Genomic DNA, 57671 nt, shown 5'->3' on the forward strand with positions numbered 1-57671 from the left:
AACTAACATTTTCGTCATTTCCGATAATGTCATTTTTAATTTGGGTCGAAATCCTAGATCTCTTTGTAGCTTAGTTAGTTGAGCACGAATCCCTGCCTCAAGTTCTGGAACAGGCTTAAGTGCTTTCGTCTCTTTCATCGTAAGCGCATTAATGAGCTCAATCTCATTGTTAATAATGGCCCTTTTTTTCTCATCAGATAATGTAAATAAGGCACGATAGATAAGCAATAATTGTCTTAGCTGACTCATCATAAGTTGAAATGCTGACTGTTCCATCCATGTCCCTCCATATCTAGCGTCATTCTATTTGAAGAAAGGCAACAACTTTTCCGCTATTTTCCCAGACTCTACATGGTAGTTTCCAGACTGTACAACCTGCTTCAATTCATTCAAGTATTGTGTACGCTCACTATTTTCTGTGCGACTAGTTTCTAACATTTCTTGTGCTGCTTGAGAAATTTGAATATCATCCTTAGCAACGGATTTTCTATCTTCCTTCCGAAAATCGGTTTGACTTTGATATGTTTTATTAATTCCATTAATACGATTTATATCATTGATTTTCATTACACTCACCCCATTGTTCTAAAAACTAAAAAGCCGATAAGCTACTAGTAGTATTATCGGCTCCTTTGTATTTATTATTAATAGTAAATCCTATTTATGTGCGATCTTTATACTGGCTAATCCCTTTATAGGCACTCTGAACCTGTTCGTCAGTAAGTTTTTTGTTCTCAGCAATGTTGGATTCATGGAACAAATTTTTCGAAGCATTTGTTAAACGTGTTCGACAGCTATCACATAGATGATTATGGGATATTAGCATCCCACATGATTCACATGGATACGATAAATTTGGAGCATCCATCATCGAAATTCTACCCTCACGCACGAATTTAGTAATTTGCCTAATCGTAACACCTGTTTCGTCAGATAGCTCTGTAATAGATGCACCTTTCTGTTCACGCAAATACGTAGAACATAGTTCGTATTCTTTATCAATATCTCGTACGCAAGCAGGACATACATCCTTGAACCCTTTAGCAAACACTTTACCGCAACGAGGACAATTAGCAATATTCATCTCCCAATCAACTCCTTCATTCCACTTTACCTTATACTATACTTTATCGTAATTTCGAGGGGATTTCATTAGTTCTATCGTGAATTTTCAAATATTATTATCTTTTCTGCTTTACTATGCCCTTGCCCATGTGAGCCCGTAGATTGTTACCTCGCTGGGAGCACTATCTAAGATGGCCTGAGCGCAGGCTTCTATCGTGCTACCCGTCGTATATACGTCATCTATAAGTAGTATATTAATTGGCGTTCGACTAGATGACACTTCCATAAGCGGCAGCCAGTATGATGGTTCACTTATATACAATTGCTGAACGGTGCTTACCCGCTCCCACTTCTTCTTTGAGCTTAGTTTGATGTTGTCACGCTGACGACGCAATAGCTCTATAAAGGGAAGCTTACCATACTCAGCGACTTTCAGTGCTAATTGCTGCGCTTGATTGAACCCCCGCTCCAACAGTCTCTCCTCGCTGGTCGGTACCGCAGTAACTACTTGCCACAGCTTATATCGCTTAGCATATGTACGAATTGTTAGCCGTGATGCTTGCCAATGCTCGTACAGTCCTTGATCCCTCACTAATTGAAGTGTCACTTGTTCATAGACATGCGATTGCATGAAAGCCAGTAGCTCTCGATATCGCTGATCACCTTGGAACTTATATGTGCTAAGCCACTGTTTCATCTCATCCGTATATCTTACCGCACTACGATTACAACGTAATGCACTCGTCTCGCGATAATGACAATCCTGGCAAACCTGAGCTCGTCCACACCGTCTACATTGTACTGTAGTAATCCACGGAATGTTGGCCACACATGTCGCGCAAAGCAGTTCATATAATCTTCGATCAATCCAAGGATAATGGTTACTGCGTTCATAACGATTATGAGTAACACTATTTTGACAGCAGAGACAATGACGTTTTCTAGCTGTTAACCACCATAACCATTTATTTTGCATAGATGATGGCATCGGGTGTCACCTCCTTCTTCTATGTGAATTAACCCTCTTTAATTTGCATGGTGGCACAGTTTGGTTGTGTAACAAAGTCACTTTTCCCTTTATTCCGCATGGCAACGCAGTTTGTGCGAAGTAAAAATAGTTATGTTGTTAAAAAGCCCCACTACCAATACTGCTCCAACAAATACCGTTCCTTCCTCGCCTGTTTATTCATTTTCACGATTTGCTTCAATGCTCGCAATTGTGCTTCATTACGATGTTTAGCTGCAAAATACACTTTGCCCTTGGGATCATCGGCTGATCTTCCTGCACGTCCAGCCATTTGTACGAGTGATGCTTCATCGAATAATGATCCATCCGCATCGCAAATATAGACATCACTTTGTGGAATAGTGATACCACGCTCCAATATAGTTGTCGTCACCAACATTCTTATATACCGCTGGCGAAAAGATTGCACCTTCTCTGTGCGTCCATCGTCCTTAGAGGATGTTGCTGCAATGACAATGCTCGGAAAATAACGCTGTAGCAATGTAACATATGGCTCCGCTTCAGCAATACGTTGAACAAATACAAACAACTGGGCGCCTCTAGCAATGGATTGCTTCATCGCGGCAATTACAGCTGTTGGTATACTAGACTTTCGTAATTGCTCTGCTATGGAAGGCGTGGTTAGCATAGTTGGTACGGGGAGTGGATGGCGATGATAGCGAACGGGAAGCAATACATAGCTAAGTAGCTTCGCACTCATTGCCTGCTGTAGCTCTCTAGGCGGGGTTGCTGATAACAATATCCTAATACCGCCTAATGTGCTGCATTGCGCCGCTACACGATATAGACGGGGATCACCATGGTAAGGGAATGCATCTAGTTCATCAATAATAACAAGCTCAAAGGTTTGTTGGAATCTCATTAATTGATGCGTTGTAGCTACTACGAGCTGCCCCTCTTGCCAGCGCTGAGTACTCCCGCCATACAATGTTACAATCGACAGCTCAGGAAATGCCTTTCGCAAACGTGGATCTAGCTCTAGCACAACATCTCGGCGCGGCGTTGCTAGTAGCACTTTACCACCTTGCTTTGTTACATATTCGATAAGCGGAAAGATCATCTCGGTTTTACCCGCCCCTGTCACCGCCCAAATAAGATAGTTACGATCGTAGCGTTGCCGCCAACTTTGCAGCTGTTGCAGCCTATGACCAAGCAAACGATCAATTAATTGCTTCCCTGTTACCGCTCCCTTCCTAGCACTACGCTCACTCACCCCCTCCTTTTCTTGGTCATCTACAAGCTGCCTATTTCCCCTCCGGTCCTCCGAACCCATACTACACCCCTCGGCACGACCACGTTCTCGCAGTTCAACATAAATCTTGTTCTGTCTATAAATGTAACCTAACGCTGCTTTCGTGGCTTTTTGCTGCGCGGGACTAAGATGGTATCTCCCCAATTGTACGATTCGGCTTGGATGGATAACTATACCTTCTATAGTCTCTATTTCTTCTCCAGATCCTTCCCCAAGTAAAGGTGAAAGATACCGCCCTACGAGCAATAAGCCACAAGTGCGACTTCTCCCCATAACAAGACATTCCTTGCAATAGTAGCAGGCTTGTCCACAGTAAGTGCAGACTGACGAAGTATGCTCTAATTGCTGCTCATAGCAACGTAAGCAACAATACCGAGCCTGCCTGCTTCCACTTCCCAAGCGTTGCAACTGCACGCTACTTCCTACTACGATACTTCCCTCTATGATGCATCTTTGCAATGCTGCACGCCAATTGTGTAGTACTCCGCCTTGTACTTGATCAGCCACCAATGATTGCAGCTCCCCATAAAGCAGCTTTCTCCCCCTCATTAACGACGCCAACTGCAATGCAGCAAGCCTATCTTGCTCAGCGTCAGCGCTACTAACGGCATCACTACTAATAACAAACTCAAACATGGCAGCATTACTAACATTAACAGCAGTAGCACCAGCTACTGGCTCTAACTCCACTACTCCATCGATCCAGCGCACCTGTAACTGAGCATGCAGCAGCCGAGCTACTGCATGCTTTGCACTATGCAAACTTTGATAGCTCCGTTTACCCGTCATCCATTGCCTAACTACATAATCACCGTACGCTAGCGAAATTGGCTGCATGGTCACGCTATATATACTCCCTCTCTGCATGTAGCAAACCCATTCCTCCACTTGAAACTGATTACGCTTTTCATAAGGTAGTAGCAGTAGCCGGTACTCTGTCGATTGCGTCCATAATATTAACTTTGCATACAACTGTATTCCCCCAAACTTTTTGTAGCATCGCGAAATGCTACTTAGTAAACAAAAAGTAACTTCGAAAGCATAATCCAAACTTTTTGTAGCATCGCGAAATGCTACTTAATAACAAAAAGTAACTTCGAAAGCATAGACAAACGCAAAAAAAGCACACGAATGTCCATAAATGGATCGTTTCGTGTGCTTCACGCTTACAAATTATGTCACTATTATAGGCTAGAATGGCAACTTACACAAGTCATCTTGTTTACTCAGATCAATAATGATCGCATGATCTGATATGCCACTAACTCGATCATTCAATACAATATCATTATTATTTCTACCCCAGTGATCTACCATTTGACGCAAATCCCGATTAGGCTGAGTGTTGACCACCGTTATGTGAACCGGGATACCCATCCAATGTGAAAAACGCTGGAACGAGCGATAGTACCACTCCATACTATCCTGTTGCTCGTGATCTAATAATATATAATGACGCTTTGTTGGTTGTTGACGACTTGATAAGTAATAATACACATGTACGATAGCAGCCGCGATAATATAGCATCCAATAACAATAAGCAGAAGTTTAATCATCGTTGATACCCCCTCTTTGCATATTGTATGCAAAACAACGCTAAGCGGTAACCTACTCCAACTTTACCGACACAAAAAAATGGTTATGTCGTATCTTATTCAGTAATAAGATATAACATAACCATCATTTACAATATGAAATATAGCTGTAATATTAGAGCGTAACCCAACCAAATTTAATAGAATTAATAACCGCTTGAGTACGATCATCAACTTCCATTTTTTGTAGTATGCTACTAACATGATTTTTTACTGTTTTTTCGCTAATGAACAAATTTTCACCTATCGTCTTATTACTTTTACCTTCCGCCATTAAGCGCAGTACTTCTGCTTCACGACGTGTAAGCGGGCTTTCCTCTAACGGAATATATGTCGCTCCAATATCAATCGTTTGGCTTGCTGACACGCCAATTTCATCTAAATACGTCATACGACGCAGTTGATTAATTAATTTACCCGTTACTTTAGGATGAATATAAGAATAACCTTGTGAAACTGAACGAATCGCATTGATTAATGCTTCTGCTCCCATATCCTTCAGCAAATAGCCTGTTGCACCTTTTCTCAGCGCCTCAAACACATAGCTTTCATCATCATGAATCGATAATATAATAACTTTCACATCTGGAAATAAATCTTTCAATCGCTCTGTCGTAACGACTCCTGTCTCAATGGGCATATTGATATCCATCAGAACGATATCAGGTATTGTATGGTTACAAAACTCTAACACTTGTATACCATCACCACATTCTCCAATCACTTCAATATCATCTTCCATATTCAGAATACGTTTGAGACCTTCGCGAAATAATTGATGGTCATCTGCCAATAAAATTTTAATTGTTGTACTATCGGATGGGCCGTTATCTAGCTTACTCATCATAAACTTTCCCCTTTCTTAGGTCGTTTTAAGAGGTATGACTATCCTGATGTCCGTTCCTCTGCCTACTTCCGATTGAATATCAATTGTGCCTTCAATAAGCTCTACTCGCTCATGCATCCCGATCAAACCATAATGTGTCTGGTCATCTTCCGAATTGAGATTAGAATTGGTATTGCAACTGCTGTGGAATCCTTTTCCATTATCCTTGATACTTAACTGGAGCTGATCCTGCTGGAATCCAATTCCTACCGATACTCTCGTCGCCTCAGCATGCTTCGTTACATTGGATAACGCTTCTTGTACAAGGCGATAGATCGCAGCTTCCATAGAAGAATTAAGACGTAATTCCTTGCCTGAAATATCGAATATCGTATGGATTTTAGATTTTTCTTCAAAATCCTGAGTGAGCTTTCTTAGCGTCGGAATTAAGCCTAGATCATCTAATGCCATCGGACGCAAATTGAAAATGACCTTCCGAATTTCTTCTATGCCCGCTCTAACTTGACCCTTTAGATCCACTAATTCAGTTTGTACGAGTGGGTAATTTTCCTTTTGGAGCATTCGTTCCGCTATTTCGGTACGAAGAACAATATTCGCCAACGATTGTGCAGGTCCATCATGAATTTCCCTTGCAATTCGTTTGCGTTCTTCCTCTTGTGCCAAAATGATTTTCAAACCAAGCAATTGACGGTTTTTAGCCGATTCTATTATACGGGTCACATGTTCTAGATCACCTGACAAATAGTCGAGCACAACATTCATCTGAGATGCTATTGTTTCCGCTCGTTCAATATTTTTTTCGGCATTTCGAACTCGAATTTGAAGATCATCTCTACGGAGCTTAAGATGTTTTTCTTGCTCGCGTAAAGTAGCAAGTTGCAACTGTGTTAACGTTGCTTTTTCATAAGCCCGCTTAATATCCTGCTCACCGTAGCGAGAGAATTCGCGACTTACTTCTGTCAAACGAATTCTGGTATATCGGTATTCAAGCTCAAGCTTGTCAACCTCCTCAATCACCTGAACCGTTTGCTGTAGCACCTGTTCAAGTTCTCTCTCCAAGGCACGTAGCTCATCTCTAGCAGATTCACATACCTCGTAGATTTGATATTTGCTAGTTTCCATTACTTGAATCGCATTAGAAAATATTCGATTAATATCGACTGAGTGGTGATCCACCGTATCCAGGCACTCCTTTTACATTTATTGCTTGTCTTATCATATCATAATTGCGCTAACAACCATACTTTTACTGTATAGTCACGCTACGCTCGAGGTGATTATAATTAACTTTGAAGCCTAGCTTTTCAGAGAACAATCGTACCGGAATTAATGTACGTCCATTCGTTGTAAATGGTGCAACATCCGATTCATAACGAACGCCATTCAGCACATACTCTTTTTTACCTATTGTCATCTGAAGTAGCGTCGAGCCGCTAAATACCTTCACTGTTTTCGTTGCATTGTCATATTGCAATGTTGCGCCTAGTTGCTCAGTAACGAATCGTAATGGCAAATAAGTATAGTTACCTTTCAATATTGGAGCTGCATCGAGAGTAGTTGATTTACCGTTAACTGTTGCTTGTTTTTTATCAATATATAGTTTGACAACGGTATTCGCCTGTTCAGATGTATTTGTAGAATTTGAATACTGCATAATATTATCTACCGTCACTTGACCTGAACTTGCAAGCCCAGCTTTTGTAGAGTCCAGAGATATCATATATACTCTTCTTAATTTAATAGTGCCCTTCATCGCACTCGTATCTACATTGACTTTTATGTTTTTCCAGCCCGTCCAATCGACGCTTTTCGCAATATCAACATAATGTAATTGACTGTCGCTATCGATAATCTCTGCACGAAGCCAGTTATTACTTCCGTCACCGTTCACATCAAATGCTAATGCTGTTAGATTAGGAGACAGCGTTCTACCTATGTCACCGAGCTTTGCATAAGAAGCTTTTGTTCCTGTGCCTGCAGAAAAGTCATAACTTATTTGCAACGCTTTATCTGCACTATCAGAAGTAGAACCCGCTACTAGCTTAGCGCTACCCTTTGTTACATCTGCTGGCAGCACTTGATTCGTAATCGCATAGCCAACTGCATTGAAATTCTCAACGCCGCTAACTGTTTGTTCATTGCTATACGGAATCATCGTCGTAAATCCATCATACGAAGCAACGGCATAGCCACTTTTTGCATTTGCATTGACTGAATTCACAACAATATTGCCATCTTTAAATGTACCATTAAATCCAACAAAATCCCATTTCAAATAGTTTCCATCTAATTGATGAGTCTCACCATTTTTCAACGTAGCTTTAAATGTAACTGGTAATGACGATCCAGCAGACAACGTACCTATCTTAGTTGAAGGTACTAATGACGCGATTTGATCTCCGCCAACAACATTTACTTCTTTCAATGCTGAAACGCTACCCGACGTAGCTTTGATCGATACGGTTCCTTTGGCCTTAGCCGTAAGGACATTACCAGATAAGCTTCCATTACTATTCAGGCTTGACCAACTAACATCTGCACTGATCGGATTATAGTAAGAATCATATGCCCGCGCATTTAAAGTAATGGACTGCCCAATTAAAATTGAATTACTGCCCGAAATAATTAGACCTTTCAATGAGCCCTGAGGAGCAGTTGTAAATACACCAATACCATTAGCTACACTACGCAATGAGCTTTCTTGTGTAACGTGAGCGAGTGATAGACTTGAATAGCCTAGCTTGCGCTCTACCATTGTCGTAGATCCACCGCCGTCCATATTAACCGCTTTATGCGCGCCAAGCGATACGAGTACCGTCTGTAGCTCCTTCAAGCTGAGCCCCGTATTAGCGCCTGACTTTTCTGCCGTAACCATATATACCTTTTTGCCATCCGCGGAGTAACCGATCGCTGTACGAGATGTGTAAGAGTTACCACTTACACCTGCAATATCACGAGAAAAGCTCGATGCTTTCCCATTCTCTACAAGCAAAGTATGTCCACTCACCATCATTTCAAACTTAGCAGGATCAACCTTCTGCTTCGTCGTCTGTGATACTAGATTATAGTTCGCCTCTACCGCCGAGCCAACCGTCATATTCGTTACGAGAAATTGTGCTGCATCCTTATGTCCGCGTAAAATATAACCATTGCTTGGAATTGCCGTCGTAATGCTACCATTTTGCACAATTTCCTGGACTACATTATCAACGACAAGCACTTCCGTTGGCGTTGTGCCAGAGTTAATCGGACGCTGTGCCCCGCTCCATGAACTAGTATATATATATAGCTTGTTAGAATGACTGTAGGCTTCCCCAGTAACATCAGATGAATATGTAGACTGATTAATTCCCGATAATACGAAGCTTTGACCGCTACTTGATTGAACATTTCCTTCAAATGTGTACATATCAATGGTCGGTTTTTTGTCCGTTGTTACGCCAAATGCATACATACCTTTCAATAAAGACGGGCTGACAACTAGTGATCCTGCTATAATTTGCGAGCCTAATGAAGTACCTTCATTCTTCATGACGAAAACATCGCCGTTAATTGCTGCAATCGCACCTGTATTACTTGCCATATTCATTACATTGGTTCGCTTGCCTACTTGTCCATTCGTTCCACTAAGTGCCTGCAACGAAATATACGGATTGCTAAGATCGATTTCCATAACATGAACGCCAGTCGAGACAGCTTTAGCATTTCTTGTTGTCTTGAACGTATATTCTTTCCTTACCACGCCCGCTGAAACAATACTCTCACCTATAGCTACTAAACTATTAGAATTCGTTGCAGCGTCCGCAACATTCATATAATGGCTGCTTCCAAATGGTAATATTTGCTGGATTGGCGTAATAACTAGCGCACCCGTCAGCATGATCATAATTGCTTTCTTCTTAGTAAATAATTGTTTGATTGTATATCTACGCATCTTGTAATCTACTCTCCCATTCCTATCTCTCTATTATATTAGACTACAAAAGAGAATAGAAAGTTTCCCTTCATGGTAAGTTTTTTCAATTGATGCGAGATTGTCACATTTGGTAGAGTTGGTGACGGGTGGACACTCAGCGTATGGGCGCGCTCACGCACAAAAAACCACTAACTTGCATCACGCAAGTTAGTGGCCAACAAAGCCTTATTAATATTGTAGTGAATCGGTCTTTTTCAGTAGACGCATAATCATAAGCGTACCTTCAGCACGAGTTGCGTTTTGCTTAGGTGATAGCTTCGTCGTTGTTGTACCGCTAATGATGCCTAGGTTGATCGCCGTAGCAACCCCTGGCTTCGCATATGAGCTTAACTGTGACTTATCGCTATAACCATTTAAGATTGAATCTACTGAGCTTGTTAGTGTCGTAGAAAGTCCTCCGTAGCTAGCCGCGCGAACCATCATCAACGCCATATCCTGTCTAGTGATGTAACTATTAGGAGCGAACGAAGTGCTAGACACACCAGATACGATTCCCGCATCTACAGCAGCACCGATATAGCCACCCATAACCGTGTCACTATTAACATCCTTGAATTTCTTCGCTGCAGCCTTATTCGTGCTTAAGCCTAACCCCTTCGCAATATACGTAGCAAATTCACCACGTGTAATACTTGCTTGTGGATTGAATTTTGTAGTGGAATGACCTTCTATTACAAATTTACGCGCCATAATGGTAATTGAATTATGTGCCCAATGTGACGTCGTATCCGTAAACGTCTTATTACTTTTCACAATCGCATATACGCTATTACCTGGACGCTTGAATGTAATTGTCGTTGAACCATTGTCTTTGCTAAATATTGTTGGTACTGCCGAAATAGCAGAAATACCTTCATCATAGTATACAGCTGTTGTATTGTTGTACGTTATATTTGCTGAAGATTGAACTGTACGTGTAATATTACCTGTAATAACTGCATCCTCAGTAGTAGAACCATTCACAATTTTCAATTCATAAACGAATGGACCTGTAACAATCGTTGCTGAGCTGCGATTAATAGCTGTCTCTAACGATGTTGTTGCCGATGAACTACCTTCTTCAAATGCAACGCGTAAATAGTTAGTAACAGCGCTGCCGCCTGATTGTCTTGCTGCTTTATTCAAATCAATCGAGCTGATTGGTACCGAATAACTTAGATCGCCGTAGTTAATAACGAGCGTAAAGTCACCATTTTTCCCCGCTGCTTGTAACGCCGCAAGCGAGTAGGAGACAATTGCTGCTTTTTGTGTTGTTGGAACTTCAAACACAATATTAGCAGTTTTCATCTCTGCTGCTGCAAGTGTTGTTATTACTGTTACCAATTTGTCCGTTGTAATCGTATAATTTGTTGCTCTAGATCCACCTGGAGAAACATCATTGCTCATTGAACTCGCAGATGTTTTCAATAATACACCATTTGGAACAGACGCAAAATCATCGGATAATGAATCGATTATTGTTGTCTGATTAGCTACTACCATATTGGAAAATCCATTAACTGTAACACCACTCGAACTCTGCAGCATATCATTTTGGCTGAAGTAAGATACCGTTGCAGACTCACCAACCTTTGCAGATGTTGATAGCTTCATAATTACTTGTGAACCATTAATGTTAATATTGCTAATTACTCGCGAATTATTCGAAATGCGAACTGAAAATTGATCCGCTGTCGGCACAGATGTTTTATCAAGATTTCCTGAGAAATTAAGTGTTAACACATCACCCTTCAGTACTGCACCTTGAATGATAACACTAGAAGTATTGCCATTATCATTGCCTTCAGTTACCAACATTTTATTAAATGATGCTGCTGGGTTGTAATCCTCATCCAATGCCGTTGATGACGTTCCAGAGTATGTCACCGTGATCGGTAGTGAGCTTTCCGGCTTCGGACTTACCGTCAAAATAATAGTATCATTATTAACGGTAACAGTTGTTACCTTCGTTGCTTTACCATTGACAAGCACAGCATACTGGTATGTCCCTGGCTTCGTTGAAGATTTGATTGGTTCATCATATTGCAAGAATAGCTGATTACCGCTTAATGAAATATATTGAATTACGGGTGCACCTGTAGTGTTCGTGCCCGTACCTGTACCCGTTGTTGTTCCCACCGTATGACTAAATGTCGCTACAGCACCATTAGCTGTTCCCGTAAGCGGATAGAAGCCTGCTGTATAACTTACAACAATTCTCGCTTTCGCTGGGATCGATTGATTCAACGTAAACGATACATTACTGCCTGATTGCGTCATACTGCTAATTGGAGAAACTTTACCATCCACCGTCACTGTAAATTGCGTATATGCAAGCGAGTGAATGCTATTAAGCGTTTCACTAAACGTTAGATTAACTTTAGAGCCTGAGTAACTACTACTTTTCACTGTTGGTTTATTTTCAGTGAAACCATTCGTCACATTCAAGTTGGAGAAGCTTGCCGCTTGATTACCTGACAAGTCCTGAATCAATCCGGTAGTAGCTTTCGTATACGATAGTGACACCTTCTCTGACGCCGAGACATTACTTACTAATTTAACAAATACAACATTACCTTCGATCGAAATACTACTTATATTTCTTGCCTTATCATTTGCCGTTGCGTAGAAGCTCGCAACGGACGGCTTTAATCCCTCATTCAGAAGTCTATTATATACAAGGCGAATTGTGTTACCGCTAACCTCTACCTTGGAAATAACGGGAGGTGTAGTATCCCCGCCTAATGTTCTAAATTTCCATTGATACTCATTCTGAATACCTACAAAATAATTGCCGTTGACATCCATAATTGCATTATCTGAAATATTAATGTAGTACTCTGTGTTTTTCAGAAAATCTGAGCTCGGTTTAATAATGACACCTTTAGCATTTTTCGGATCATACTCTAGCGTACCTGAAATCGTAGCATTGCTTTTCACTACCGGAATAAAACTTACACTATTCAAACCATAGCTATCAACGATAATTGATTTATCAAACGTTGCTTTGAATTGGGCTATATTACTATCAAAAGATACAGTAGTTGTACCGTTACTCGGCGAAATCGATTGAATCTGTGGCGTAACCGCCGATGTTGTAGCTACCTGGAAGTAATAGTAATTGTAGGATGATTGTTTGGAAAAACGATTACCAGCCACATCGATAAATGCAGCGTCACTAAACGTAACATAATACTTCATTCCAAGTGAGAAGCTTTTCACTTCTTCCCGATTCGCAGTTACGGCCATATGCGGATCGATCGTAATCACTTTACTACCACTACCTGTAACACGAGTCGAAGTCACAGGGATAGAGCGATATAACGCTCCTGAATTAAACTCACGAATTTCTATATTGCCACTATTAACATATACATTTTCATCAAAAGTTAGGGCGATTTTCTCTTTTGTACTTGCCGTAGTGCTAGCTCGTGCCGGAGATATCGTAAATGACGGTCGTCTTGTATCTGTTCCGTAGCCAGTTGAAAACACCCAATCTGTTGCACTGTGAATCCCATAATAGATGGCCGATGCATTATTGGATAGTGAAAACGCTCCTGATTCTATCGTTACATAATAGCTTGAGTTGTTGGCAATAGTATTTCCTGTATTCACCGTTACTGTTCTATTCCCATTGGAGTATACAAAACTACTGTCCTTTGTCGTTTTCTCAAATACCGCTACATTATCACTTACTCTACGTATAGTAAGCTTCTTATTGGAGCTACCTTGAACCCCTTGATCGAAATTCAACACTAGCTTGTTAATTGCCCCATTCAGCGATTGACCTGGCGTTGGATCCTGCCCGATTAACTGAACTGGACTTGCTTGAGTCGTGAACTTCCATGATCCACCCGCATAGTAGTTTCCTGCTCCATCAACAATGCTATTATTAGCGATCGTGATCGTATATGTAGTCGATGGCATAAATGGTGTCGATGGAGTAAGTGTAATTTTATTCGAGCCACTGCCTTGCACCTCGTTAGAAAGAACCGAGATTGGGCGATTTTCTCCGCTACTCGATAATACAATATTACCGCCTGACACATATATATCTTCATCGAATACGAACTGAAGTGAACCTGTTATTGAAATAGTTGGTGTACATGTCGTAACATTCGTAGCACATAATCCAACGAGTTCATTCGTTAAAACAATCGGTCTATCTCTATCTACCGCATCCGTTGCGGCCGTGCGAAAGTTCCATACTGTCGCATTAGAAATTCCACTAAATAGCGCGCCATTAGACACATTCGCTACTGCACCAGCTTCAATTAGAATATAGTACTCTACACTTTTATCTAATGTAACTGCCTTTGCATCAATCGTTAGTACATTATAAGATACCGATATTTTCGAATCATTCATCGGATATTCCTTAACAAGGTCATTCGTATTATAATTATAGATCTGAACTTTTTTAGTTAAGTCACTTTTTACAATGTTTTCATCAAATGTGACCTTGAATACTCCACTAATTGGCACATTACTAGTATTGTTAGCTGGACTTAAACTAACCATACTCGGGCCCGCTGTTGCCGCACTTACCTCATTGGAATTACTCCATATAGGAAGAACTAATTGTAATGATAAAATAATTGCAACGACTAACGACAGTCTCTTTTTCGCCTGCATTTCATTCACTCCTTAATAATACACTCGTATAGTATTTGTCGGCTTTCTAGGGGTCAAAATGAAGAGAATCTTCATAAGAAAGCGGATTTGATTCTTTTTACCTAAACAAAAAAACCATAATTTACATCAATATAGACGTAAATTATGGTTTAAAAGTTTCTGCATTCGTAAATATTATATTTATGCTAATGCATCTTTGCGCAATAGCTCTGCTTTGTCAACGCGTTCCCAAGGTAAATCAACATCTGTACGGCCAAAGTGACCATAAGCAGCTGTTTGAGAATAGATTGGACGACGAAGATCAAGCATTTTGATAATGCCTGCTGGGCGAAGATCAAAGTTTTTGCGAATAACATCAACTAGCTTTTCTTCAGCAACATTGCCTGTACCGTAAGTATCTACACTGATCGATACGGGTTGAGCCACACCAATAGCATAAGCTAATTGAATTTCACATTTATCAGCAAGTCCTGCTGCAACGATGTTTTTAGCTACATAACGAGCTGCATATGCTGCGGAACGGTCTACTTTCGTAGGATCTTTACCAGAGAAAGCACCACCGCCATGTCTGGCGTAACCACCGTAAGTATCTACAATAATTTTACGTCCTGTAAGACCAGCATCACCTTGAGGTCCGCCGATTACAAAACGACCTGTTGGATTAATAAAGTATTTTGTTTCTGCATCAAGCCATTCCGGAGCAACAACTGGCTTAATAACATGCTCCATAATATCCGCTTGAATCTGCTCAAGCGTTGCTTCTTCAGCGTGCTGCGTAGAAACAACAATGGTATCTACACGTAGTGGTTTACCATCTTCGTACTCAATCGTTACTTGAGTTTTACCATCTGGGCGAAGGTAATCCAATGTATCATTTTTACGCACTTCAGCCAAACGACGAGCGATACGGTGTGACAATGCGATAGGTAGCGGCATAAGCTCTGGAGTTTCATTCGTTGCAAAACCAAACATTAGGCCTTGGTCACCTGCACCAATATCTTCATTCTCTTGCTTAACATCCTTACCATCACGAGATTCAAGGGCAGCATTAACCCCTTGAGCGATGTCAGCAGACTGTTCATTAAGAGAAACCAATACTGCACTTGTCGCGGAGTCAAAACCATACTTCGCACGAGTGTAACCAATATCCTTAATCGTACGACGAGCAATAGATGAAATATCAATAAAGTCTGCACTACTACTAATTTCCCCTATAACAAGTACTAAACCTGTAGCAACTGCAACCTCACATGCAACACGCGCATTAGGATCAGCTTCCAAAAATGCATCTAGAACCGCATCAGAAATTTGGTCACAAATCTTATCTGGATGACCTTCCGTTACTGATTCTGATGTGAATAAATGGCGTCCTTTTACCGACATCCGTATCAACCTCCCATTTGCTAACTATATGAATATATAAGAATATACATGATACACAAAAAATGAACCTTTCCCCTAAGGAAAAGGTTGTAATACAATACTTCTAAAATAAAATAATACAGAAAATTAGCCTTTATGTCAATGCAAGTAAATTTTTCTAATTGTAATTTACGTAGCGGATTTACTTTAGCGTGGTCCGAGTACTTGCTCCGCATGTTGGATCAAACGCTTCGTAATTGAACCACCAATATACCCTACATTTCTTGTTGACATGGTAGACCAGTCAATTCCACCTGCACTTTGCGAACCACTGCCAAGTTCATCGGCAAATTCCGAGTTAAAATCAGTGTTCGCAGCGCCTACTATACCTAGTTCTGCCGCTATTTCATACTTCATTGCATTCAAAGCTGCCTTACATTCTGGTACTACACAACTACGTTTTGCCATTGAAAACCCTCCATATGATAAAATAATTACTTTCATATTATGTCGTGATTAGCCAATCGCTACACTGATGAAACATTACTAAACATCCCTTATTTTTACTCCGTTGCACTTATTAGCGTGATTGGGAAGTGAACAAATCAAAAAACCTTATCTCACGGTAAGTAAGATAAGGTTTTTCTAATGATTGATTATATAGCATTATTGCAAATAATAAGAACCTTTAACAAGGACCGTTAGCGAGCCTGTAGTGCCTGCTGCTGCTTGAATACCTCGTCCATCCCTTGGGAACCATATCTCATGGTTTGCTGGAACCGCTACGCCGCTCTTAATATCAATGCCTGCAGTTACATCGGAGATCCCATTACTATCGGAGCTGTAAGCTACAGCTTTACCAGTACGAATAACGATTTCACTTCCTGCATTAACCATCAGGATGCGATCAGCAGGAACAGTAACCACTTCTAATGTAGCTGTTGCCCCGCCTGTGGAGCCATCTCCAGACAACTTAGCGATTTGCTCGTCTACATAGCTTTTCGTAACGACTGGATCTGTTACAGTCCCAGGAGTTACTGAGCTAGTGCCAACAGATAATGTATTTCCAATTAATGAGCCGCCAATGATACCAACAGCAATAATTGCAGATGCACCTAACCATTTCAACTTACTCATCCTATTCATTCCTCTCTTAACAAGTACTCTATTAATAAGATACTAGATTAAGAGAGTTATGACTAGTATTTTCACCAATTGAACTAATAACTACATTAGTTCAATATTAATGTTTTAGTTGCAATTTTATGTTTATATCCATCAACTACATCATACACATTAACATTGTATTCTTTAATATTTTTGTTCGTAACTAATTTACTTGTAAAGCTCAACTTAACTTCTCTGCCATTACCGAGAACAAACTTATTCTCGTCTTTATCCTCACCACCTAATGTGAACAGTTTAGAGAATACAATTTTCGGTGCAGTTGGATCTTCAAACTCAACTAATAATTGATGCTCTTTCGGATAACTCGTAACATTTTCATTCAGCTTCATACTATAATCAAAATAGAGTTCTAATGTATCCATCTCGAATTCATCCGATGAACCATATAATACGTTGAAATATTCAAGATCAATTAAATAATTCATCACTGAAAGATCAGTAAAGCTATCCTTCACAACGCTTGGTTTGAATGTATGAGCAGCATACACCGGACTTAACATTGCGACTGCACTATCTTCACCTAAAGTGATTGCCTCGCCAAAGTGAATTTCTACTTTCTTATCCTCAAAGTTTTTCGGAATAACAGACCAAGCTGACAACGTCATTGTTGCACCTGGCAGAAGCTTATTTTTAGACTCCGCAAATGATAAATCAATAATATCTCCCGTAGCATTAGACAGATATCCTGTAAGTGAACCTGGAACTACTGCACGTTTCTCATTGTTTGTATATTCTACTTGTGTATACAAAAGGTTGCTTCCTACTCCTTCATACAATTGTGAGTTTATGACGTCTACAGTTGCACGTTGACCTACCGTTGCAATAGAATACGATTGATTAACGCCTAGTAATTGAGCATTTTGCAAAATGCTTTCAGCAAATGTATGAATTTGTTTTTTATTTTCTGGATCTGTAATATCCGTCATGCCAAATTTGTATGTTTTGACATCTTGCGTGTAAGGAATTTTCGTATAAGCTAATACACGATAGCTTGCCCCTGGCGCAATAGCTAATAATCCATCCATATCCAAAAATGTTGTTGCCGTTTCTTTCAATTTCACACCATCGAGAATGAATTGACCAGCCAAATCTAACTTACCTTTAGCCAATTTACTTGTATTCGTAACAAGATACTCAGCAATTAAGAGGTCATTCATATCGTTAGGCGTACGTTGCAACGATACTTGCTCGATCGTCAAACCACTATAAGTAACCTTTTTAGATCCAGCATTCGATGAATCGGGTAGATCGTCGCCTTTCATTACAATCTTGAAATTGCCTAAGAAACTCTTTGCTGTCGATGTTTCATTCTCGTAGAAAATAACTAATTGACTAGTTGAAATTACTCCTGCATTCGGTATTTGTCCAGATATTTCAACATCTTTCTTAATTCCTGGTAATAAGGTTACTTTAGCATCTGCTGCTATTGTGAGCGGATATAAATACCCCTCTTTAGTCTTCACATAATAATTAATATTGTTCACTTCAAATTGCGCAGACTCTTTATTTAACAAAGTTACAGTAGTCTTAAATTCTGTACGATTTTCATTAGTAGCAACTGAGCTTTTATTCGCATTGAATTGAATCTCGTTACCATTAATAGATATTAATCGAGATTTATCAATAGTCAGTGCAATTGTATCTTCCAATTTAGGAAAATTCATAGTAATTAAAGGCACAATCACTGTCTCTTTACTATAATAAGCCTGTAATTCTAATGATTTTTTCAAGTCTTCGATTGGAACCGTTGCAGTTACTATTAATTGTTTTGTCTCATTCGCTTTTAACGTTACTTCAGTATATACGGGATCAACTGAGTATACTTTAGAACCACCTGCAACCAATTGATAGCTTACACCTTCCAAGTTTTGCGAGATGGAAGATTTATTAGTCATGGTTAAAGCTATATTAATGTAACCATATTTATCATCACGATACATCTTGTAATCTGTCATCGACAAATCAAGTTTTTGATTATTAATAGTAATACTCTTCTTGGCTTTATATGCTACATTGCCAAAACTATTAGTTGTCAATGTACCTAGCTTTGACTCATAGCTAGACACATCAAAATCCCATTTAATAATATCTATGTATAAATCAGAAATCGATACATTTTTTTCAACTTGAGCATAGAACGTCAAATATTGTGTTGAATTAACAGGAACTAATTCTTTTGTTTTATCCGTCTCAATCAACTTTGTAATATATGATTTTTTAGACGTTTTGATTTTTGCCCAATAATCAATAAGCGGCAAGCTTTTACTTGAATTATTTTGAATTTCTAACGTGAATGTAACTAACTTACCGTTTTCTTGAATCAAATATTCTACATCAAATAATTCTGCACTAACATTACTCATTAATGAAACTTTAGATTGCGAAGCTGTTGAGACATGCATTACTTGACTTATATTTAAACTTAAAATCAAAGTAATCACTAATAAAAATTTCATTACTTTTGTATTCCTCATCGTTAATATAGACATAGTTTCCCTCCTTAGTAATCTATATATTAAACGCTTAAGCTATGTATAAAGTTGCACTATAATGCAAATAATATATTAAAGAAGAAAAAACCCTAATCATTCTAAGAATGATTAGGGCCTTTCCCGATTATTCAATCGTAATGTAGATTAGGTTAATTACTTAATACTAACGTTAACTACGAAGAATTTATCTTTGATTAGAACAGTTACAGTCGCTTTACCTTCGCCTACGAAAGCACCTGCAGCATTAACTACATCTTTGTTAGAAGAAACAAAGTCATAGTCTCCAGCTGGAACAACAATTTTAGCACCGTATTGATCGTAACCTACAAGAGCGTTACCTTTACCATCAGTACCAAACAATTGATCTTGAAGGTTGCTTGCAGTACCAGTTACAGTAATAGTTGTTTTAGCTTGAGATACAGTTGTAAGAGTTGGTTTAGTATCAACTACTTTAACAGTTACAGTTGCTACTTTAGCAGTTTCAATAATAACGTTAAATACTTCAGTACCCGCTTCTACCGCAGTAATTTCACCGTTAGCATCAATAGTTGCAACATTATCTTTACCGTCTTTAGCCTCAAACGTAGCATTAGCAGTTACGATACCAAATTTGTTACCATTTTTGTCTTTAGCATAAACAGTAATGTTCGCTGTTTTTGACATATCTTTATCAGCTTTAGTATTTCCAGTTGAAGCAGGGTTAACTTCGATTGTAGCATTGTTAATTTCAGCTACATATCCAGCTTCACCATTTTGATCTACGCGAGATACAGAAACTGATTTAGTGAATGACTTTTTACCGTCAGCAGATTTAACTACAATTTTAACAGTAACAGTACCATTTTTTTGTACCACAGGTGATGAAGGGTCTACAAGTTTTACAGTAGTTTTGGAATCACCTGCTCCAAAACCAACTGCTATTGGATCAACAACAGTTAAGTTATTGACAGGAGCATCTGCAGTAATTACAGCACCTGGCACTACGATTTCTTTACCAAATTGGTCAAGTGTTTTTACTCCAACTGCATATTCAATTTCAGTTCCAGCAGCACCAGCGCTACGGTTAACGATTTTAACAGAAGATTGGTCTACAGAAATTGAGCTAAATACAGCCTCATCTTTAATTGTTACAACTACAGTTTTAGATGTTTCAGAACCGCCAATTTTAGCTGTGATTTTCACAGAAGCAGTACCAGCTTGAACTGCAGTAAATGCACCTGTAGTAGCATCAACAACTAGACGTGAAGGGTTAAGAGATTTAAAGTTTACATCATCACTTCCAATAATAGCAGATGATGCAGTTTTATTATTATCTTGGTCTTCAGCAGTAAATACGATATCACCTGTATCTTTAGCATTTACTTCTAGGTTGTTATCAGAAGCGTTACCTGTAAGAGATACATCTGTAATGTTAAGAGATAGAGCTTCTTTAACAGTAATGATTGCATTACCAGTTTCGATGTTAGTTTCATCATCAACAGCTAGAATAACATTAACGATCGCAGTACCTGTAGTAGGACCAGCTTCAAATCCGTTAACTACTGAAGCGTTACTTGATTCAACAGTAAAGTCACTGTGATTAGCAGTGATGTCATCACCGTTAGCATCTTTAACAATTACTTTAAGGTTGTCAGCACCTACAGCAATTGTAGTTGCAGCGAACTCTACAGATACCGGAGTAGTTGCTTGGTATTTGAATTCAGCAGTTGCAGTTGCAAGAGCAGTAGCTTCGACACCAACAGCGTTAGTCAATGTAATTGTGTATGTTTTACCAGAAGAAAGATTGTCACTTAGAGCAACAGTAGCTTTCTTACCTTTTGTAGTGATTTGATCAACTAGATGTTCGTTACCATCAGCATCAACGACTGTTGCTTCTTCAACAGATTTAACATCTTCGTTGAACTCAAGGATAACAGCAGATTTAACAACTGCTTTTGTAGATACTAGAGCAAGATCAGTGATTTGGTAATCAGCAAGACCTAGAATAGTACCTAGTTTTTTACCGTTGATTTCGAAATCAAGAGCAGTTACTAGTGCAGTGTAGATTCCGCCACGAATAGCGTTGTCACCTGCTACTAGATCAGCAGATACTAATTTCAATTCAACAGCTTTTGCTAAAGACTCAGCATAAGGAACGTCAGTAACGCCTAATACGCGAAGTAGTACAGCAGCAAATTGTTGGTTAGTAATCGGATTGTTAACACCGAATACAGTTTCTTTTTCGCCAGTGAAGTATCCTTCAGCTTTCGCCCAAGATACATAACCATTGTAGAACTTAGAATCTAAATCAGTGAAACCGTGAGTGTTTGCAGTAGCTGCAGCTTTCTCTTCTACTTGAAGTAGACGAGAAAGTAGAACTGTTACGTCTTGACGTACCCATTCTGCATCCTCAGCAAGACCTTCAGAAGTACCTTTAATAATACCATAACCTTGTAATTTCTCACCTGCAGTTTTTGTTTCAGCTGCAGATACTAGTGTTGCGAACATGGAGAATACCATGGCAATCGCAACTAATAATGATAAACTTTTTTTCATAACCTTTTTTTCTCCTCCTCTAAATTGCTTCGGTTGTTGAGAGTTTTGTTTTGATAATAAATGGCTCGTTTTACTCATAGCCAATTCACCCCCTTCCTAGAGTAGAGCACGTAATTATAAAATAATGTCTACTAACACGACTTGATAAGTAACATGTTGTAGAAACTTGTAAACTAATGAGAGAGTACTGCTAGAATATGAGTATCACTATAACATTATACATTGTTGTACCCACACCGTAAAGAGTAAATTAAAAATACATTCCAAATATTTCCGAAATGACCACTTTTCATCGCCCCAACTCATCTTTACATATATATAGACGTATGGGCTAAGAAAAAGTTGCGTAAACTATATATCTTTTTTTCAATAAACGCGAAATCATAAATATGGAAATTGTTGATTCAATCATCTATATACTAGTATAGCTTGTACTAGATTTGAAGTCGATACCAAAGTTTTACCATCGGAAACAATAAACGGTACGGATTGATCCGTACCGTTTATTGTTCGTAGCTTAATTGTAGAGGGTTGGTAGCTTCTTCAGATCAGTCATGACACGAGTCATAATAATTGCCGCATCACTACGAAGCATTCTAGCCTTCGGATCGTACATATATCCAGCCTTCGGATCTGCTGTACTAATCGGCTTCCCAATAATGAAGCCCTTCTTCTGAATTGCTAATACAGATGGAATAGCATAGAAGTCGAAGTTGCCTCCATCCTTGAACGCTTTATCTAGCTGAGCCTTCGCTTTCGTTGAGCTCGTCTCCAGTTTCAATTCTAGCGCTCTTGCAAGAATAACGGCTGCATCCTGTCTTGTCAGCTGCCCATCTTCATCGAAGAAGCCTGGTCGCGTACCATTAACAATACCCGCACGCGCTGCCGTCTCGATATAACGATAATCGTAGATTGCTTCCGGGTTACTAGCATTGGTCATCGTCTCTGGATAATACGTAAAGTGTTTTTGTCCATCATAATTCAATGGCAGATCAAGCGCTCTAACAATCATACGCGTGAACTCACCACGAGTCACATAACGATCTCCACCGAATTGTGATACAGGTTGGAAAGCGTTCATAACCCCTTTAGCATAGATCGCTTCCATCGCTTCACGAGCATAACTGTGATCGATAATGTCATTGTAGCTGCGCGTTAGCTTAGCTACAACATAGTAGCCGAACTTAGTAAATGGCACTGTAATTGTACCTTTCTTCGTGTCTACTACTCCACCAACATTTTCCCATGATAATTCTACTGGATCAAAACGGAACACTGTAATTGTAGTTCCTGCACTAGCAACAATACTATTGTCATACGTCATTGTTAATGAACCAACATTACTTGGTAATAACTCACGATCATATTGTAAATGACGGCTTGCAAAGTTTTCATGATAATCCCCTTCAATGTCAGGGAACGGGAATGGGTCAAGCCCCCCTGTAATCGGATCAAACTTATTCGTTGTAACAGGGTCATCAGCTAGTCCAGCATCAATCCAGTACATCGGACTTGCTTTAATATAACGGTTAGCAATATCTTCAAATCCTGTTTTCACCCATAGATAACCGGTTGATTTGCTTTCTGCCGTATAGTTAGGTGCTTGACCATCATACATATGACGATCTACAATTCCATCCTCGGAGTTGGCAATGGCGAATATTAGTTTATGACCATTAAACACTTGCGTTGCGTGATCATCCGTCTCATAGAACTTAGAACGGATAAGATTTGTACTTTTCGGGAACGTTAGCGTTAAACTATTATTGAAGACTTTATGTGAATTTTTCATCGTCTCCATATATTGTGCACCTGGTATATTCGTAGGCACATACTTAACTGTAATCGTATCCGTTATTGTCGTATCGCCTCTAGTAATGGTGAACGATATTTTCGTATCTTTATTCGGCTTCAAGTCAGTAATAACTGCTTTGAATGCATTCACTCTTGAATCTGCTGTCTTATTGTAATCTAAGAACACTACTTTTTCTGCTTTCACTTTATTAACGATAACAGATTCAGCACCTGGAGAGTTAATAATGAATTCCACAAAGTTTTGATTCAAAATACGTTCTTCCGTTACTGGAGACTTGATCGTATACGGGATCGAGATCGGATTGACCTCTAGACGATACGTAGCACGAGGCCCAGCCTTACCCGCATTAAATACAGAAATAACATAAACTAATGGACTTCCATCCTCTGGCATCTTCTGACCAGTAATATCAAAGAAGAAGCTTTGGCGTTTTTTATCATAATAGAATGAAATATCAGCATCAGGGCTCAATACTTCAACACCATCATTATACACCCATGGTAATCCATCACCTGTCAACTCGTTGCCATCTATATCAAGCTTCTTTTTATTTTCATCTACTACTGAAAATTCATGCTTCCCAAGATCGAACTCAAGCGGATCATCATTCTTCCAGTTCGGATTCGCTATCGTTACAATATAGTTTCCGGGCTGAACGTCATCCACTCCAGCATAAACTGAACCATTACCGCTACCAGGCTCTGTCCCCAAATCAATAAAATCAAATGTTCCATATACGTTAAATTCTGCTTCCTTCGTCGTATAAATACCATTTGTAAATGTGAAATTCGGATCATTGCCTACTGGGGGCCATTCTTTACTTACGGAATACGGATATACGCCATCCGTCCCTTCAGCTGGAATAACTGGCAGATTAGTTGGAACAACATTGAATTTAATTGTACTTTCATAGCTATACGAATCTGTATAGAACATGAATTTCAGCGTGTTCTCCCCTGCCATATTCATATAAGCAAATAACTCATTAGCATCAGTCTCGGTTATCGTAACGGCACCAGCGCCATTAATAGTAGCAGCATCGAGTTTAAATTGAGGTGAATTAGGCACACCAGAGAATGATCCAATGTTGAGCTTAACATTATTCAAATATAGAAATACTGTTGCTTTTGCCGTAGGCGTAACTGAGGTATCATCAGCATAACGGATATCCTTTTCGTTAGCGATATTCATAATTCTACCAGAGAAACCACCCAATCTTTGAATAAGATCGATAGGCTTATCTTTGTACGTATCATAATTGACAGCCATTCCATCAACGATACTTTCAAATTTCACATATGGTCCATATTGCAGCTTGAAGATTGCAGTTTTCGTACTAATAACTGCGTTAGCACCAGTGCCAGCAGTAAGATTGAACTTCACTGTGTTGGTTCCTGACTTTTCCAAGTTGTCAAATTGCAGGAATACGCGCAAGTACTCCTTTGACACACCATCCACTATCTTAGTAATCTTTTCATTAAGCGGCGAACCATCTTTAGCGGTAATCACTTTATACAGATATGTCTTATTGTTTATTTCAACTTTGATGCGATTGTTCAAGCCAGCAACATCTGTTGATATTCCACCATGGTTAGCAATTAATAGCTCTACCGCCATAGGAACAGAGTATACTTCAATTCCACTGCTAGGAATGACCGTACCTTCTAACGCTTTAATCCTGTTATCATTCGTTGCTGCTACACGGTCTGATAATGTACCAACCTTCGTAGTCATCGTATGATCGAAGCCTGTCAAATAATTAACTTCTGAAATATACGGTAAGTTACCATCAAGCAACGTAAATTTACGTTCTCCTGAAACATTATTTTTTTTTCCATTTGGTGCTTTCAGTTTGTATTTGATTGGCGTATTAAAAGCTAATAAGTTACTTAGATCAAATGTGTAGTTCACCGTTACAAACTTAGAGCTTTTGTCGATAATAGCAGGGCTTATGCTATCAATTGTAATTTGAGGGTTTGTTATTGCACCATCAAATTCTATCGACATATTTCGCTCCAAAACATCGTACACTAAATCCTTCACTGTTGTATCTGCTGTACTATTAGTTAAGTCGATACTATAATCCACTAACGGGTCTTGCGTTGCAGGAAGACCAGCAACATCATATAACGGTAGAGCAATAATCGCCTTACCTGTAAGCGTTAGGCCTGTTGTGTTATTTACGTGATATTCCCCATTAAGCTTAACATCATAGCTGTTCGTACCGTCAGATATTTTCTCGTCATAATGTGTTACTTCACCATTGTATAACGTTACTAGACGAGATGTTTCAATAATCTGTCCACTATTTGTAACTTTGAAATTAATTGTGTTCATACCTTTTTTAATAACGATATTAGAAGCCAAAAATTTATAATCTGTTTGACTGACATTAAACTCAAAACTTTCTCCATTAACGACAAGTGTTACTCTGTTTGCGTTAGGAGCATTACCAACAATGGTAACCGTACTTGTTGCTGCAGGAGTAGTAGCGCTAGAGTAAAGCATCGTTACGCCACTTTCTGCTACGTCATAGGTTTGATTCTCAAAATGAATTTGCATATTGTTCAGCATCGGGCTATCAAGATACTGAATGTAGATGTACTCTTCCACTAGAGAAGTACCTGCAACACCTTTAAATGTAATTTTATTAATTCCAGGAAACAACTCTACACCATTTACTGTAATCGAATTATTACCTGTAGTCGTAATACCCGTTGAAATTTCTTGCGTTTTATTGAGTGGTTCATCACTACTTGCGGTTACTTGCTCCACCTTGTAGCTGATCGAAGAGCCTACTATTCCATTAATAGTCCCCGTCAAATCAACATACTTACTTGAAACCGTCCTTGCCGATGCCTTCACATCTTTCTCATTCGGGAACAAGAAGTAGCTACCTGCAGCTTCAACCTTGTTCGGCGACCCGTACATTGGAAGCATTGATATTAATAATGCAAATGATAAAACAATTGATAATATTTTTTTCAAGTGAATAACTCCTCTCTGACAACCTCATTTATTATTTATCTCCTATATGGACTGCAGATGAATACAGAACATATGTGACAATATATTGTAGCGTTGAATACTCCTTCCCACAATTTACATGTCCTGTCTAACATTAGACGCAAATATATCAAAAAAGTTCCATACTTTATTATATCGGCTGAAGTGTTACTCTTTTTGAGGGATTAGGAAATGAAAAAACGACTAAACATAAAATGTTTAGTCGTTTTTTCATTTTTATGATGTTATTTATCCTATTCGCTGCGTGATTCTGCATTGACTTTACCTAGCTTTAAGCCCATCTTCGTAAGCAGGTTAATGACTGGTCTTCTTGATTTGTCAACAATGCCGATTACTTCTGCACCAATTTGCAGGAAGAAGATGACTAGGCATACGACGGCAAATGTAATCCAGTTCGCTCCATTGAATTTAATAACGGCCGATTGAATAATGGCCATTGCACCGAAGATTGCAGCAATACCCCAGATCATTAATACCGTTTTGCGATGGCTGAAGCCAAGATCCTGCAAACGGTGATGCAGATGACCTTTATCAGGTGCAAAGATTGGTTTTCTGTTCACTAAACGACGAATAATTGCGAAAAACGTATCCGACAGTGGTACTCCAATAATAAGTAACGGAATAACAAATGATACGAGCGTAATTTGCTTAAAGGAGATCATCGATAACATCGCTAGACAGAAGCCTAGAAAAAGTGATCCTGAATCGCCCATAAAAATTTTGGCTGGATGAAAATTATATTGTAAAAATCCGATAATACCACCAAGTAATAATGTACTCATCAAAATAACAGGCTGGAAGCCCATAATAATTGCCATAATAAGTATCGTAGTAATTGCAATACCTGATACACCTGCTGCCAGACCATCAAGCCCATCAATAAGATTAATGGCATTCGTTACCCCTACAATCCATAGAATTGTAATTGGAATACCGATCCATTCCTTCAAATGCTGCATATTCTCGCCGAATGGCAAGCTAACAAAGCTAATATGAATATCGAAGCCAAATACTACAACACAGGCAGCGATAATCTGAAATAGAAGCTTAAGCTTAGCCGATAATTCAAAACGATCATCCAGTGCGCCTGTTACAATAATAATTGTACCGCCAACAAGCATCGCTTTCAAAAGATTAAGATCTTTCGGTAGCAATGTGCCTTCAGGAATTAAGGCAATAACGCAGAAAAAGGCTCCAACAAATGCAAGATAAATAGCAAGGCCACCCATACGTGGCATAATTCTCGTATGAACTTTTCGATGATTGGGCTTATCAATTGCTCCAACCATAAATGCGAACTTTTTCACCAATGGTGTCATCACCAAGGCAATTACAAGTGCAATTACAAAACCAACCGCATATACTGCTCCAATTGGCATAATAATAATTCTCCCCCTCTAATACGTACAAGTGGAAACAGCTGATCGCGTTGTGCTTATCATTCGCAAGTAGCCATCAACTTATCCAAGGTCTTGATGCCAGTTCTTTATATCAAGCATCAAACAGAATTATACTCCCCAGCAAGGTAAATTACTACTATCGTTTTTTAAAAATACGACAGAAATTTGATGAAATAACGTCGATTCCTAATTATTTTGTAATATTATCGCGATTTCGCATCACTTTAAGCATAAATCTTGGAATAACCATCATTCTTGGTAAACGTGTTGGTTCTTGGATTAAGCGGAATAACCATTCCAGTCGTGATCGTTGCATCCATTTCGGTGCCCGTTTCAATTGACCTGATATAACGTCAAAGCTTCCTCCAACACCCATAATAAGAGGAACCCCTAATGGCTTACGATATTTCACAATCCACGGCTCTTGCGTCTCTGCACCTCTAGCTACAAATAGTAGCTGTGGTTGCAGTGCCGCTATTTCTGCCACAACTTCAGCATCCTGGTCAGCAGTAAAGTAACCATTACGATAACCGACTATTCTAACTTGAGGGTATTGCAGCTGCAATGTTTTCGCAGCCGATTCAATAACAGCTTGACTCGTGCCAAGTAAATATACCTTCCAATGATGCTTTTCACCCTTAGTCATAAGCTCATGAATAAGCTCAATACCGGTCACTCGTTCTGGAATTGGATTGCCACCTTGCTCTGCTGCCCATAGTATTCCCGAGCCATCCGGTACAATCAGATCTGATCGAAGCATCATTTCTTTGTACTGTGGTTTTTCTAAAGCACTCATTACCATAATGGGATTGGCTGTTATGACATGGGTTTGGATATTCGCTTCAATACGGTCAGTTATATACTCCACTGTTTCTTGCTTACTCATCGTTGAAAAAGGAATACCAAAGATCGGAACTTTCGGGATAGGCTTGGTCAAAAGATCACCTCTATATATTTTGACGCAAAAATTCAATCAATTGTTGCGCTGGTTTCTGAGATTGTTCAATAAGTTGTGAAATATAAGGTTCTTTTTCTGTTTTCCACTTCGCTTTATCATCTAATAATTGCACCATTTGCTCGGTAAATTGATCAGCATCCAACTGGTCTGTCGTTCCAATTGGCACCGAATCGATACGCTCAAGAAATTGATCAATTTTCGGATCATAGCTTAACCCAAGCAATGGTACACGTTGATTAGCCGCATAGATTAAAGCATGAAGTCGCATACCGAATAAGACATCACACTGTGAAACAGCTAATAACATCTGTTGCGGATCATCCTCGACATCAGCAATTTCTACCGTACTTGAATCATTTAGATGAGGTACGATGAGATCATGGACATAACGAGATGCTTCCACATCATCAGGCATATGGAACGGCAAGAAGCGAATATGGACATCACGTTCATTAATTAATTTGATTAACGCTTCTACAATATAATCCAGTTCTTTGCGATCGCTGGGCCAGAAACGAACGGATACACCAATAACAGGCTTGTCCTGCTCTATTACTTTCCAATTTGTCTGCTGATCGGGAAGTGGCATACCCATTACTGGGTCGGGGACTACCTCTATCGGTTGTTTAACTACGCCAATATTACGCAATAACCGTGCAGATTGCTCGTCTCTCACTGAAATATAACGACTTTTCTTCATAGCTGAAGAAATGAAAGGGAACATTGCTCGAGAATTGACTGGTCCAAGTCCTTGTGCATAGATAAAGGTTGGTTTGCCTAACCACTGAGCAAGCTTAATGACTCCAGTATAATACGGAATAGTCTTCTTACTCGTTGCATCCTGTAACAAACTTCCTCCACCACTTATCAATGCATCTGCTGACTTTATGGCCTTCCATAGAGAAGCAGGATGCATTCGAGGCATAGACTCTACACCATACATTGCAGTTGTCGAAGCAGGATCATTACTTAACACGATAGGGACTATCGTTACGTTCGCCCGCTCCCCTTGCTCCTGCAAAGCAAGCAGAATGGAACGAAGCACTGCTTCGTCCCCACTATTGCGAAAACCGTAATAACCAGAAATTACAATTCTAAACGTTGTCGAATTGGAGGCCATACCCATTTACGCCAAGCTCCTTCCAACACAATCCAAATGCCGATAAGAATTAAGCCGAAGATGATACCTACACCAAGTCCTAATCCCGTACGAATGATAGAAATTAGTAATGGTGTATGAATATGTGTAAATGTACTTACCATCGTCAACTGACCTAGTGTTCCAACAATAATTAATAACCAAGCAGAACGATAACGAAGGGCAAGGAATAGACCTAATAACATCGGTGGATGTCCCAGCATAAACTCTTTGAAACGTGGACGTACTCCCACGCTCGATTCTAACCATCGACGAACGATTAATTCTATTGCAGGTACTTGACCACTATTACCAGTACGGCTTAAGTAGTATAACCCTATAGCTGCTAACACAAGCGCAATAACAACCCATAGCAGTGTAATTGGTTTCACAAGAATATTCCATAGTCGAGATAGAACGCCCTTGGCACCATTGCCTTGATATAAAAATACATAGATCGCAACTAAAAGTATTGGAACAATATGAAGTGCACTTACACCGCGGAATTGCTCAAGCACTAATCGATACGTCACGTTGTATAACAAACCAAACACTAACGGAACAGAACTTAATGTAATGCATGTCCCCACAACGAACCAATTCAAAGCAAGTCCCAATCGGCGAGTAGCAGCAATGTCAGGGAATATCCACTTATGTTGCTCCAAGCTTCCTTCATGAATCGGTGTTGTACCGCCTAATGTCCATTCATTGCCGCCGACCATTCGGCGCTCACCTATCGTACGTGCATAAATGCGGTTCATAATCCAGATGACCCCTAGTGTCGGTCCGCTAATTGCCGCGCCCAATGCTAATGCTTGTTCTAATAGCGCACCATTCAGAACGTATAGACCAGCAGATCCGATTAGACCTAGTAGAAATACGATAATCTGACTGCCTGGAATGAATGTTGAAATTAATAAAGTAATGATCGCAATTGCACCAAGCACTACAATCATCCGTATATATTTCACCCATGTCGGATTTTCATACGTAAATGCTTCGGCAATACCTCCAGGATAATCATTAGCGGCTAGCTGCGCGATTACTCCTTCTTCGCCTGCAAGTGTACTCGTAAGCTTCTCAACAGAACTTTCAAGCACACCAGTGTTACCGTTTGATTTGATCCCAACATTCAGGAAGAATATGCGAATGTTACGATCTTTGGCAGCTAATAAGAAGCGATCCGTCATACCTTCTGTAGTCATCGTAAAGCTATCCTCAGCAGATAGAGAGTACACTCGAACAATATTATAGTCTGTACCATAAGCAAGCTTATTCAAGCCTTCTTGTGGTGCTTTCAAATTCTCAATAATGCTTACGCCGATATTATATTTTTCAAGAAGTGCAGCATATTGCGTCAAGCTTTTCATTTCAGCTTGATCCGTAGCACCTTTTGCTTTAGAGCCATCAAAAATAATACGTGTAACACCATGTTCATTCAGACGAGCAAGCTGTTCTTCTGCCCATTTCACATCAAATGGTTGAATACGATCAGAGAAGCGTGCTACGATATGGAATCCCATATCAATCAGCTTGTCGATCGTCATCGGATCAAAATCTAATGTTTTCAATGTAGCAGCATTTACTGCTTCATTGATAATAAGACCCGATCTACCTTTATACTCATAATCTGTTACATTAACCCCTTGACGTTCAAATTCACGTTCAATAATCGGTGAAATTTCAATAGCAGCTTGCTCACTACTGAAAAGAACGTATGTATGATTAACATTAGTATTGAGTATTTCACCTTGCAAAGTAGCCATTTCTTTCTCAGAGTAATACACTAATCGACCTGATTGCATTAAGTCCTTCAAAGAACTTTCATACAATGATATCGATTGAACACCAGCGGCTTTTAGATTAGTAAGCTGCTCGTCCATATATTGCGTAAAGTCTAATTGATAATTTGCTATTTCCTCTAAGTCTCGATAATCAAATACATACTCAACCGTGTTAGCGGAACTCTCCATCTCAACCCGTAAAAAGCTTAGTGGAATTGCTGCTATAACGCCTATTAATGTAATCACCCATAGACAAATCTTAGCCTGTCTACTCCAACGTTGCCATAGTGTGCGCACAAAAGCCCTCTCTTTCTGCAGAACCATCATTGAGCAAAACATAGGCCACCTTATTATATAAGAGGTTGTTCAAAAAGTAGACTTTTCGAACTTACACTAGTAAGTAAAGATGGCAACCTAATTATACGTTCTATACTATAAAATGCTTCATTGATGCGATCTTTATTAAAAAACAATTAAAATCGTTAAATTTTAGACTGTACGTATACCTGTGCCTAGCAATAAAACACAACCCAGCAACGTGTACGGTTCAAGTACACATGCGAAGATGACCATTTCACCGTCGACTACACTACCATGCGTTACATCGTGATCACAAGTGGACGATTTGAATATCCTATTCCAATCAAGGTCAAATTGTTCGCTTGTCAGCATCAAGAAGATGGAACGCTACTTGAGAAAGGCGGAAGCGCAAGTGTACGTGGTTGGTACACGCGAACCTAAAATGTTTCTGAAAGAAACATACCTCGTAAGCATCCGTTCGTTTCATTTTCGCCGTCGACTATGCTACGTTAGCATAACCATCGTGATCAGAAGTGGACAATTTGAGTTACATCTAGAGAGAGTCTACTCTTTGCATTACTGCTGTAGATATACTCTCCTGTTTGTAAACCGCATCCTCTGTGGAAGAGCCCTTCACCGCGAAGTAGACTTTAATTTTCGGCTCGGTACCGGATGGACGCAAGCAGAACCAAGAACCGTCTGCAAGCATATATTTCAATACATTTTCAGGACGTAATCCTTGAATACCTTTGGAGTAGTCAAGCACTTCAGTTACAGCTACACCAGCAATTTCCACTGGAGGCTGCTCGCGGAAGCTATTCATAATGGTAGCGATTTGCTGTACGCCATCGATTCCTTTCAATGTACGTGATTGTTGTGTTTCAAGATAGTAACCGAATTGTTGGTATAGTTCCTGTAGCACATCATACAATGTTTTGCCTTGTGTACTGTAATATGCTGCAGCTTCACAAATTAACATCGCTGCAACAATGGCATCTTTATCGCGTGCATACGTACCAGTAAGGTACCCATAGCTTTCTTCATATCCGAATAAGAAAGTTTTTTCGCCTGACGCTTCGTAAGCCGTCATCTTCTCACCAATATATTTGAAACCGGTCAGCGTATTTTCTACAGCGGCACCATAATGCTTAGCAACCGCTTCACCCATCTCACTCGTTACAATTGTTTTGATGACCACGCCGTTATCAGGTAATTGTCCACGTTGCTGCAATTGACTTAACAAGTAATGAATCATTAAAGCTCCCGATTGGTTACCTGTAAGAACAACATATTCACCTTCATTGTTTTTCACAACAGCACCCATACGGTCTGCATCAGGATCAGTACCAACAATAACATCAGCACCTACTTTTTGAGCAAGCTCGATAGCAAGTGTAAATGCTTCTTTCTCCTCTGGATTTGGTGATTTCACTGTACTGAAATATCCATCGGGTTGCTCTTGCTGCGCTACAACGTATACTTGTTCAAAACCTGCAGCCGCTAACACATCGCGAACGGGTTGATTACCTGCACCATGAAGCGGTGTAAATACTACTTTGAAGTTTTTGCCTAGATCGCCATGTAGTAGCTCTTGATTGACACTTTGTGCTACAACCGTTTCAACATAGGAGTTATCGATTTTCTCATCAAGCCATACTAAAAGACCAGCATCTTCAGCTGTTTGTTGTTCCATACGCTTAATTTCATCGAAGCTTTCAATACGAGCAATTGCCGCAATGACCTTTTCTGCATCCTCAGGTATTAACTGACAACCATCAGCGCCATATGCTTTATAACCATTATATTCAGGAGGATTGTGACTTGCCGTTACAACAACTCCAGTGCTTGCCTGTAACTCACGAACGGCATAAGACAATTGCGGAGTAGCACGAAGTGAACTGAATAAATATGTGCGAATTCCATTAGCCGCCAAAACAAGTGCAGCATCAAGCGCAAACTGTGGTGAGTTATTACGAGAATCATGTGCAATAACTGCTGACGGTGATGCTACGTTCGACTCCAACAACCAGTTCGCTAGCCCTTGTGTAGCTTTACCAACTGTATAGGCATTAAGACGATTCGTACCTGCACCCATAACACCACGTAAGCCACCTGTACCGAATTCAAGATCGCGATAAAAACGATCTAAAATCTCACCGTCTTGACCTGACAGTTCTTGTAGTTCTTGCTTAGTAGCTGCATCGATATTACTATCATTCAGCCATGACTCATATTTGTTCAATGCTTCTTTATTCAACAATTGTCCCATTACCAATAACCTCTTTCTATACTGTAGTTCTTCTATTTCTGATTTGGATTGGATAGCGCAAACATCAATTCGCCTTCTGCAACGACTTTGCCGTCTACTTTTGCTGTACCTTTACCTTTGCCAATAGAGCCTTTAAGTCTTGTAATTTCCACTTCTAAAGTAAGTGTATCACCAGGCGTCACTTGACCACGGAAACGGAATCCGTCAATGCCAGCGAAGAATCCTAACTTACCTTCATTGCCTTCAACTTTAAGTATAGCCACACACCCAACTTGTGCTAAAGCTTCAACAATTAGCACGCCAGGCATTACCGGGTAACCTGGGAAATGTCCTACAAAGTAGGGTTCATTCATTGTAACGTTTTTGATACCTACAGCCTTCACACCTGGTTCTACTTCCGTAATGCGATCTACAAGTAAAAACGGCGGGCGGTGTGGTATTACATTCATAATTTCATTGATATCCATCATAGTATATTTTACCCCTTCCAATATTATCATTATTTTTTGTATAAAAGTGTGTCGTTATCCCTATACTGATATTACCCCTCATTATCCTGCAGGTAATGAAGGTTGAGATAAGAGACTTGCTTTTTAGAATAATATTCTAAAGGGTAGGTCTCTTGGTATATTGAATACAGTAACCTTCAACTATTATAGACTACCTCACGGAAAATGAAAACTTTTCATCAAGGTTTTCATTGGCTTGGGCGCATAAAAAAAGAATCAGTCAGCAATCGCTGACTGATTCTTTTTGCGCTCATTATTTATTAAACTGAAGATTAATATATTTTCTAAGTTTCAGCGAAAATCAAATCCCACATATGCTTCCACGTACTCCACTCAAATACATCTTCCTTAGGTTGACCACCGACTATAACATAGCCAATGTAAAGGCCAGTTAACAGCATGGCAATCATAATGATCGGCGCTATGCATTTACGAATGATCCAAAATATTGAACTAGCCCACCACGGCATTTTTTGGGTGGTCATTTCCTTTTCTACTTCGACTGGAACCTCTTCTTTAGCACTTCGTGCGGCAGATTTGTGTTTGTCAGAACGGGAAAGCAGCATGCTTCTTTCCATGTCATCAAGCACCGTATATTCACCTAGGCTTGAAGACTGCGCTGTTCTTTTCCGATCCTCCACTTCATGTCCGCTTTCTTTCATTGTACAATCACCTTCGTCCTATATGTTACGAGCGTAAGTTATTAGCTAATTGCATCATCGTATCACTAGAACTTAAAGCTCTTGCAGCTAACTGATAAGCTCGCTGCACTCTAACTAAATCTGTCATTTGTGTAGTCATATCCACATTAGATTGCTCTAGGTAACCTTGGCGAATTGCAACTTTATTATTACTGTTAGGAATTATTCTAGCAACAACTTCATCTACATTCAAGCCCGCCGATACAGCATATAAGTTATCCGAAATAGCGGTCATCGCATCAGGTCTAACTGCTTTAACAATATTAATAGATCCTACGTTAATTGTCCCACCATTATTAACAGCGAGTACCGTTCCATCCGTCTGAACCTGTATATTATGTCCCTCTGGAATAATAATCGGGCCTGTTGAGCCGTCCGCTAATGTCCCGGACACAGCATAGCCTTCACTTGTTGTAAGCACTCCTTGACCAGCAGCGTTCATACTAATCTGGAATGAGCCGTCTCGCGTATATGCTTTTGTTCCAGCATTATCAGCAATAATTTCGAATAATGCATTACCTTCAATTGCCATATCGGTCAACACATTGGTCTGATTAAGTGGCCCTTGCGTAAAATCCGTTGCAATTCCAGTTACGCGCGAACCCCAACCTTGATTGAAACCAAGTGGAGTTAAGCGACCATCAAGTCCAAAAGCTTGTGGCTGTTCTTTTGTAGTCGTCAATAGATCATCAAATACAGCAGATTTCGATTTGTAGCCGACTGTATATTGGTTTGCAACGTTATCGGAAATCGTATTAATTTTATTTTGATAGGCATTCATGGAGTTGATCGCATTAACCATCGAGTTATTCATTATAATTCACACCTCACTAGAAGATCATCCAACTTATCTGAGTTCATTAGATTCTCCCAATTTCATTCGCAGATTTTTGCAATGTTTGATCATAATACTGAACGATCTTCTGATTCGCCTCATATGCACGAGCTGCTATCATTAGATCCACAGATGCTTGTGTCATATCCACATTAGAAAGCTCAATATAACCTTGCCTTACTTCCACTTGAGCGTTATCCGCAATAGCCTCAGCAGTGCCGGACACTAATCGGAAATTACCATCACCTTCACGAACTAATCCGTTAGGGTTCTCTATTTGAGAGATTAAGAGTTGAATGCCCGTATCTTCACCATTTGATGTAACAAGACGACGATCAGCAGTTAATGTAAGCTCATTAATACTTACTCCTGCTGGTAATACGATTGGCTGATTGTTCGTATTAAGTACATGATCACCATTATTTGTAAGTAGATTGCCTTGACTGTCTACAGTAAATTGGCCACCTCTAGTATATCGCATCTCTCCGGAAGCATTCTGAAGTGTGAAGTATGCTTGCGGCTGATACGTAATTTCACCGTTTTGAGCGATAGCTTTCCCTGATTGATCAAAGTTCAATCCATCTACTAAAATATTAGAAATAATAGCAAAATCGTTCGCATTATTCGTCTGTGTTACATCACCTTGCGAATGATACGTTAAACTTTCTTCACCAAATACCGCACCTGTCCACGTTCCAATGGTTTTATTCCCATTGTTTTCTACACCCGTCACCTGTAATAACATTTCGTTAAATGAACGCAGTGCAGTTGTATTCTGTTTATATCCGGCTGTTTCTATATTAGCTATATTATTTGTAACAGTATCGTGACGTCGCTGCTGACTAATTAAGCCAGATGCAGCGGAATAGAGCCCTCTAAGCATATTGCCCCTCCTCATCATCTCATAATTCTATTATATCATTATCGGATAAAGAAGACATAATGTGAATAGCCCCATCACATATTACAATAAATGGAATCTTCGATACTACACAGCAAGTGTACGTTACTAGTACACAAGCGGATAATTTGAACTACCTATACAAGTGAGTGCTTCAGCACGTCCCCCTGCGACGCCCTACCTGCACCCACTCGTCTCATCTTGTATAGTAACTATTAACGTCTAAGCTTGTCCAGGTTGTCCAGTAGAATGCCTGTACCTTTCACGACACAATGCATTGGATTCTCTGCGATTAGTACAGGAACCTTCAATTGGTCGGCAAGTAAGGAATCAAAGCCACCTAATAATGCGCCACCACCAGTAAGGATAACACCGCGATCAATAATATCTGCGGATAACTCTGGAGGAGTTTGTTCTAGAACGTATTTTGCTGCAGATACAATGGACATAACTGGATCCCAAAGCGCCTCACGGATTTCGTTGGAATGAATCGTAATTGTTTGTGGTAAGCCAGTTACCATATCACGACCGCGAATATCCATTTCTTCCTTTGAAGCATTAACCAGTACAGTACCGATGCGAATTTTAATATCTTCACTCGTTCTTTCACCAATAAGTAACTTGTACTTGCTCTTGATGAATTTCATTATCGATTCGTCAAACTTGTCACCCGCTACTTTAATAGAAGACGCCGTAACAATATCGCCCATAGATAGTACAGCAACATCTGTTGTACCACCACCGATATCGACAACCATATTGCCGCTAGGCTGGAAGATATCCATTCCAGCACCGATAGCGGCAGCTTTTGGTTCTTCTTCTAGGTAAACTTCTTTGGCACCACTGCGCTCAGCGGCCTCACGAATAGCCTTCTGTTCAACGGAAGTAATATTCGTAGGCGCGCAGATCAAAATACGCGGACGTGAATACCAAGTACGTCCATCGACACGATGAATAAATTCTTTCAACATAATTTCCGTAATATCAAAATCAGCAATTACACCATCGCGCAATGGACGGATCGCAACAATATTACCAGGAGTACGCCCTACCATACGATGTGCGTCTTCGCCAACTGCAAGCACTTTTTTTGTATCACTTTCAATAGCTACTACAGAAGGTTCGTCTAATACAACACCCTTGCCCTTTACATGAATCGATACGTTTGCCGTACCCAGGTCAATACCAATATCCTTACTAAACATTAGGCTCTAGTCCTCCAACGAATAATGTAATCATACTTAGCGTATCTCCACTAACCGGAAATAACCGTTATCTAACATTATTCGCCAAAATGACAGAAAATCCTCTCTTAGAAAAAAGAAATTATAATAGTATTTCTTTCTTAGGCTCCGGCGATACTAATAAATCATTTGGTATGTCCTGCAGTTAGCACCTCCCGCTTCTTCGGCGCACTCTTTTTATACTTGATTTTTGTTGCTTCGCCGCCGCGTAAATGACGTATTGATTTGTGATATTCAAGGATATGCTTTACTTGATCAGCTAGCTCAGGGTTAATTTCTGGCAGTCGTTCTGTCAAATCCTTATGCACTGTACTTTTGGATACTCCGAATTCTTTGGCGATCGTTCGTACCGTTTGTTTCGTTTCCACAAGACAACGGCCTATTTTAATCGTACGCTCCTTGATGTAATCGTGCACGCTCCCGCCTCCCTACTCGTATTAAGTTTGGTACATTATATGAGTGGGGCGGGCAGATATTCTCTATGTATCGTGAAATGAATGCGAAGAAGTTATTCTTTCTAGAAAAAATAGCTTTTCCTTATTGAAAGTGAAGCTTACATTATGCGAATTTTTCAGCGTTTATGACTGTTGAAAAATAAATAAAGGCACATCCCCCGAAAATGGAAGATGTGCCTCTAGTAAAGATGTTGCCAGGAATATTGTTATTGTACGATGTAGTCGTTCGGATTGACGTTGGTACCATTCAGACGAGCTTCAAAGTGGAGATGGTTACCAAGATCACGTTCAACATCACTGCGACCAGCTTTCGCAATAATTGTACCTTGCGTAACTTCATCTCCTACTTTCACCGTTACTTCAGATAAACTTTGATATACAGTTATAAATCCATTACCATGGCTGATTTCTACTTGGTGTCCGTTAATTGGATTTGATTCTACCAAAGTTACTGTACCCGCTAATGCTGCTTGTACATCAAACACTTTGCCTTCTGGATCAGTAAAGTCGATTCCCATATGTGGAACGAACGTCGTGTCCACTTGAATTAAAGCCGCTTCGCGCTCTGTCAATGTTGCTTGCGCATCATAATATGGAATTTCAACTTGTAGTTCATCTACATTGGCAACCGGCCATTGCATATCTTCACCAGTAGCCGCGATTTCTTCCGTTGCGTCTAAAGGGTCTTCCATAGCAACGTCGGTACCAATAACACCCTCTGTTCCTTCAGTTACATCTGTACCTGCTGTAGGCTTGTCGGTATTAGCATCCTGGTACACCCACAGTAAGGTAACGATAATTGCTGCCGTGATCATGAACAATGCTGGAGAAAACCATTTCTTCGATAGCAGCCTTTTGAATCCTGAGCCCGACTTTGCAACATGAGAACCTCTCTTTTCATTTTTAAGAGATTCATCTGTTGATTTTGATTTGTTTTGATTATATTCACTCATTAATATCACCTCAATAGCCATTGTTACCAATCTGACTATCTTTATACGTGATATATACTATTTTTTAATAGTTATTTACAAGCTTTGAAGCTTGTTCAATATGAACGCCTTTATAATAGTAGGTGACAATATCTTTTGCTAGATACCCTGCTTGCGCCATGCCATTCGCTCCCCATTGACTCATACCAACACCATGCCCATAACCATAGGTTGTAAATGTAATCGTCCGCGCCTTCTTATCCTTCGTCCAAGTAAAATGAGTGGAGGCTAATCCTAGTGACTGCCTGAGCTGCTTTCCTTCAAAAATTTCCCCATTAATAGACAAGCTAGCAATACGATTACTATTAGTATGCGTCACATTGGAAATATTCAACTTATCATTGTTATTTGCTGCTAGACCAAGTAATTGATATAGTTGCTCATAGCTAAACGCTACTTCTTGTTCGTAGCTAGGTGAAATAGATTGATCCCATTTACTTTCAACACTTTGTAAATAATCTATCGCATGGCCCCAATAATCCTCTGCCGCTTCTGTATACCCATTACTTGTCGAGAAAAATACCGCTTCGATCGGTTCTTCGTTATATATTAAAATTTGACCCTTAGTTTCTTCTAATGCTCGTGTAAATTTTTCAAGCGTCATCTTATTACGTTCATCTGCCTCATACGTCAGCATATGTTCATTGCTCCAATAGACTTGATGTTGCACTGAATCTGTTACAATATAGGGCTCACCGCTTTGTTCATGTTGTTCTATATTAGAAGTGTTTATCATCCGACGTACAATGTAAGTCCGTACCGCCAGCATTTGTGCTTTAATCGCTTCTTCTTCAAATGAGCTCGGTATTTCCGCTAACGTCACCTGCAGCACATATTGTTCCAATGGAACTTGTTCAACGATTTGCTGCTTAGTAAGTAATACAGTAATCATGGGCTGTTCTGTTTGTTGATTCGCTTGGCTATGCTGTTCATGCTGAAACCCCATTGCCATTCCATAGTTCCATATGTTGAAGCGATTGGATGATGCTACACTTGAATACTCTGATAATTGTTCATTCAACATACCATACTGTGCTAGTGCAGGCATCTCAACCGTTGTAGCTCTATCTATGTCTAGCTGATTGGATCGCTGCGTAGCTCGCGCTATTAACATACTGACTACCAATACGCTGCATATGACTAATAGAGTAATTATCAATGATCTTCTACTAATTTGCATAATAGGATTTCTATGCCTATATTTCAAATGATCCACTTTCCTCTCTGCCTAGTTTCTCTCATCTTTCATGCTATAGCCTATGAATAGATTTACTAGAATAGAATAGTCATGCGAAAATAGAAGATTAAAGATTATTCATATTAGAATGGATCAAAATAAATGATCGTGATTACGATTCACTTTTTCAGCATGCTAAAAAGGGTGAACATTGTACTCGTATCATCTACATGAGATACGAATAAAATGTACACCCTTGAATAATTATTATCACATTATGCCATAAGCTCTTGTACAATTGAAAAACGCTTCTTTTCTTTAACTGGTGAAGATAACACTTGCTCTTCAGCCTCTATACGCACAATATTCGCGCCTAAAGAAGCCAACTTTCCAGTAATATCGACGTAACCACGATCTACATGGTGAAGACCCGTTAAGACAGTTTCACCCTCAGCACGTAGTGCAGCACATAATAATGCAGCTCCAGCACGTAAGTCCGTTGCGCAAACCTTTGCACCTGTAAGTGACGTATTCCCTGTCACTATAGCAGTTCGGCCATCAACTTTAATTGTTGCAGACATCTTTTGGAATTCTTCTACATGCATAAATCGGTTTTCAAATACCGTTTCTGTAATGACACTTGTCCCTTCAGAAATTAACAATAATGCCATCATCTGTGACTGCATATCGGTAGGAAATCCAGGATGCGGTAATGTTTTCACATCAACCGATTTCAATTTCTTTGGCGCACGAACATGAATACCAGCATCGCTACTCGTAATCTGAACACCCATCTCCTCTAGCTTAGAAATTACAGGAGCTAGATGATCAGCAATTGCACCTTCGACCATTACATCTCCGCCTGTAATCGCGGCGGCAATCATGTAAGTACCCGCTTCAATACGATCAGGAATAACCTGATGATGAGCACCTTTAAGTGACTGCACACCTTCTATGCGAATAATGCCTGTACCAGCACCACGAACTTTGCCGCCCATAGCATTAATGTAATTAGCCAAATCAACAATTTCCGGTTCACGTGCAGCATTCTCAATAATGGTTGTACCATTAGCCAATGAAGCTGCCATAATAATATTCTCAGTTGCACCTACGCTAGCTACATCCAAATAAATTTTAGCACCATGTAGTCCATTGGGACAAGTTGCCTCGATAGCACCATGTTCCAAATTAATAACAGCTCCCATAGCTTCAAAGCCTTTTAGATGTTGTTCAATTGGTCTTGAACCAATAGCACACCCACCTGGCAGTGAAATTTTCACTCTGCCGACTCTTGCTAATAACGGACCCATCACTAGAAATGATGCACGCATCTTACGAATAAGCTCATAAGGCGCTTCTGTCGATGTAATCTGTGGAACAGAGATGCGCATGGTTTCCTGATTATATTGTTTTTTAGCACCTAATGAAGCTAATACCTCTTGAATCGTCATCACATCATCAAGAGCAGGCACGTCAGTTATTACACTTTCGCCTTCAGTCGCTAACAATGAGGCAGCAAGAATAGGAAGTACTGCGTTCTTTGCACCACTTACACGCACTTTTCCCATTAATCGTTGACCTCCGCGGACGATAATCTTTGCCATCTTACGTCCCTCCGCGAATCATAATTTTCCAAAAAATATTCCATGGAATCCCATATTTGTTCGCAAATATGCATCCACTAATCTTCATCTTAACATCTTTGGCGATCAATCGACAAGAAGAATTTTCTAATCTAAATTTTTTGTCGTATTTGTTCACATCCTGATCACAAACGGATGTTTTGAACTACCTTTTAGCTTATTTATATCAAGTGTTTGCATCTTTGCCTCCAGTTATTCGACAAACTGCTGGAGCATTGTGGAGTAACCCCAATATTGCAAAATAAAGCTACCTAACAAATATCCAATGACAATAGCTATGACTACTTGCAGCATACGCGATTTTATGCTGGTATGTTTTTTCAAAATTTTATCCCAGCGAATTTCTGACATAATAATCCATACGAAAATAATAGACAATACAATAAGTACAATTGAAAATAAACCTTCTACTCCTGTAGTCATACTACAACCTCTTTCTATACAATAAAACTTATAACAATAAGAACTAAGCAACAGCCCATTAATAGTATGCGAGCATTGCGGGATTTCAAAGTCGTTAATCCATTACGATCTGATGAGGATGACAAACCTAGACGACTGGATACTTGCTTTGTATCACTTACGAGATATATGGCGCTTAACCAATCCAACCACATTTTCAGCATCATAAGATGAAGCAAAACCCATACCGTTAACAATCCAAAATTGCCTTGCTCTAGCCATGTACTAATGGCAATAAGCTTCACTTGAAACAGCGAAGTAAACGGTAATGCCATCCAATGCATAATAAGCCATAGCATCATCAATGCTAATCGCGGATCACGATAATATAAGCCCTGCCATTCCGATATCGTCTTACGTTGTTGCGGCTCGTTAAAGCTACGAACGCCCAGCATCGTAGCCACTAGCAACACAATATAGACGACTACATATAGCGTAAGATCTAGCCCTTTCATTGTATATCCTGACCCATAACTAGAAGCGATGATAACAACAAGTGCAAGTAGCTGAAATAATGTCTGCCAATATATTAAGGCACTTATTCGAGCGTTTTTCCGACTAACTAACCCAATCGCTAGCATCATAAGCAAAGCAAACACAATGATAATATTCGAATGTTCACCAAGTGTCGTCCATATCGCAGTAATTCCCCCGATATCCCATGCAGCAGCTACCCCAGTATCATTCCACATATTATAAACAGTATGTAATTCTAGCTCAAACATATCTGCAACGACAATTGGATAACATCCAATCAATATCATAATAGATAACAATACAATAATCGGAATTGCTTCAGTGAAGCGCATATCTTTGAACTCGCTACTCGGTATATTCGATTCATGTCGTGTATTCAGTACATTCGATGCATCTAATTTGCCACGTTGCAGCTTATACAATAGTTGAACCGCAACTAACACACTGCATAGCATACCAAGCGTAACCATTACACTAATCCAGCGACTAGTAGGAAACGTCAAAATGACTGCATGAGCTGTACCAATGAATTGTGATAATCCTGGAATACCGAGCCACGCACAAATTGTAGCAACTAAGCTGCCACTTAGAAAAGGTGTATTCATCAATACCCCGCTTAATGGCTGAATCTGATCTGTCCCCGTTCGTTCAATGATCGCAGCTAATAAGAAGCATAAGAGCGAGCTTGTCGCTACGAAGGATAATAGATGCAGCAGCGATATCGTTAAGCCTTGCTCCGACATCGTAAGCATAAGAATACCGATGAGCGACATTTGCCCCCATACCCCATAAGCAAACCAACCTCTTAGCTGCTGTTGCTTCCAAAGCAGCATACAAGCATATAGAAATTGAATACTTAATATCCATAGTACCGCTTCACTAATGGACGCCAGCAAATCGAAGAAATATATGCTACCGATTCGATAAAGCACATACCACCCTGCGATCGCTATCGTTCCACAATAGAGCATGAGGACGACCATATGACTTTTGCGAAATAGGGCGATAAACCAGTGATGTGCCCCTATCATTGGTAGCATACAAATTAATGCAAGGACAAACAGTACAAACGCAGCTTGCCGTACTTGTTGTTGGTCAGATTGCTCATCTAACAAATGCTCCTGCATCATATAGCTCGCTTCATTCGTTAATGACAATTGATATTCATAATCACTTTCATTCGTATGTAAAGTTGTAAGCAATAAGCTACTCACTATCAATAGGACACAAGCTGCTAGCTGTCTTATCGCAAACCTTCTTGCCACAATAACACTTCCATCTTGCCCCCATATGCCAATAAGAAAGAACATAATGATCGCTAGTATAGCAATGAGACCAATAAGTAACAATCCTTCGCGCGCCATAAATAGCGTAAGTAGTAAGCTTTCAGCAAGCATAATTAATCCGTAAAATAGCTTCTGGCGCTTCTTAATATATACACCTGCACATGCAGTAAGCACGATAATAATCGTAATGAACAACATCAGCCATAAAGACACCGCATCTAGCCCTAATACCAATGTGGCCGGTAAAGAATGCAGCTGATTGGAAAGCAGTGACAAACTATGCAGTGATATCGTAAATAGCTCTAAGGAATCCGTATGTGAAATTTCATAGATTAATATGAGAATCATGAATATCGGTAGAACTGTAATCGATATCGTCATCGGGCGAATGATTCGTAGCGATGAACGCCGTAGTAACATAAGTGCGATAACCCCAATGAGTGGAATAACTATTAGACCTATTAACATCAATTGAACCAATGTCATCCCCTCCACATCCATGTATATAGTCCAGTCAACAAAGTAACAATAATGATCATCCAGATCGTCGCACGCATTATTGTCATATTAGCTGACATATGACTTATTCTGCGCATTGGATATAGCAACCAGACAGTACACAATTGGTATAAAACATGTTCAAGCATCGCCACCCATTGCACGATGTATGAACCTGTTTGAATAGCTGCGCCTCGAATACTTCCCGAAAATTTATTCGTATATTTACCATCGTCAGTCATCAAACGCTTTTCCACTTTTTCATTCCAACGCTTACTATATAGCGGACCTAAGGAAACAACTATACCTATTATTATAACAATCCATAAAGCAGGCATTAGATTAACGTCAATGCCGATCTGTTCTTCCAATAGCGATAGTGAATGCTTGCCCGCCATAATTGGCGATGCTGTGATAAGATCAGCAAATGCGATAAGTGTATATATAGGAACAATAACAAAGCTTAATGTACTAACAAGCAGTTGAACCATCGACTGCCCAGAGCGAACTAATCTAAATCTGTGCAAATACGGAAATAGTCCCGTCAAACAAATAACACTAACGACTATAGATAATGACAACCAAGCTAGCATCGCTTCTGTAAAATGTTCAGCCTGCCCACCAAATACATTTTGCAGCATCGTGAATTGTAATGATGTGTCTGGCATGTACCAATATAGGACGACAATTACGACTAATAAAGCGGTATGTGCAAATAACTGAGATAATACGTAGCGCCATAGTAACGTCTGATGACATTCAACGCTTGGATGTACTAACATGAGATATACACTTACACTAACTAATACTGAGCATATATAGAAAACTAAAATGCTGTCTGATAGCAGTATACCGCTCAATCCGAACATAAATAAGCTCATATAAGCGTAAATTGATGAGGTGAGATTTGAATTTTTTTTCTGAATCGAAATAATATGTATAAGGAAGTATATTCCTGTTATTAATACTAGCAGCCATGTGTTGAGATCAGTAATTTCATAGCCTATCGTGTAATAGACTTCACCAACAACTAACCAGTCTAGATGGAAACTATAGTCTAATGTATGTGGTCGTAATCGCTCAATGAGCACAGTAATTGATAAGCCAAAGGCAAGCATGGCAAATACGACATTAACAAGGGCTCCCCCTTGCTTCATGCTTTTGCCCACAGTAATAATCGTGATGAACGCTGCGATATATAATATAGGAATAAGCCATACCTCTTGCGAAAACATTGCCAACTTGCCTCACCTCAATTGTTAACAGTCACTACATATATTACTATACTTCACTAATAACTAGCTACCTATTACCGTAATAACAAGCCAAGAACAAAAAAACTGATCGCCCATTTCGGAAGTTCCGAACGGACAATCAGCTTTCTTATTTTATAACATGTTTTGTATGCAGACGATTCATTGCACGCTGTAATGCTAATTCCGCTCTTCTGAAATCAATTTCGTCGCTTTTAGCAAGAGCTAGGCGCTGCTGCGCGCGTTGCTTCGCTGCTTCTGCACGTTCAATATTAATATCTTCAGATATTTCAGCACTTTCAGCTAGAATAACTACTTTATCTTTACGAACTTCAATAAAGCCGCCATTTACTGCAATTTCATCTAAACTACCATCACGCTTTATGATAACAGGAGCAATCTTCAATGGTGTAACAAATGGAATATGATTAGCCATAATGCCTAATTGACCTTCAACACCGGTTACCGTCACCAAAATTGCTTCTTTCGCATAAACTTTACGTTCAGGCGTTACAATTTCAACTAGAAACGTACTCATGTGGATTCCTCCCACTCTTCGCTATACTAGCGTTTTGGCCTTCTCCACGGCTTCTTCAATAACACCTACATAACGGAATGCTTCCTCAGGTAGGTCATCATGTTTGCCTTCGAGAATTTCTTTAAAGCTACGAATTGATTCTTTAACTGGAACGTATTTACCAGCAAGACCAGTAAATGGTTCAGCAACGTGGAATGGTTGAGATAGGAACAATTGAATTCTACGCGCACGCGATACAATCAATTTTTGCTCATCAGAAAGCTCATCCATACCAAGGATTGCAATAATATCTTGAAGCTCTTTATAGCCTTGAAGAATTTTCTTCACGCCTTGAGCTACGTTGTAATGTTCTGCTCCTAGAATCTCAGGATTTAGGATACGAGAAGATGAAGCAAGCGGATCTACCGCTGGGAAAATACCCATTTCGGAGATTTTACGCTCAAGGTTAGTTGTCGCATCAAGATGGGCAAACGTCGTTGCAGGAGCCGGATCCGTATAGTCATCGGCTGGAACGTAGATCGCTTGGATTGATGTAACAGAACCTTTGTTAGTAGAAGTAATACGCTCTTGCAATTGACCCATTTCAGTTGCAAGTGTTGGTTGGTAACCTACCGCTGACGGCATACGACCAAGTAACGCAGATACTTCAGAACCTGCTTGTGTAAAGCGGAAGATATTATCGATGAATAGAAGTACGTCTTTACCTTCATTATCACGGAAATACTCAGCCATAGTAAGACCTGTCAAGGCTACACGTAGACGTGCTCCTGGAGGTTCATTCATCTGACCAAATACCATCGCTGTTTTTGCAAGTACGCCGGAATCCTTCATCTCATGGTACAAGTCATTACCCTCACGAGTACGCTCACCTACACCTGCGAATACAGAAATACCGCCATGCTCTTGTGCGATGTTATTGATAAGCTCTTGGATTGTTACCGTTTTACCTACACCGGCACCACCGAACAAACCGATTTTACCACCTTTGGAATAAGGGGCAAGCAAGTCGATAACTTTAATCCCTGTTTCAAGAATTTCCGATTGTGTAGATAATTCATCGAATTTCGGTGCTTCACGGTGAATCGGAAGTTTAACTTCAGATACAACATCGCCAGCTTCATCGATGGGTTGACCTAGTACGTTAAATACACGTCCTAGAGTAGCCATACCTACAGGTACTGTAATAGCGGATCCAGTATCAACTGCTTCCATACCACGAACTAGACCGTCAGTAGTACTCATCGCTACTGCACGAACTAGGTTATCGCCTAGGTGAACGGCAACTTCAAGTGTAAGATTAATAGCTACACTACCAGCTTCTGCCTTATGATTGATGGTTACAGCATTCATAATTTGTGGCAGAGACCCTCGTTCAAACTCTAAATCGACGACCGGACCCATGACGGATACAACGCGTCCCTTTTTCATTGCTTTCCCTCCCGGTTCCTCATATATGAACTTAAGATTGTGCGTTAGCTCCTGCAACGATTTCAGTTATTTCTTGCGTGATTGCCGCTTGACGCGCACGGTTATACGTTAATGTCAATTGGTTAATCATCTTCGTTGCATTTTTCGTTGCACTTCCCATTGCCGTCATACGAGCACCAAATTCACTAGCTTTACCGTCTAGTACAGCGCTGTATATAAGTGTCTCTGCATATTTCGGAAGGAGTATTTCAAGCACTCCTTTAGCAGATGGCTCATATTCGTATGAAGAAACTGGTGTCTTGCCATCAGATACATCTTCCAATGGTAATAGGCGAGTTTCTGTTGGGAGTTGAGTAAGTGCGTTAATGAATTCATTGTAATAAATATAAAGTTCATCATAAGCACCTTCTGAGAACTTTTGAACTGCTGTAGCAGCTATAGATTTCACATCGCCAAATGAAGGGGAATCAGACAAGCCGATTACTTCTTCAAGGATTGGCATTTGTCTACGACGGAAGTAATCGCGTCCTTTTCGTCCGATGACGAAAATTACATACTCTTCAGAAGACTTATGCTTTTCTTTAATTGTTTGCGTTACTTTACGTAAGACGTTCGCATTATAACCACCAGCCAAACCACGGTCGGAAGTAATAACAAGATATCCCGTTCTTTTGATCGGACGGGTCTCTAGCATGGGGTGACGCACATCTTTCGTGCCAGCAGCGATATTGTTAACAACCTCTAACAACTTGTCAGCATATGGTCTTGCAGCAACTGCAGCCTCTTGTGCTCTTCTAAGCTTAGATGCAGCAACCATTTCCATCGCTTTAGTTATTTGTCTTGTACTTTGCTTACCTTTGATCTCACGTTTTATCTCACGCATGCCTTTTGCCATTTCGTTTCACCCGCCTTCTTTTGCTCGGTGCTTTATCCAAGCGTGGTAAGGGGTCTGCACTTAGCAGGCTAGGTGCAGACAATTATACATGTACCCATATATAGCATATATCTCGAACTTACACCGTCCAATTATACGGAACCAGCAAAGCCTTTTTTGAATGTATTGATCGCATCAACAAGTGCTTTCTCGTTATCAGCAACAAGATCCTTCGTATCACGGATAGAAGCAAGTACTTCTAAGCGGCTGCTATCAAGGAATGCGTGGAATTCTTGCTCGAAACGAAGAACATCTTCAACTGCGATGTCATCAAGATGACCTTTAACCGCAGAATAGATCGATACAACTTGTTTCTCAATTGGCATCGGTTGGTTAACACCTTGCTTAAGTATTTCCATCGTACGAGCACCACGATTTAGACGGGCAACTGTTGATTTATCAAGATCAGAACCGAATTGAGAGAACGCTTGAAGCTCACGATAAGCTGCAAGGTCAAGACGAAGTGTACCAGCAACCTTCTTCATTGCTTTAATTTGCGCAGCACCACCAACACGAGATACAGAAATACCTACGTTAACCGCAGGACGCTGTCCAGAGTAGAACAAGTCAGACTCTAGGAAGATCTGTCCATCAGTGATGGAGATTACGTTTGTTGGAATGTAAGCAGATACGTCAGAAGCTTGAGTCTCGATAAATGGAAGAGCTGTTAGAGAACCGCCACCCAATTTATCACTTAGCTTAGCTGCGCGCTCTAGCAAACGAGAGTGAATGTAGAATACATCCCCTGGATACGCTTCACGACCTGGTGGACGACGAAGCAGTAGAGAAAGCTCACGGTATGCTGCAGCTTGCTTGGACAAGTCATCATAGATAACTAGTACATGCTCGCCTTTGTACATGAAGTACTCACCCATTGAACAGCCTGCATAAGGAGCTAGGTATAGCAATGGAGATGGCTCAGAAGCACCAGCAGTTACAACGATTGTGTAATCAAGTGCACCGTTGCGGCGAAGTGTTTCTACTACGTTAGCAACAGTAGATTGTTTTTGACCTATAGCTACATAGATACATTTTACGCCAGTACCTTTTTGGTTGATGATGGTATCGATAGCAATCGTCGTTTTACCTGTTTGACGGTCACCGATAACCAACTCACGTTGTCCACGACCGATAGGTACCATAGAGTCAATTGCTTTAAGACCTGTTTGCATGGGTTCATGTACAGATTTACGATCGATAACACCAGGTGCTGGTGATTCAATCGGACGGAACTCCGTTGTATTGATTGGACCTTTACCATCAACTGGTTGTCCAAGTGCGTTGACAACACGTCCAAGCAGCTCTTCGCCCACTGGAACTTCCATAATACGACCCGTACGTTTAACTTGGTCTCCTTCACGAATATCCGTGTAAGGTCCTAGAATAACGACACCGACATTGCTCTCCTCAAGGTTAAGAGCCATACCAACGACACCGTTAGCGAATTCAAGAAGTTCTCCTTGCATCGCATTTTCAAGACCATGTACACGAGCAATACCGTCACCGACATTGATAACAGTGCCTACGTCCACGACTTGAATTTCCGACTTATATTTTTCGATTTGCTGTTTAATCAGCGTACTAATTTCATCAGGCCTAATACTCAATTCGTTCACCCCTATCTACAGTGCTTTAGAATTTAAAGATTTCTGCAACCGCTCCAGCTTACCAGATAAGCTTCCATCGTATAGACGATCGCCAATACGAACTTGAACGCCACCAAGAAGAGCTGAATTAACGATTTGCTTTGCAATAATTTTCTTACCTGTTACTTGTCCGAATTGAGTCGCAACATTAGCTAGCTCGTCATCAGAAAGCTGCTGAGCAGAATAAACTACTGCATGCGCTTGTCCTAATGCTTCACCAGCAATTTTCACATAGGCTTCGTACAGACTCGGTATACCTTGCTGACGGCCACGTTCAACCATAAGCTGTAACGTTTGGTATACAAGCTCAGACAACTTGTCGCCGAAAACATCTTTCAGCAACGTCATCTTACTTTGAAGCTGTACACTTGGCAGTTCCAAAAATTTATTTAACTGCTCATCGCTAGCAACTACATCTACGAAAAGTTTTAATTCTTGTTCAATCTGAGATACGACCTTGCCAGCGGCTGCAAGCTCGAACAACGCCCGTGCATAGCGCTTCGCTACGACAATATCACGGCTCATTTACTTCCAACCTCGTCTAAATACTTATTAACGATCTCTTTTTGAGACTTCTCGTCAACTTGTTTCTCAATAATTTTAGATGCAATTTGCACAGAAATGCCGCCCACTTCTGCACGAAGTGCGGAGATCGCTTTATTTTTCTCACTCTCGATATCTTTGAGTGCATCATCTTTAATTCTTATAGATTCATTTTTCGCAGAAGATACCATTTCTTCAGCTTGCTTGGAGCTAGTCGCTCTTGCTTGCTCAAGAATTGAATATGCTTCCTTGCGCGCTTCATCAAGCGCTGCTTTTTGCTCAATCATAGCAGCCTCTGCTTGTGCTTGACTGCTAGTTGCAGCATCCATCTGCTCCTGAATAATCTGTCTACGCTTCTCCATTACTGCAAACAACGGGCCAAATGCATATTTATTCAAAAGCAACAGTAACAGTATAAAAGCAATAATGGTAAACGCAGTATTTGTCCAATATAAATCCATAACCGCACTCCTTTCCAACGATCGGGCGATATAATCAAAACAAAGGCGAAGAGGGCAAGCCCTTCCCCGCCATTAAAGACTTTTATTAGCTAGCAAAGAATGCCAAGAAGCCGATAACTACACCTGCTAGTGGAACTACCTCGACGATACCTGTACCGATAAACATTGTTGTTTGCAACGCAGATTTTTGTTCTGGTTGACGAGCAATACTTTCAACTGTTTTTGATACGATCATACCATTACCAATACCTGCGCCAATCGCGCCTAGACCTACTACAATAGCTGCTGCCAATACATTCAATTCCATTTCTAATTCCTCCTTATAATTGGGTAATTATTTAATATTACTTATTTATAACGAACTTTGAAGGCGTTTATCACGCTCATACAAAGAAAGTTGTCGTTATGTTTGCTGATGATCTTCCTCATGAATGGCTACTTGAGAAATGTATACCATTGTCAGTATTGTAAACAAAAACGCCTGAAGTCCGCCTACAAAAATACTGAAACCTTGCCATAACATCATAAACGGAGTTCCTAAAATCCCTAGCATCAGGATCGTCGTAATCAATATCTCACCCGCTAAAATATTAGCGAACAAACGCAATGCCAACGTTATTGGCTTTGCAATCGTCTCGATTACGTTAATTGGAAAGAAAACCGGATATGGTTCAAAGTAATGCTTAAAATAGTGCTTCCTATTCCATTTTATTCCTAAGAAATGAATAATAAAGAATACTACAAGGGCCAAGCCCGCTGTAACAGACAGATCCGCTGTTGGTGATTTCCACCAAGAGATGTGCGCAATTCCGTCATGTTCTGCGAGTACTTCTTCTGTAATTCCCAATGACAGAATCACATGATCCGTTTCTGTCACGATCTGAGCCGGTAGCCCTATCACATTGGCTGTAAAGATGAATAAAATAATTGTCATCCCAAGACCTACAAATTTTTTGGCTTTTTCCAATGGCATCGTACTCGCAATTGTATTGTGAACGAATTCCACAATCCATTCCAAAAAGTTTTGTGCTTTGGTCGGATTCTCAACCGATAAATTACGAACTGCTAAGCGCGCCAACACAAATACAAGAATTGAAGTAACAGTGATGGCAATAATAGCAGAAAGGTCAAATTCAACGCCACCCCAGTCCACAATTGGGAAAATATGCATATTTCAATTTCACTCCTTTCCGCTGTTATTTTCTTTCACAGTGTGAACAATAGCTGCTGCTAAAATTAAGAAGGGCATAACCAAGCTGCCTGCAAGAGCGGCTGGTACATTTATAATATCTGGATAGCGGTAAGCGATCATCACAAGTAGTAACACTGTTGCGATCCGATTACCGAAACCCAGCCCTTTTGGTTTAGAAGGCTTGCCACTTTTCTCTACGTACTCAGCTATTAAGCCAACTCTACGATGCAATAAAAACGCATTCATACTGCTTGCTATAAGCCCTAACGCAATTCCTAATGTAACCGACTTCCACTGAGGCAGGAAGAACCACATTATAAATGCAGTAGCGATAAGAATGAACATCCAGCGTACAGCTGACTTCATCATATTATCCATTGGAGTCCTCCAGCACTTTTTTTACGACAAGGATGGCGGATACAATGCCTACGGCAAGTCCGAACATAACACCGCCTACGACCCATCCTGAATTGCCCGATCGGTCGCTAATGTAGGCTCCAGCCCAATACCCAAGAAATATACAAACAGCAACTTGAATACCAAGCGCTCCAACAAGCGCCAACCCCAACAGCGGGTTATCTTCCTTGCTCTTCTTCGTCATGGACAGACACTCCTGCCAATCTTCATATATTTTATCGAAGCAATATAAGGTTTGTCAATTGATTTTACTACATAAAAACAATAGTTCCTACTAGTAATCCCTTGTCAGGCAAGGGATGTTTTATATGACAAACCGTACAGTGCTACTGTATACTGTACATTTTCTCTTAACGATACGAATGGCCACGAAACTATGAACGTTGTGTGAACGAATCGGGGCGAGTCGATGATTTTCCAAAATAATGCAAAATCGCATCGACAATACGTTCTGAAGCCTGTCCATCACCATAAGGATTAGCGGCTTGGCTCATACGCATATATAATGCTGAATCGCTCAACAATGCTTTTGCACGTTCATACACTTGTTCTTCATCGGTACCAACAAGCTCTAATGTACCAGCTTCGATTCCTTCTGGACGCTCTGTCGTATCACGTAGCACAAGTGTTGGCACACCAAATGATGGTGCTTCTTCTTGCAACCCGCCAGAATCTGTCATAATCATATAAGTATGTGGGTAGAAATTATGGAATTCGAATACATCTAGTGGATCAATTAACTGTATACGCGGATGATTACCCAAAATTTCTTGAGCTGGTTCACGTACAGCTGGATTTGGATGTACGGCATATACGAATACAACATCTTCAAATTCATCAGCAATCCGTTTGACAGCATTGAAAATATGACGATGAGGTTCACCTAATGATTCACGACGATGTGCTGTCATTAAAATCATTCGTTTGCCTTTCGCCCATTCAATAACAGGATGTGTAAAGGAATCATCCACTGTATATTGGAATACATCGGTAGCTGTATTACCCGTAACATAAATCGTATCTTCATGCTTATTCTCTTTGCGAAGATTATTCGCAGACGAATCGGTAGGTGCAAAATGTACATCAGACAATACACCAGCAAGCTGACGATTCATCTCCTCGGGATATGGAGACATCTTGTTCCATGTACGAAGTCCCGCTTCAACATGACCTACTTTGATTTTCTTCAAGAATGATGCATAGCTAGCTAAAAATGTTGTTTGAGTATCACCATGGACTAGCACAATATCGGGCTTTGCCTCTTCCAGTACAGGATCAAGACCTTCAAGCACACGAACTGTCGTCTCTGTTAACGTCTGACGATCCTTCATTACATTCAAATCAAAATTCGGCTTAATTTCAAAGAAATCGAGCACCTGATCTAGCATTTGACGATGCTGTGCGGTTACGCAAACAATCGATTCAATTTCTTCTTCACGTTTTTGCAGCTCTAATACTAACGGAGCCATCTTTACAGCTTCCGGTCTAGTCCCGAAAATTGTCATTACTTTTAACTTAGACAAACTGCTCCACTCCAATTCTACTTTTCAATCCGTACTTTCCAAGTTCATTTCATATTCGCAGTCGAATACGCTTCGTCAGCATAAGCTTCGCTTGTCAGCACCAAGAAGATGGAATGTTACTTGAGAAAGGCGGAAGCGCAAGTGTGCGTACTTGGTACACGCGAACCGTACTTTCCAAGTTCATTTCATATTCGCAGTCGAATACGCTTCATCAGCTTAACCTTCGTGATCACAAGCGGATAATTTGAGCTACCTCTTAGTTTGTGCCGAAAATACGGTCTCCTGCGTCACCTAGCCCTGGAACGATATAACCTTTTTCATTCAAACATTCATCTAATGCAGCAATATAGATATCTACATCTGGATGAGCTTCTTGCATTGCTTTCACACCCTCTGGTGCAGCAATAATACACATTAACTTTATATCCTCACAACCACGTTGTTTCAAAGAGTTAATCGCTGCAATAGCGGAACCACCTGTAGCAAGCATGGGATCGACGACAATAAGCATTCTATCTTGTGCATCTGTTGGCAGGTTAATATAGTACTCCTTTGGTTGGAATGTTTCATGATCACGAGCAAGCCCGATATGACCAACTTTTGCAGAAGGAATCAATTTCAAAATACCATCAACCATACCTAGACCTGCTCGCAAAATAGGCACTAGGCCAAGCATACGTCCTGAGACAATTTTAGATTCTGTGATCGCAACTGGCGTTTCAACCTTGATCGTCTGAAGTGGAATTTCTCTTGTAATTTCATATGCCATGAAAGTAGCTACTTCGTCAATAAGTTCACGGAAATCTTTCGTATTCGTTTCCTTATCTCTAATAAAAGTAAGCTTATGCTGGATCATCGGATGATCACAAATAAATAAATTGCTCATGGAACCTCCCAGAATTGTCTATATATTTTCTTTCTAACTATATCTCATATCGATCATAATCCAACTTATTATAGCACTGAAGGTCTGTTGTTGCACCTAAATTCGTTATCATTCTATAAAATACTCCGGAACAACTTATCTGATGCTACGGCATATTGCCAAGTTGGTTCCACATAATAATTAATAACAAAATATATGGTGCTAGTATAACTTTTTTGTATTATTACACTAACAGGCTCAAGTAAATAAACCAAAAAAACGGCTCTGTTCGCATATTTGCACAGCAGTCGTTTTTTGTTTTATTTGAATATTTTCACTTTATATCCTCTACGCATAATGACAGGCTGCAAAGTGATTTTTCTTAACATCTAACAATTTAGGAGCATCCACCTTACATTTATCAGTCGCAATCGGACATCTCGTATGGAAATGACAACCTGATGGTAGATGAATCGGACTTGGTAAATCGCCAGTTAATACAGTACGTTCACGCGTAGCCTCAACCTCTGGATCCGGTATTGGAATAGCGGACATTAAAGCTCTAGTATATGGATGCCTTGGATCTGCATACAAATCTTCACTACTTGCCAGCTCGACAATTTTACCCAGATACATAACCGCAACACGATCACTAATATGTTTTACCATGGATAGGTCATGAGCGATGAATAAATATGTTAATCCCATATCACGTTGTAGTTCTTGTAATAGATTCACCACTTGAGCTTGAATCGATACATCGAGTGCGGATATTGGTTCATCGGCAATAATGAATTTTGGATCAACTGCAAGTGCACGTGCAATACCAATACGTTGTCGTTGTCCACCAGAAAATTCATGTGGATAACGAGATGCATGAGCAGAGTTCAAATTAACAAGCTCTAGTAGTTGTTCTACTTTTTTCTTGCGCTCAGCGCGACTACTTGTTAATTTGTGAACATCTAACGCTTCTCCAATAATATCCATAACCGTCATACGAGGATTAAGCGATGCATACGGATCTTGGAATATCATCTGCATATTA

Annotated in this window: 46 protein-coding genes (2 of these 46 cut by a window edge); all 46 read right to left on the reverse strand. The window is 40.1% G+C overall.

Annotated elements, in window-relative coordinates; genetic code table 11:
• Positions 1 to 276, reverse strand: the 5' portion of a protein-coding gene (locus AC1TO5_RS18140; protein WP_482064248.1) for a flagellar protein FlgN. The gene continues 234 nt to the left of window position 1, outside the view; 276 of the gene's 510 nt are visible here — the first part of the coding sequence; it begins with the start codon at positions 274 to 276; its stop codon lies beyond the left edge, outside the window.
• A gap of 27 nt (positions 277 to 303) precedes the next feature.
• Positions 304 to 567 (reverse strand): flagellar biosynthesis anti-sigma factor FlgM, encoded by a 264-nt coding sequence (locus AC1TO5_RS18145; RefSeq protein ID WP_482064249.1) that lies wholly within the window; start codon positions 565 to 567, stop codon positions 304 to 306.
• Positions 568 to 661: 94 nt separating this feature from the next.
• Positions 662 to 1084, reverse strand: a complete 423-nt coding sequence (locus AC1TO5_RS18150; RefSeq protein WP_482064250.1) for a flagellar protein — start codon at positions 1082 to 1084, stop codon at positions 662 to 664.
• A gap of 114 nt (positions 1085 to 1198) precedes the next feature.
• Positions 1199 to 2053 (reverse strand): ComF family protein, encoded by an 855-nt coding sequence (locus AC1TO5_RS18155; protein ID WP_482064251.1) that lies wholly within the window; start codon positions 2051 to 2053, stop codon positions 1199 to 1201.
• Between the two features lie 151 nt (positions 2054 to 2204).
• Positions 2205 to 4316: a helicase-related protein gene (locus tag AC1TO5_RS18160; protein WP_482064252.1), complete on the reverse strand. Its 2112-nt coding sequence runs from the start codon at positions 4314 to 4316 to the stop codon at positions 2205 to 2207.
• 219 nt (positions 4317 to 4535) lie between these two features.
• Positions 4536 to 4901 carry a hypothetical protein gene (locus AC1TO5_RS18165; protein ID WP_482064253.1) on the reverse strand — a complete coding sequence of 122 codons (366 nt, stop codon included), beginning with the start codon at positions 4899 to 4901 and terminating at the stop codon, positions 4536 to 4538.
• Between the two features lie 154 nt (positions 4902 to 5055).
• Positions 5056 to 5784 carry a response regulator gene (locus AC1TO5_RS18170; protein ID WP_482064330.1) on the reverse strand — a complete coding sequence of 243 codons (729 nt, stop codon included), beginning with the start codon at positions 5782 to 5784 and terminating at the stop codon, positions 5056 to 5058.
• An 18-nt stretch (positions 5785 to 5802) separates the two neighbouring features.
• Positions 5803 to 6963, reverse strand: a complete 1161-nt coding sequence (locus AC1TO5_RS18175; RefSeq protein WP_482064254.1) for a sensor histidine kinase — start codon at positions 6961 to 6963, stop codon at positions 5803 to 5805.
• Between the two features lie 70 nt (positions 6964 to 7033).
• Positions 7034 to 9721: a stalk domain-containing protein gene (locus AC1TO5_RS18180; protein WP_482064255.1), complete on the reverse strand. Its 2688-nt coding sequence runs from the start codon at positions 9719 to 9721 to the stop codon at positions 7034 to 7036.
• Positions 9722 to 9931: 210 nt separating this feature from the next.
• On the reverse strand, positions 9932 to 14377 hold the full coding sequence (locus AC1TO5_RS18185; RefSeq protein WP_482064256.1) for an Ig-like domain-containing protein: 4446 nt from the start codon (positions 14375 to 14377) through the stop codon (positions 9932 to 9934).
• Positions 14378 to 14557: 180 nt separating this feature from the next.
• The gene (metK, locus tag AC1TO5_RS18190; protein ID WP_482064257.1) at positions 14558 to 15760 is read right to left on the reverse strand and encodes a methionine adenosyltransferase; all 1203 of its coding nucleotides are present in this window, start codon (positions 15758 to 15760) and stop codon (positions 14558 to 14560) included.
• A 186-nt stretch (positions 15761 to 15946) separates the two neighbouring features.
• Complete coding sequence (locus AC1TO5_RS18195) at positions 15947 to 16207, reverse strand: alpha/beta-type small acid-soluble spore protein (protein ID WP_482064258.1); 261 nt, start codon at positions 16205 to 16207, stop codon at positions 15947 to 15949.
• A 198-nt stretch (positions 16208 to 16405) separates the two neighbouring features.
• On the reverse strand, positions 16406 to 16876 hold the full coding sequence (locus AC1TO5_RS18200) for a hypothetical protein (RefSeq protein ID WP_482064259.1): 471 nt from the start codon (positions 16874 to 16876) through the stop codon (positions 16406 to 16408).
• Between the two features lie 95 nt (positions 16877 to 16971).
• Positions 16972 to 19416, reverse strand: a complete 2445-nt coding sequence (locus AC1TO5_RS18205; protein ID WP_482064260.1) for a hypothetical protein — start codon at positions 19414 to 19416, stop codon at positions 16972 to 16974.
• Positions 19417 to 19572: 156 nt separating this feature from the next.
• On the reverse strand, positions 19573 to 22032 hold the full coding sequence (locus tag AC1TO5_RS18210) for an S-layer homology domain-containing protein (RefSeq protein WP_482064261.1): 2460 nt from the start codon (positions 22030 to 22032) through the stop codon (positions 19573 to 19575).
• Between the two features lie 439 nt (positions 22033 to 22471).
• A complete protein-coding gene (locus AC1TO5_RS18215; protein ID WP_482064262.1) occupies positions 22472 to 26758 on the reverse strand; it encodes an S-layer homology domain-containing protein in 4287 nt (1428 codons plus the stop codon).
• A 272-nt stretch (positions 26759 to 27030) separates the two neighbouring features.
• Entirely contained in the window at positions 27031 to 28176 is a 1146-nt protein-coding gene (locus AC1TO5_RS18220) for a glycosyltransferase family 4 protein (RefSeq protein ID WP_482064263.1), read from the reverse strand.
• 211 nt (positions 28177 to 28387) lie between these two features.
• Positions 28388 to 29134, reverse strand: a complete 747-nt coding sequence (locus AC1TO5_RS18225) for a WecB/TagA/CpsF family glycosyltransferase (protein ID WP_482064264.1) — start codon at positions 29132 to 29134, stop codon at positions 28388 to 28390.
• A 10-nt stretch (positions 29135 to 29144) separates the two neighbouring features.
• Positions 29145 to 30281 (reverse strand): polysaccharide pyruvyl transferase CsaB, encoded by a 1137-nt coding sequence (gene csaB, locus AC1TO5_RS18230; RefSeq protein ID WP_482064265.1) that lies wholly within the window; start codon positions 30279 to 30281, stop codon positions 29145 to 29147.
• Positions 30242 to 32374: a DUF5693 family protein gene (locus AC1TO5_RS18235; protein ID WP_482064266.1), complete on the reverse strand. Its 2133-nt coding sequence runs from the start codon at positions 32372 to 32374 to the stop codon at positions 30242 to 30244. Before AC1TO5_RS18235 ends, csaB begins: the two co-directional genes overlap by 40 nt.
• Before the next feature lie 556 nt (positions 32375 to 32930).
• Entirely contained in the window at positions 32931 to 34646 is a 1716-nt protein-coding gene (locus AC1TO5_RS18240) for a phospho-sugar mutase (RefSeq protein ID WP_482064267.1), read from the reverse strand.
• Positions 34647 to 34678: 32 nt separating this feature from the next.
• Entirely contained in the window at positions 34679 to 35116 is a 438-nt protein-coding gene (fabZ, locus tag AC1TO5_RS18245) for a 3-hydroxyacyl-ACP dehydratase FabZ (protein ID WP_482064268.1), read from the reverse strand.
• A 323-nt stretch (positions 35117 to 35439) separates the two neighbouring features.
• On the reverse strand, positions 35440 to 35817 hold the full coding sequence (locus tag AC1TO5_RS18250) for a DNA-directed RNA polymerase subunit beta (protein WP_482064269.1): 378 nt from the start codon (positions 35815 to 35817) through the stop codon (positions 35440 to 35442).
• 25 nt (positions 35818 to 35842) lie between these two features.
• Positions 35843 to 36670: a flagellar hook-basal body protein gene (locus AC1TO5_RS18255; protein ID WP_482064270.1), complete on the reverse strand. Its 828-nt coding sequence runs from the start codon at positions 36668 to 36670 to the stop codon at positions 35843 to 35845.
• 46 nt (positions 36671 to 36716) lie between these two features.
• Positions 36717 to 37574, reverse strand: a complete 858-nt coding sequence (locus AC1TO5_RS18260; RefSeq protein WP_482064271.1) for a flagellar hook-basal body protein — start codon at positions 37572 to 37574, stop codon at positions 36717 to 36719.
• A gap of 233 nt (positions 37575 to 37807) precedes the next feature.
• The gene (gene mreB / locus AC1TO5_RS18265; RefSeq protein ID WP_482064272.1) at positions 37808 to 38797 is read right to left on the reverse strand and encodes a rod shape-determining protein MreB; all 990 of its coding nucleotides are present in this window, start codon (positions 38795 to 38797) and stop codon (positions 37808 to 37810) included.
• A gap of 164 nt (positions 38798 to 38961) precedes the next feature.
• Entirely contained in the window at positions 38962 to 39252 is a 291-nt protein-coding gene (spoIIID, locus tag AC1TO5_RS18270; RefSeq protein WP_482064273.1) for a sporulation transcriptional regulator SpoIIID, read from the reverse strand.
• A 245-nt stretch (positions 39253 to 39497) separates the two neighbouring features.
• A complete protein-coding gene (locus AC1TO5_RS18275) occupies positions 39498 to 40244 on the reverse strand; it encodes a peptidoglycan DD-metalloendopeptidase family protein (protein ID WP_482064274.1) in 747 nt (248 codons plus the stop codon).
• A gap of 64 nt (positions 40245 to 40308) precedes the next feature.
• Entirely contained in the window at positions 40309 to 41397 is a 1089-nt protein-coding gene (gene spoIID, locus AC1TO5_RS18280) for a stage II sporulation protein D (protein ID WP_482064275.1), read from the reverse strand.
• Between the two features lie 338 nt (positions 41398 to 41735).
• Positions 41736 to 43064 carry a UDP-N-acetylglucosamine 1-carboxyvinyltransferase gene (gene murA / locus AC1TO5_RS18285; RefSeq protein WP_482064276.1) on the reverse strand — a complete coding sequence of 443 codons (1329 nt, stop codon included), beginning with the start codon at positions 43062 to 43064 and terminating at the stop codon, positions 41736 to 41738.
• A gap of 231 nt (positions 43065 to 43295) precedes the next feature.
• Complete coding sequence (locus AC1TO5_RS18290; protein WP_482064277.1) at positions 43296 to 43526, reverse strand: DUF1146 domain-containing protein; 231 nt, start codon at positions 43524 to 43526, stop codon at positions 43296 to 43298.
• Positions 43527 to 43540: 14 nt separating this feature from the next.
• Positions 43541 to 45808, reverse strand: coding sequence for a proton-conducting transporter transmembrane domain-containing protein (locus AC1TO5_RS18295; protein ID WP_482064278.1), 2268 nt, complete (start codon positions 45806 to 45808; stop codon positions 43541 to 43543).
• A gap of 2 nt (positions 45809 to 45810) precedes the next feature.
• Positions 45811 to 47061 carry a hypothetical protein gene (locus tag AC1TO5_RS18300; RefSeq protein ID WP_482064279.1) on the reverse strand — a complete coding sequence of 417 codons (1251 nt, stop codon included), beginning with the start codon at positions 47059 to 47061 and terminating at the stop codon, positions 45811 to 45813.
• A gap of 148 nt (positions 47062 to 47209) precedes the next feature.
• On the reverse strand, positions 47210 to 47617 hold the full coding sequence (locus tag AC1TO5_RS18305; RefSeq protein ID WP_482064280.1) for a F0F1 ATP synthase subunit epsilon: 408 nt from the start codon (positions 47615 to 47617) through the stop codon (positions 47210 to 47212).
• A gap of 21 nt (positions 47618 to 47638) precedes the next feature.
• Complete coding sequence (gene atpD, locus AC1TO5_RS18310; RefSeq protein ID WP_482064281.1) at positions 47639 to 49045, reverse strand: F0F1 ATP synthase subunit beta; 1407 nt, start codon at positions 49043 to 49045, stop codon at positions 47639 to 47641.
• Between the two features lie 31 nt (positions 49046 to 49076).
• Complete coding sequence (gene atpG / locus AC1TO5_RS18315) at positions 49077 to 49940, reverse strand: ATP synthase F1 subunit gamma (RefSeq protein ID WP_482064282.1); 864 nt, start codon at positions 49938 to 49940, stop codon at positions 49077 to 49079.
• Between the two features lie 131 nt (positions 49941 to 50071).
• Complete coding sequence (atpA, locus tag AC1TO5_RS18320) at positions 50072 to 51586, reverse strand: F0F1 ATP synthase subunit alpha (RefSeq protein WP_482064283.1); 1515 nt, start codon at positions 51584 to 51586, stop codon at positions 50072 to 50074.
• 15 nt (positions 51587 to 51601) lie between these two features.
• On the reverse strand, positions 51602 to 52150 hold the full coding sequence (locus tag AC1TO5_RS18325) for a F0F1 ATP synthase subunit delta (protein ID WP_482064284.1): 549 nt from the start codon (positions 52148 to 52150) through the stop codon (positions 51602 to 51604).
• On the reverse strand, positions 52147 to 52629 hold the full coding sequence (gene atpF, locus AC1TO5_RS18330; RefSeq protein WP_482064285.1) for a F0F1 ATP synthase subunit B: 483 nt from the start codon (positions 52627 to 52629) through the stop codon (positions 52147 to 52149). The genes AC1TO5_RS18325 and atpF overlap by 4 nt, the downstream gene beginning before the upstream one ends.
• An 85-nt stretch (positions 52630 to 52714) precedes the next feature.
• Complete coding sequence (gene atpE / locus AC1TO5_RS18335; protein ID WP_482064331.1) at positions 52715 to 52930, reverse strand: F0F1 ATP synthase subunit C; 216 nt, start codon at positions 52928 to 52930, stop codon at positions 52715 to 52717.
• Positions 52931 to 53032: 102 nt separating this feature from the next.
• Positions 53033 to 53800, reverse strand: a complete 768-nt coding sequence (atpB, locus tag AC1TO5_RS18340) for a F0F1 ATP synthase subunit A (RefSeq protein WP_482064286.1) — start codon at positions 53798 to 53800, stop codon at positions 53033 to 53035.
• 9 nt (positions 53801 to 53809) lie between these two features.
• Positions 53810 to 54199 (reverse strand): ATP synthase subunit I, encoded by a 390-nt coding sequence (locus AC1TO5_RS18345; RefSeq protein ID WP_482064287.1) that lies wholly within the window; start codon positions 54197 to 54199, stop codon positions 53810 to 53812.
• The gene (locus AC1TO5_RS18350) at positions 54192 to 54422 is read right to left on the reverse strand and encodes an AtpZ/AtpI family protein (protein ID WP_482064288.1); all 231 of its coding nucleotides are present in this window, start codon (positions 54420 to 54422) and stop codon (positions 54192 to 54194) included. The genes AC1TO5_RS18345 and AC1TO5_RS18350 overlap by 8 nt, the downstream gene beginning before the upstream one ends.
• Positions 54423 to 54612: 190 nt before the next feature.
• Entirely contained in the window at positions 54613 to 55761 is a 1149-nt protein-coding gene (gene wecB, locus AC1TO5_RS18355) for a non-hydrolyzing UDP-N-acetylglucosamine 2-epimerase (RefSeq protein WP_482064289.1), read from the reverse strand.
• Between the two features lie 256 nt (positions 55762 to 56017).
• Positions 56018 to 56647 (reverse strand): uracil phosphoribosyltransferase, encoded by a 630-nt coding sequence (upp, locus tag AC1TO5_RS18360; protein WP_482064290.1) that lies wholly within the window; start codon positions 56645 to 56647, stop codon positions 56018 to 56020.
• A 327-nt stretch (positions 56648 to 56974) separates the two neighbouring features.
• Positions 56975 to 57671 carry the 3' portion of an ABC transporter ATP-binding protein gene (locus tag AC1TO5_RS18365; RefSeq protein ID WP_482064291.1) on the reverse strand. It continues 260 nt past the right edge of the window, so 697 of the gene's 957 nt are visible here — the last part of the coding sequence; the start codon falls outside the window, past its right edge; the stop codon is at positions 56975 to 56977.

Source organism: Paenibacillus sp. Y930 (assembly GCF_056786375.1).

Coding starts and splice junctions, on each gene's coding strand:
- AC1TO5_RS18145 (WP_482064249.1), bottom strand. CDS start 567: ATGAAAATCAATGATATAAATCGTATTAATGGAATTAATAAAACATAT.
- AC1TO5_RS18150 (WP_482064250.1), bottom strand. CDS start 1,084: ATGAATATTGCTAATTGTCCTCGTTGCGGTAAAGTGTTTGCTAAAGGG.
- AC1TO5_RS18155 (WP_482064251.1), bottom strand. CDS start 2,053: ATGCCATCATCTATGCAAAATAAATGGTTATGGTGGTTAACAGCTAGA.
- AC1TO5_RS18165 (WP_482064253.1), bottom strand. CDS start 4,901: ATGATTAAACTTCTGCTTATTGTTATTGGATGCTATATTATCGCGGCT.
- AC1TO5_RS18170 (WP_482064330.1), bottom strand. CDS start 5,784: ATGAGTAAGCTAGATAACGGCCCATCCGATAGTACAACAATTAAAATT.
- AC1TO5_RS18180 (WP_482064255.1), bottom strand. CDS start 9,721: ATGCGTAGATATACAATCAAACAATTATTTACTAAGAAGAAAGCAATT.
- AC1TO5_RS18185 (WP_482064256.1), bottom strand. CDS start 14,377: ATGCAGGCGAAAAAGAGACTGTCGTTAGTCGTTGCAATTATTTTATCA.
- metK (WP_482064257.1), bottom strand. CDS start 15,760: ATGTCGGTAAAAGGACGCCATTTATTCACATCAGAATCAGTAACGGAA.
- AC1TO5_RS18195 (WP_482064258.1), bottom strand. CDS start 16,207: ATGGCAAAACGTAGTTGTGTAGTACCAGAATGTAAGGCAGCTTTGAAT.
- AC1TO5_RS18200 (WP_482064259.1), bottom strand. CDS start 16,876: ATGAGTAAGTTGAAATGGTTAGGTGCATCTGCAATTATTGCTGTTGGT.
- AC1TO5_RS18205 (WP_482064260.1), bottom strand. CDS start 19,416: ATGTCTATATTAACGATGAGGAATACAAAAGTAATGAAATTTTTATTA.
- AC1TO5_RS18210 (WP_482064261.1), bottom strand. CDS start 22,032: ATGAGTAAAACGAGCCATTTATTATCAAAACAAAACTCTCAACAACCG.
- AC1TO5_RS18220 (WP_482064263.1), bottom strand. CDS start 28,176: ATGCCAATTGGAGCAGTATATGCGGTTGGTTTTGTAATTGCACTTGTA.
- csaB (WP_482064265.1), bottom strand. CDS start 30,281: ATGGGTATGGCCTCCAATTCGACAACGTTTAGAATTGTAATTTCTGGT.
- AC1TO5_RS18240 (WP_482064267.1), bottom strand. CDS start 34,646: ATGGGACAATTGTTGAATAAAGAAGCATTGAACAAATATGAGTCATGG.
- fabZ (WP_482064268.1), bottom strand. CDS start 35,116: ATGATGGATATCAATGAAATTATGAATGTAATACCACACCGCCCGCCG.
- AC1TO5_RS18250 (WP_482064269.1), bottom strand. CDS start 35,817: ATGAAAGAAAGCGGACATGAAGTGGAGGATCGGAAAAGAACAGCGCAG.
- AC1TO5_RS18255 (WP_482064270.1), bottom strand. CDS start 36,670: ATGAATAACTCGATGGTTAATGCGATCAACTCCATGAATGCCTATCAA.
- AC1TO5_RS18260 (WP_482064271.1), bottom strand. CDS start 37,574: ATGCTTAGAGGGCTCTATTCCGCTGCATCTGGCTTAATTAGTCAGCAG.
- mreB (WP_482064272.1), bottom strand. CDS start 38,797: ATGTTTAGTAAGGATATTGGTATTGACCTGGGTACGGCAAACGTATCG.
- AC1TO5_RS18275 (WP_482064274.1), bottom strand. CDS start 40,244: ATGAGTGAATATAATCAAAACAAATCAAAATCAACAGATGAATCTCTT.
- spoIID (WP_482064275.1), bottom strand. CDS start 41,397: ATGTTAATAGCGCGAGCTACGCAGCGATCCAATCAGCTAGACATAGAT.
- murA (WP_482064276.1), bottom strand. CDS start 43,064: ATGGCAAAGATTATCGTCCGCGGAGGTCAACGATTAATGGGAAAAGTG.
- AC1TO5_RS18290 (WP_482064277.1), bottom strand. CDS start 43,526: ATGACTACAGGAGTAGAAGGTTTATTTTCAATTGTACTTATTGTATTG.
- AC1TO5_RS18300 (WP_482064279.1), bottom strand. CDS start 47,061: ATGTTTTCGCAAGAGGTATGGCTTATTCCTATATTATATATCGCAGCG.
- AC1TO5_RS18305 (WP_482064280.1), bottom strand. CDS start 47,617: ATGAGTACGTTTCTAGTTGAAATTGTAACGCCTGAACGTAAAGTTTAT.
- atpD (WP_482064281.1), bottom strand. CDS start 49,045: ATGAAAAAGGGACGCGTTGTATCCGTCATGGGTCCGGTCGTCGATTTA.
- atpG (WP_482064282.1), bottom strand. CDS start 49,940: ATGGCAAAAGGCATGCGTGAGATAAAACGTGAGATCAAAGGTAAGCAA.
- AC1TO5_RS18325 (WP_482064284.1), bottom strand. CDS start 52,150: ATGAGCCGTGATATTGTCGTAGCGAAGCGCTATGCACGGGCGTTGTTC.
- atpF (WP_482064285.1), bottom strand. CDS start 52,629: ATGGATTTATATTGGACAAATACTGCGTTTACCATTATTGCTTTTATA.
- atpB (WP_482064286.1), bottom strand. CDS start 53,800: ATGCATATTTTCCCAATTGTGGACTGGGGTGGCGTTGAATTTGACCTT.
- AC1TO5_RS18345 (WP_482064287.1), bottom strand. CDS start 54,199: ATGGATAATATGATGAAGTCAGCTGTACGCTGGATGTTCATTCTTATC.
- AC1TO5_RS18350 (WP_482064288.1), bottom strand. CDS start 54,422: ATGACGAAGAAGAGCAAGGAAGATAACCCGCTGTTGGGGTTGGCGCTT.
- upp (WP_482064290.1), bottom strand. CDS start 56,647: ATGAGCAATTTATTTATTTGTGATCATCCGATGATCCAGCATAAGCTT.